General features: G+C 51.5%; 53 protein-coding genes (2 of these 53 cut by a window edge). 30 read left to right on the forward strand and 23 right to left on the reverse strand.

Annotation, left to right across the window (positions count from 1 at the left end; translation table 11 throughout):
* The 8 genes from rpoZ to ACSSVF_RS04450 all read right to left on the reverse strand — a co-directional run.
* On the reverse strand, nt 1-96 hold the 5' portion of the coding sequence (gene rpoZ / locus ACSSVF_RS04415; RefSeq protein ID WP_492405756.1) for a DNA-directed RNA polymerase subunit omega. It extends 120 nt beyond the left edge of the window; the window shows 96 of its 216 coding nt (coding positions 1-96); its start codon is at nt 94-96; its stop codon lies beyond the left edge, outside the window.
* A 53-nt stretch (nt 97-149) separates the two neighbouring features.
* On the reverse strand, nt 150-761 hold the full coding sequence (gene gmk / locus ACSSVF_RS04420) for a guanylate kinase (RefSeq protein WP_492406304.1): 612 nt from the start codon (nt 759-761) through the stop codon (nt 150-152).
* Nucleotides 761-1,498 carry a proteasome-type protease gene (locus ACSSVF_RS04425; protein WP_492405757.1) on the reverse strand — a complete coding sequence of 246 codons (738 nt, stop codon included), beginning with the start codon at nt 1,496-1,498 and terminating at the stop codon, nt 761-763. Before ACSSVF_RS04425 ends, gmk begins: the two co-directional genes overlap by 1 nt.
* A gap of 86 nt (nt 1,499-1,584) precedes the next feature.
* Nucleotides 1,585-2,418, reverse strand: coding sequence for a transglutaminase family protein (locus ACSSVF_RS04430; RefSeq protein WP_492405758.1), 834 nt, complete (start codon nt 2,416-2,418; stop codon nt 1,585-1,587).
* 80 nt (nt 2,419-2,498) lie between these two features.
* Nucleotides 2,499-3,443: an alpha-E domain-containing protein gene (locus tag ACSSVF_RS04435; RefSeq protein WP_492405759.1), complete on the reverse strand. Its 945-nt coding sequence runs from the start codon at nt 3,441-3,443 to the stop codon at nt 2,499-2,501.
* A complete protein-coding gene (locus ACSSVF_RS04440; RefSeq protein ID WP_492405760.1) occupies nt 3,437-4,930 on the reverse strand; it encodes a circularly permuted type 2 ATP-grasp protein in 1,494 nt (497 codons plus the stop codon). The genes ACSSVF_RS04435 and ACSSVF_RS04440 overlap by 7 nt, the downstream gene beginning before the upstream one ends.
* Nucleotides 4,931-5,154: 224 nt before the next feature.
* On the reverse strand, nt 5,155-5,673 hold the full coding sequence (locus tag ACSSVF_RS04445) for a hypothetical protein (RefSeq protein WP_492405761.1): 519 nt from the start codon (nt 5,671-5,673) through the stop codon (nt 5,155-5,157).
* Between the two features lie 108 nt (nt 5,674-5,781).
* Nucleotides 5,782-6,675, reverse strand: a complete 894-nt coding sequence (locus ACSSVF_RS04450) for a YicC/YloC family endoribonuclease (protein ID WP_492405762.1) — start codon at nt 6,673-6,675, stop codon at nt 5,782-5,784.
* Between the two features lie 216 nt (nt 6,676-6,891).
* On the opposite strand from ACSSVF_RS04450, the gene ACSSVF_RS04455 reads away from it, so the two are divergent.
* The 7 genes from ACSSVF_RS04455 to ACSSVF_RS04485 all read left to right on the forward strand — a co-directional run bounded on the left by ACSSVF_RS04455 (nt 6,892) and on the right by ACSSVF_RS04485 (nt 13,786).
* Nucleotides 6,892-7,827, forward strand: coding sequence for a serine/threonine protein kinase (locus ACSSVF_RS04455; RefSeq protein WP_442585069.1), 936 nt, complete (start codon nt 6,892-6,894; stop codon nt 7,825-7,827).
* Nucleotides 7,828-7,855: 28 nt separating this feature from the next.
* Nucleotides 7,856-8,785, forward strand: a complete 930-nt coding sequence (locus ACSSVF_RS04460) for a PP2C family protein-serine/threonine phosphatase (RefSeq protein ID WP_492405763.1) — start codon at nt 7,856-7,858, stop codon at nt 8,783-8,785.
* Between the two features lie 3 nt (nt 8,786-8,788).
* A complete protein-coding gene (rph, locus tag ACSSVF_RS04465) occupies nt 8,789-9,508 on the forward strand; it encodes a ribonuclease PH (RefSeq protein WP_492405764.1) in 720 nt (239 codons plus the stop codon).
* A gap of 1 nt (nt 9,509) precedes the next feature.
* Nucleotides 9,510-10,130 carry an RdgB/HAM1 family non-canonical purine NTP pyrophosphatase gene (rdgB, locus tag ACSSVF_RS04470; protein WP_492405765.1) on the forward strand — a complete coding sequence of 207 codons (621 nt, stop codon included), beginning with the start codon at nt 9,510-9,512 and terminating at the stop codon, nt 10,128-10,130.
* A 41-nt stretch (nt 10,131-10,171) separates the two neighbouring features.
* Nucleotides 10,172-10,387 carry a hypothetical protein gene (locus ACSSVF_RS04475; protein WP_492405766.1) on the forward strand — a complete coding sequence of 72 codons (216 nt, stop codon included), beginning with the start codon at nt 10,172-10,174 and terminating at the stop codon, nt 10,385-10,387.
* A 14-nt stretch (nt 10,388-10,401) separates the two neighbouring features.
* The gene (recQ, locus tag ACSSVF_RS04480; RefSeq protein ID WP_492405767.1) at nt 10,402-12,228 is read left to right on the forward strand and encodes a DNA helicase RecQ; all 1,827 of its coding nucleotides are present in this window, start codon (nt 10,402-10,404) and stop codon (nt 12,226-12,228) included.
* Nucleotides 12,229-12,979: 751 nt separating this feature from the next.
* A complete protein-coding gene (locus ACSSVF_RS04485; protein WP_492405768.1) occupies nt 12,980-13,786 on the forward strand; it encodes a hypothetical protein in 807 nt (268 codons plus the stop codon).
* 17 nt (nt 13,787-13,803) lie between these two features.
* On the opposite strand, the gene ACSSVF_RS04490 is transcribed toward ACSSVF_RS04485, so the two are convergent.
* Nucleotides 13,804-14,436 carry an arylesterase gene (locus ACSSVF_RS04490; protein ID WP_492405769.1) on the reverse strand — a complete coding sequence of 211 codons (633 nt, stop codon included), beginning with the start codon at nt 14,434-14,436 and terminating at the stop codon, nt 13,804-13,806.
* A 2-nt stretch (nt 14,437-14,438) separates the two neighbouring features.
* On the opposite strand from ACSSVF_RS04490, the gene ACSSVF_RS04495 reads away from it, so the two are divergent.
* The 3 genes from ACSSVF_RS04495 to hemW are packed head-to-tail and all read left to right on the forward strand — an operon-like array spanning nt 14,439 to nt 18,904.
* On the forward strand, nt 14,439-15,143 hold the full coding sequence (locus tag ACSSVF_RS04495) for an ABC transporter ATP-binding protein (RefSeq protein ID WP_492405770.1): 705 nt from the start codon (nt 14,439-14,441) through the stop codon (nt 15,141-15,143).
* Nucleotides 15,144-17,654, forward strand: coding sequence for an ABC transporter permease (locus ACSSVF_RS04500; RefSeq protein WP_492405771.1), 2,511 nt, complete (start codon nt 15,144-15,146; stop codon nt 17,652-17,654).
* A gap of 38 nt (nt 17,655-17,692) precedes the next feature.
* Nucleotides 17,693-18,904, forward strand: coding sequence for a radical SAM family heme chaperone HemW (gene hemW, locus ACSSVF_RS04505; RefSeq protein ID WP_492405772.1), 1,212 nt, complete (start codon nt 17,693-17,695; stop codon nt 18,902-18,904).
* Nucleotides 18,905-19,807: 903 nt separating this feature from the next.
* On the opposite strand, the gene ACSSVF_RS04510 is transcribed toward hemW, so the two are convergent.
* Both ACSSVF_RS04510 and argH read right to left on the reverse strand, forming a co-directional pair.
* On the reverse strand, nt 19,808-20,464 hold the full coding sequence (locus tag ACSSVF_RS04510; protein WP_492405773.1) for a hypothetical protein: 657 nt from the start codon (nt 20,462-20,464) through the stop codon (nt 19,808-19,810).
* Nucleotides 20,465-20,526: 62 nt separating this feature from the next.
* Entirely contained in the window at nt 20,527-21,945 is a 1,419-nt protein-coding gene (gene argH / locus ACSSVF_RS04515; protein ID WP_492405774.1) for an argininosuccinate lyase, read from the reverse strand.
* A 249-nt stretch (nt 21,946-22,194) separates the two neighbouring features.
* Between argH and ACSSVF_RS04520 the strand changes: the two genes are divergently transcribed.
* Nucleotides 22,195-23,232, forward strand: coding sequence for a sensor histidine kinase (locus ACSSVF_RS04520; protein WP_492405775.1), 1,038 nt, complete (start codon nt 22,195-22,197; stop codon nt 23,230-23,232).
* Nucleotides 23,225-23,983 carry a LytR/AlgR family response regulator transcription factor gene (locus ACSSVF_RS04525; RefSeq protein WP_492405776.1) on the forward strand — a complete coding sequence of 253 codons (759 nt, stop codon included), beginning with the start codon at nt 23,225-23,227 and terminating at the stop codon, nt 23,981-23,983. Before ACSSVF_RS04520 ends, ACSSVF_RS04525 begins: the two co-directional genes overlap by 8 nt.
* Nucleotides 23,984-24,004: 21 nt before the next feature.
* Here ACSSVF_RS04525 and ACSSVF_RS04530 read toward each other — a convergent pair whose 3' ends face one another.
* Nucleotides 24,005-24,679, reverse strand: coding sequence for a mechanosensitive ion channel family protein (locus ACSSVF_RS04530; RefSeq protein WP_379058470.1), 675 nt, complete (start codon nt 24,677-24,679; stop codon nt 24,005-24,007).
* 315 nt (nt 24,680-24,994) lie between these two features.
* Between ACSSVF_RS04530 and hemC the strand changes: the two genes are divergently transcribed.
* From hemC to pqqA, 12 genes are all read left to right on the forward strand, one after another.
* Nucleotides 24,995-25,939: a hydroxymethylbilane synthase gene (hemC, locus tag ACSSVF_RS04535; protein ID WP_492405777.1), complete on the forward strand. Its 945-nt coding sequence runs from the start codon at nt 24,995-24,997 to the stop codon at nt 25,937-25,939.
* On the forward strand, nt 25,936-26,700 hold the full coding sequence (locus ACSSVF_RS04540) for a uroporphyrinogen-III synthase (RefSeq protein WP_492405778.1): 765 nt from the start codon (nt 25,936-25,938) through the stop codon (nt 26,698-26,700). Before hemC ends, ACSSVF_RS04540 begins: the two co-directional genes overlap by 4 nt.
* Before the next feature lie 61 nt (nt 26,701-26,761).
* Nucleotides 26,762-27,067 (forward strand): ArsR/SmtB family transcription factor, encoded by a 306-nt coding sequence (locus ACSSVF_RS04545; RefSeq protein ID WP_492405779.1) that lies wholly within the window; start codon nt 26,762-26,764, stop codon nt 27,065-27,067.
* An 11-nt stretch (nt 27,068-27,078) separates the two neighbouring features.
* Nucleotides 27,079-29,211 carry a bifunctional acyl-ACP--phospholipid O-acyltransferase/long-chain-fatty-acid--ACP ligase gene (aas, locus tag ACSSVF_RS04550; RefSeq protein WP_492405780.1) on the forward strand — a complete coding sequence of 711 codons (2,133 nt, stop codon included), beginning with the start codon at nt 27,079-27,081 and terminating at the stop codon, nt 29,209-29,211.
* Entirely contained in the window at nt 29,208-30,428 is a 1,221-nt protein-coding gene (locus tag ACSSVF_RS04555) for an amidohydrolase family protein (RefSeq protein WP_492405781.1), read from the forward strand. The genes aas and ACSSVF_RS04555 overlap by 4 nt, the downstream gene beginning before the upstream one ends.
* The gene (locus ACSSVF_RS04560) at nt 30,421-31,749 is read left to right on the forward strand and encodes an MFS transporter (RefSeq protein ID WP_492405782.1); all 1,329 of its coding nucleotides are present in this window, start codon (nt 30,421-30,423) and stop codon (nt 31,747-31,749) included. Before ACSSVF_RS04555 ends, ACSSVF_RS04560 begins: the two co-directional genes overlap by 8 nt.
* An 8-nt stretch (nt 31,750-31,757) precedes the next feature.
* Nucleotides 31,758-33,377, forward strand: a complete 1,620-nt coding sequence (locus tag ACSSVF_RS04565; protein ID WP_492405783.1) for a hypothetical protein — start codon at nt 31,758-31,760, stop codon at nt 33,375-33,377.
* 6 nt (nt 33,378-33,383) lie between these two features.
* Nucleotides 33,384-33,893 (forward strand): hypothetical protein, encoded by a 510-nt coding sequence (locus tag ACSSVF_RS04570; RefSeq protein WP_492405784.1) that lies wholly within the window; start codon nt 33,384-33,386, stop codon nt 33,891-33,893.
* Between the two features lie 137 nt (nt 33,894-34,030).
* A complete protein-coding gene (locus ACSSVF_RS04575; RefSeq protein ID WP_492405785.1) occupies nt 34,031-34,414 on the forward strand; it encodes a hypothetical protein in 384 nt (127 codons plus the stop codon).
* 112 nt (nt 34,415-34,526) lie between these two features.
* Nucleotides 34,527-36,515 (forward strand): LTA synthase family protein, encoded by a 1,989-nt coding sequence (locus ACSSVF_RS04580; RefSeq protein WP_492405786.1) that lies wholly within the window; start codon nt 34,527-34,529, stop codon nt 36,513-36,515.
* A gap of 3 nt (nt 36,516-36,518) precedes the next feature.
* Complete coding sequence (locus ACSSVF_RS04585; protein ID WP_492405787.1) at nt 36,519-38,777, forward strand: lipopolysaccharide kinase InaA family protein; 2,259 nt, start codon at nt 36,519-36,521, stop codon at nt 38,775-38,777.
* A gap of 138 nt (nt 38,778-38,915) precedes the next feature.
* Nucleotides 38,916-38,987, forward strand: coding sequence for a pyrroloquinoline quinone precursor peptide PqqA (gene pqqA / locus ACSSVF_RS04590; protein WP_081624291.1), 72 nt, complete (start codon nt 38,916-38,918; stop codon nt 38,985-38,987).
* A 73-nt stretch (nt 38,988-39,060) separates the two neighbouring features.
* On the opposite strand, the gene ACSSVF_RS04595 is transcribed toward pqqA, so the two are convergent.
* A complete protein-coding gene (locus ACSSVF_RS04595; protein ID WP_492405788.1) occupies nt 39,061-39,933 on the reverse strand; it encodes a DUF3034 family protein in 873 nt (290 codons plus the stop codon).
* A gap of 164 nt (nt 39,934-40,097) precedes the next feature.
* Between ACSSVF_RS04595 and ACSSVF_RS04600 the strand changes: the two genes are divergently transcribed.
* The 5 genes from ACSSVF_RS04600 to ACSSVF_RS04620 all read left to right on the forward strand — a co-directional run bounded on the left by ACSSVF_RS04600 (nt 40,098) and on the right by ACSSVF_RS04620 (nt 45,473).
* Complete coding sequence (locus tag ACSSVF_RS04600; RefSeq protein ID WP_492405789.1) at nt 40,098-40,520, forward strand: group I truncated hemoglobin; 423 nt, start codon at nt 40,098-40,100, stop codon at nt 40,518-40,520.
* Nucleotides 40,521-40,538: 18 nt separating this feature from the next.
* Entirely contained in the window at nt 40,539-41,123 is a 585-nt protein-coding gene (locus ACSSVF_RS04605; RefSeq protein WP_492405790.1) for a methylamine utilization protein, read from the forward strand.
* Nucleotides 41,124-41,135: 12 nt separating this feature from the next.
* On the forward strand, nt 41,136-43,547 hold the full coding sequence (locus tag ACSSVF_RS04610) for a bifunctional diguanylate cyclase/phosphodiesterase (protein ID WP_492405791.1): 2,412 nt from the start codon (nt 41,136-41,138) through the stop codon (nt 43,545-43,547).
* 322 nt (nt 43,548-43,869) lie between these two features.
* Nucleotides 43,870-44,322, forward strand: coding sequence for a MarR family winged helix-turn-helix transcriptional regulator (locus tag ACSSVF_RS04615; protein ID WP_492405792.1), 453 nt, complete (start codon nt 43,870-43,872; stop codon nt 44,320-44,322).
* A gap of 140 nt (nt 44,323-44,462) precedes the next feature.
* The gene (locus tag ACSSVF_RS04620; RefSeq protein WP_492405793.1) at nt 44,463-45,473 is read left to right on the forward strand and encodes a catalase family peroxidase; all 1,011 of its coding nucleotides are present in this window, start codon (nt 44,463-44,465) and stop codon (nt 45,471-45,473) included.
* 57 nt (nt 45,474-45,530) lie between these two features.
* Here the strand turns inward: ACSSVF_RS04620 and msrB are convergent, their stop codons facing one another.
* Nucleotides 45,531-45,977: a peptide-methionine (R)-S-oxide reductase MsrB gene (gene msrB, locus ACSSVF_RS04625; protein ID WP_492405794.1), complete on the reverse strand. Its 447-nt coding sequence runs from the start codon at nt 45,975-45,977 to the stop codon at nt 45,531-45,533.
* 162 nt (nt 45,978-46,139) lie between these two features.
* Between msrB and ACSSVF_RS04630 the strand changes: the two genes are divergently transcribed.
* Nucleotides 46,140-47,066 (forward strand): bestrophin family protein, encoded by a 927-nt coding sequence (locus ACSSVF_RS04630; protein WP_492405795.1) that lies wholly within the window; start codon nt 46,140-46,142, stop codon nt 47,064-47,066.
* Between the two features lie 5 nt (nt 47,067-47,071).
* On the opposite strand, the gene ACSSVF_RS04635 is transcribed toward ACSSVF_RS04630, so the two are convergent.
* The 9 genes from ACSSVF_RS04635 to lipB all read right to left on the reverse strand — a co-directional run.
* Nucleotides 47,072-47,431: a di-heme oxidoredictase family protein gene (locus ACSSVF_RS04635; RefSeq protein WP_492405796.1), complete on the reverse strand. Its 360-nt coding sequence runs from the start codon at nt 47,429-47,431 to the stop codon at nt 47,072-47,074.
* Nucleotides 47,371-48,402, reverse strand: coding sequence for a di-heme oxidoredictase family protein (locus ACSSVF_RS04640; protein ID WP_492405797.1), 1,032 nt, complete (start codon nt 48,400-48,402; stop codon nt 47,371-47,373). Before ACSSVF_RS04640 ends, ACSSVF_RS04635 begins: the two co-directional genes overlap by 61 nt.
* Before the next feature lie 13 nt (nt 48,403-48,415).
* Nucleotides 48,416-49,705: an ABC transporter substrate-binding protein gene (locus ACSSVF_RS04645; RefSeq protein ID WP_492405798.1), complete on the reverse strand. Its 1,290-nt coding sequence runs from the start codon at nt 49,703-49,705 to the stop codon at nt 48,416-48,418.
* Nucleotides 49,706-49,816: 111 nt separating this feature from the next.
* Nucleotides 49,817-51,976 (reverse strand): TonB-dependent receptor plug domain-containing protein, encoded by a 2,160-nt coding sequence (locus ACSSVF_RS04650; protein ID WP_492405799.1) that lies wholly within the window; start codon nt 51,974-51,976, stop codon nt 49,817-49,819.
* A gap of 287 nt (nt 51,977-52,263) precedes the next feature.
* On the reverse strand, nt 52,264-53,538 hold the full coding sequence (locus ACSSVF_RS04655; protein ID WP_492405800.1) for a D-amino acid dehydrogenase: 1,275 nt from the start codon (nt 53,536-53,538) through the stop codon (nt 52,264-52,266).
* Nucleotides 53,539-53,793: 255 nt separating this feature from the next.
* A complete protein-coding gene (gene gshB / locus ACSSVF_RS04660) occupies nt 53,794-54,744 on the reverse strand; it encodes a glutathione synthase (protein ID WP_492406305.1) in 951 nt (316 codons plus the stop codon).
* Nucleotides 54,745-54,762: 18 nt separating this feature from the next.
* Complete coding sequence (gshA, locus tag ACSSVF_RS04665) at nt 54,763-56,073, reverse strand: glutamate--cysteine ligase (protein WP_492405801.1); 1,311 nt, start codon at nt 56,071-56,073, stop codon at nt 54,763-54,765.
* A gap of 64 nt (nt 56,074-56,137) precedes the next feature.
* Nucleotides 56,138-57,115, reverse strand: a complete 978-nt coding sequence (gene lipA, locus ACSSVF_RS04670; RefSeq protein ID WP_492405802.1) for a lipoyl synthase — start codon at nt 57,113-57,115, stop codon at nt 56,138-56,140.
* Nucleotides 57,105-57,671, reverse strand: partial view of a lipoyl(octanoyl) transferase LipB gene (gene lipB / locus ACSSVF_RS04675; RefSeq protein ID WP_492405803.1) — the 3' portion only. 48 nt of this gene lie beyond the right edge of the window; only the last 567 of its 615 coding nucleotides appear in the window; its start codon lies beyond the right edge, outside the window; its stop codon occupies nt 57,105-57,107. Before lipB ends, lipA begins: the two co-directional genes overlap by 11 nt.

Genomic DNA, 57,671 nt, shown 5'->3' on the forward strand with positions numbered 1-57,671 from the left:
ATTGGCGATTTGTCTCGCGCGGTAAGCGGCTACCAGGGTGAGTTGAAAACGATTAGGGATGTTGTCCAAGCAATCATCGACGGTAATACGAGCCATATAAAACCTTTACATTGTATTGAATCACAGATCAGCGGCGGATTGCGCTGGTATCAGGTGAGTAATTGAATCAGTGACGCGTGGCAAGCAACCTGGCGGTCAAGCTGCAAGCGCTTGGCACGCACAATGGCGATTAAATCCTGCAGCGCCACGTCAAAATTGTCATTAATTGTAACATAATCAAACTCATGCACGTGACGCATCTCCTCACGCGCAGCGGCTAAGCGGCGGGCAATCACGGCCTCGCTGTCCTGTCCGCGGCTGTTCAATCGGTGTGAAAGCGCCTCAATAGAGGGTGGCAAAATAAAAATAGAAGTCGCCTGCGGAAAAAGGGTGCGGATCTGCTGTGCGCCTTGCCAGTCGATTTCCAGAATGACATCGCGCCCTTCCGCCAGGGCATTTTCCACTTCGCTTTGCGCAGTGCCATAACGGGCGCTGTGCACATGCGCACTTTCAAGGAAGCCGCCTTGTTCCAGAATCTCCATGAATGCGGCTTCAGGCACAAAGTGGTAATGAATACCGTCTTCTTCGCCCGGACGTGGCTCGCGGGTGGTGTGCGAAACCGATAATTTAAGTAGCGGGTCTTGCGCCAGCATGGCGCGCACCAGGCTGGTTTTACCGGCGCCGGAAGCGGCAGAAATCACAAATAAATGGCCATGGCTCATCATGCACCCCATTCCGGATTAGGCAATGAAGAAAACACCGTTTTCAATCCTTCGCCCCAGCCTTTATGTACGCTGGCGTAATACGGGTCGCGTTCGGTCAGGCGCTGGCGGCAATCGGCAGTCAGGGTGTCGGTGCGGTAAATCATTAAATCGATAGGCATGGCGACAGAAATATTGCTACGGATGGTGGAATCAAATGAAATCAGCACACATTTGACGGCTTCCATCATATCGGTCTGGTAATTGATCACGCGGTCTATGATGGGTTTACCATATTTGGTTTCGCCAATCTGCAGGTAAGGTGTATCCGAAGTGGCTTCAATAAAGTTGCCAGCCGCATACACATTGAACAGCCGTGGTTTCTCACCTTTGATTTGCCCGGCCACCAGGATGCTGGCAGTGAAATCGATGCCATGTTCCTTGAGTGATTCACCATCCCGGTGATAGATGCTGCGCATGCCTGCGCCTACGACGCTGGCAGCTTCAAACAGGGAGTGCACGTTGTTCAGGTTGGGCGTCCCTGGTTCGGGCTCTTTAATCTGCTCACGCAGCAGGTTGACCACCGATTGCGTGATCGCAAGATTGCCGGCGGTGAGCAGCACAATCACACGCTCGCCAGTGATTTCAAATACATGCGTTTTGGGGGCAATGGCTACCTGGTCAACACCCGCGTTAGTACGTGTGTCAGACGCGAGCACCAGCCCTTGTTCCAGCAGGATGCCTACACAATATGTCATAACGGTATGGAAGAAAAAAGCGGAGTCGCTAAAGTGACATGATAGCACGGGCCGTCTGCACGACTCTACTGCCACAAACGGCTGGTTTATTGCTGTGCGGAGAGCGCTTGTTGATAGAGCTGGTCTTGATGACGTTGGCGCTGTTCATGTGTCAGCACGGTTTGATTGACACTGACCGTACTGGACATGCCCTCCATGCCGCCGCCAATGCGGGTGCCGGTCACCGGGCTGGCACTGCGGTAATCCAGGCCAACCGCCAGCCGCACATGGGTTTCATTGGTCCACATGCCATTGGAGACATCCAGCCCGAGCCACGCCTCGTTTTGCCAGACGTCGACCCAGGCATGGGTTTGCATCAGGCTGCCATCTTCGGTAAACAGGTAACCGCTGACATAGCGAGCTGGTACGCCCAAACTGCGGCAACAACCGATAAATGCATGCGCATGGTCCTGGCAGACGCCTTTGCCCAGCCTGAAAGCTTCGGCAGCCGGTGTATTCACCTGCGTCGCGCCTTTGATGTAGTCCATTTTGTCACGCAGTGCATGCATCATGTCTGTTAACGGCGCCTGGGCAAACTGGCTGGCAAAGGCTGTCATGGCAGCATCCGCCTGCGTGAGTGGGGATTCGCGCAAATATAGCGCTGCTGGCAAGGGCTGGTGAGAGGCCGGGTTTTCAACCCCGGTTTCTACCTCGCCTGCCACTGAAATCAGCAGTTCCTGATGCGGCTGGTCTATCACCAGCGTGTGGGTGAGATTGCCGTAGGTATCTTCAAAGGCGTGACATTGGCCGTTGACTTTAATCTCCCAATGTTTCACCTGCTGGCCCATGCCATCGCGCGGTGTCAGGCGCAGTTGTTGAATGGTGTACTGCGCTGCTTCACTGTAAATATATTGCGTTTGATGCTCGATATTCAGCAGCATGAGCGTGGCTTAGCCGCAATTCGATTGCAAAGTGGAGACGCTTTGGCACTGATATTTGATATCCGCTGTGGCATCAGTAATCAGGCGGTCGCACTTAAAAAATTACGCTGAATCTCTTCACCCAGTTTGCGATTCGCCAGGATAAATTCATCCAGGAAATGGTGTACGCCGTCTTTGACGATATCCAGCATGCGGCCATAGTGTAGTTTTGCATGCATTTGCCCGGCCAGGCGTTCGGCCTCGGTTTGCCGGCTACCGGCCACCTGCCGCAAAATCGGCATGATCTCGGCGTAGCAGGCGTGTAAAGAGCGCGGCATGTCTTCACGCAATATGAGCAATTCAGAGACTTTGGTCGGCTCGATCGCGTCGCGGTAGACTTTCTGATAAGCCTGGAAAGCGGCCACGGAGCGCAGTACGGCACTCCATTCGTAATAATCCACCGCGCCTTCGTTAGCTTCCTGCAGGGGGATCAAGAATTCGTATTTCACATCCAGCAGGCGCGCGGTATTGTCAGCGCGCTCCATAAACGTCCCCAGCCGGACAAAACTGAACGCTTCATCACGCAGCATGGTGCCAAAGCAGACACCGCGGAACAAGTGCGAGCGGCTTTTTACCCATTCACAAAATTCGTTGAGGCCAGACTGAGTCAAATCCTGCTTGATATATTGGTCAAACTCCAGCCACAGCGTGTTCATGTTTTCCCAGGTTTCCACTGTCATGGCGACTCGCACCGCACGCGCATTTTCGCGGGCATTACGCAAAGAGCTGTAAATGCTGGAGGGGTTATTGCTGTCCATCACCAGGTGTTGAATAACATGGGCGGCATTGAGGTCATCGTAAGTGCTGTCATAAATATCGCGGACCCCGGCGATTTCCAGCACGCTATCCCATAACGCCTCTTCGTTGCTGGCGTCAGTAGGCAGCAGCGACATGCTGTAAGTCACCTCCAGCACCCGCGCCACGTTTTCGGCACGCTCGATATAACGCGCCATCCAATATAAATGTTCTGCGGTTCGACTTAACATATCACGGCCTCTTGACGCTGGAGTTGGGCAGCCATTTGCGACTGCGTTTGTTCTATACATACATCATCACGTTCCAGCACCCAGGTATCCTTGGTGCCGCCGCCCTGTGACGAGTTGACTACCAGTGAACCCTCCTTGAGGGCCACGCGGGATAATCCACCCGGTACCACGCTGACGGTTTTGCCAGAAAGTACAAACGGGCGCAGATCGACATGCCGCGGCGCAATGCCTTGGTCGACCAGAGTCGGGCAGGTGGAAAGCGCCAGTGTCGGCTGCGCAATGTAGTTCGCCGGCCTGGAAACAATGCGTAACCTGAATTCTTCGATTTCCTGTTTGCTGGCGGTCGGGCCAACCAGCATGCCGTAACCGCCTGAGCCTTGCACTTCCTTGACGACCAGCTCGGGCAGATGATCCAGCACATAGGCCAGATCATCTTCCTTGCTGAGTTGATACGTAGGCACGTTCTGCAGGATGGGAGACTCACCCAGGTAGAATTTGATCATCTCCGGCACATAGATATATGTCGCCTTGTCATCGGCGACGCCGGTGCCCACGGCGTTAGCCAACGTGACGCCACCATTGCGGTAGACAGAGAGTAGACCCGGTACGCCCAACATGGAATCAGGCTTGAAAACCAGAGGGTCTATGTAGTCGTCGTCGATGCGGCGGTAAATCACGTCCACCCTTTGCGGGCCTTGCGTGGTGCGCATATAAACGGCGTTATTGCGGACAAACAAATCCTGGCCTTCCACCAGCTCTATGCCCATTTGCTGGGCGAGGAAGGCATGTTCAAAGTAAGCGCTGTTATAAGCACCTGGTGAAAGCAGTACCACGGTCGGGTCAGTGACCCCGGTTTGCGCGACTGAGCGCAGATTGTTGAGCAGCACATGCGGGTAATGCTCGACTGGCGCGATCGGGTATTTCTTGAACAGGTCAGGGAACAGCCGCATCATCATTTTGCGGTCTTCCAGCATGTACGACACGCCGGAAGGCGTGCGCAAATTATCTTCCAGCACATAAAACTGAGACTCGCTGGTGCGCACCAGGTCTATCCCGGCCACATGTGCATAAACCTGGTTGGGCACATCTACGCCCACCATTTCCGGGCGATATTGCGAATTGGTTAAAATGCTGTGCGGCACAATGCCCGCCTTGATTATTTCCTGGTCATGGTAAATATCATGCAGGAACATATTCAAGGCGCGCACGCGTTGTACTGCGCCTTTGGATAAATGCGCCCACTCACTGGCGGAAATCATGCGTGGGATCACATCAAACGGGATCAGGCGCTCGGCGCCATCTTCTTCCCCATACACGTTAAAAGTAATCCCCACGCGGCGGAACAATACCTCTGCTTCAGCCCGTTTGGCCGCCAGTTGCTGGGTAGGTACATTCGTCAACCAGCGGTCATATGCCTGATAGATGCCACGTACATTGCCCCCATACCCCTGCATTTCATCAAAAAACTGTTTGGCCGTTTGCGTCATGGTCCTTGACCTTTGCATTGCTTATAGAAATCAATTACATAAGAGCAAGCCGTGTGCCAGACATTATTTCTTAATTAAATCAGTGGCTTAAAATGTAGGCAGCAAGATATGAAAAACAAAACGCACCATTTAGGTGCGTTTTGTTGTGCTGAATAGGGTGCAAACTCAGAAACCAGGACTCATTAAAGTAAGCTGCCTGGCATTGAATACCGAAAGAATGGGGGTTATTTGTAACTCACAGATGTTGCAAATTTATCCAGCAACTGCAGATCACTTTCCTTGGGGTTAGAAACCGCTACATGCAGGTTCGCCCATCGGCCACGGTAAGCAAACAGATAATGCACATGTTTTTGTTTGATGGCAGCGTCCTGAAAGGTGTTTTCAAAATCGTAGCTCAGTTTGCAATATTGGCTATTGCAGCTTTTGGCGACTGTGGCCGGATTGATCAAAGGGTCTTTGCTGGCTTTAGGCCAAAAACAATTCAGTACCGCTTCGTGCGACTCACCGCCAGTGCATGAAGGGGTATCAACATTCAGCGTCACGGCAAAATTATTTGCGTTAGCAGAATACATATAGTGATCATTAGAATCTGCCTCCCTCACAGGCCGCAGCTTGGGCGCATCAAACGTGATGCCCCAGTCCTGGTCGGGGATCGGTAAAGTGGTTATTTCAGCGAAGGATGGGAGCGAGAATAAGCTGGCGAGTACCAGGCAGTAGCGAACAACATAGCGGGACAGAGGCATATTTCTAAACCCTATGAGTATATTGAAGTAAATTGACTATAGCATCATACATTCAATAAACGGTGACATCCGCATGGCTGCGGCGTCACATTTTGCATCGTTGTGGCGTTATTCAATATTCTGGATCTGCTCACGCATCTGTTCGATCAGCACCTTGAGCTGCATGGAAACCTGTGTGGTTTCGATCGCCACCGATTTTGAACCCAGGGTATTGGCTTCGCGGTTCATTTCCTGCATCAGGAAATCCAGTTTTTTACCGACAGGGCCGCCTGCAGTCAGGATGCGGTCCATTTCCGTAATGTGTGAGTTCAAGCGCGCGAGCTCTTCATCTACATCGGTGCGTTGTGCATAGAGCACGATTTCCTGACGCACGCGGTCATCGTCTGCCTGCATCGCTTCACGCAGTTTGGTGGTCAGTTTTTCCTGATATTGCTGGATTGCCTGCGGCAGCAGCGGTTTCACAATGGCGATTTGCTCGCGTACGCCTTGCAGGCGGTCCAGCAATACCTGCTTGAGTTTTTCGCCTTCGCGCTGACGCGCCGCAATCAATTCATCAATCGCTTGTGCAAGGCCGCTTTGCACACTGTGTGCCAGCGCTTCAGTATCCACGGCCTCGGTTTGTAACACGCCCGGCAGCTTGAATATATCGACCAGGTTGACCGGTTGTGCTTGAGGAAAGTGCTGGTGAAGGTCTTTCAGTGTCTGCGCGATCTGCGTGACCATGGCCGGGTTCAATGCCAGTTTGTTTGCGCTGGCATTATCGCTTTTCAGGTTCAGCCGGCATTCCACCTTGCCGCGTCCGAGCTTGCTCTGCAACTGGTCGCGGACCAGCGCTTCAAACTGGCGCAAGCTGTCTTCAATTTTGACGTTCAGTTCCAGGTAGCGGTGATTCACCGCACGCAGTTCAATCAGCAACAGGCCGGCCGGAAAGCGCGTTTCGCTATTGGCAAAGCCTGTCATGCTTAAGATGGGTTGCTGGTTGGTATTCTTTTTTACGGTCATGTTTTTACTTACCTTGCTTCTATACGCCTTGCTACTCAGGCTAAGCGGATGATTGTATCAAATGCAGTATCGATATGCGAAAATAGCGTTATAACAAGTAAACATAGTTAAAGGAAAAGCGGAATGCAGCAATGTGCCTGCATAAACACTGATTCTGTATTCCCTTAATTTCGTGTTTCCCTTAATTAAAGCCATGATCCGTACGTTATACCTTTAGTGAAGCTCGCCAATAAAATCGATATTGCCCTGCCTGTGGGCACCGAACTGCATGACTACACCATTACACGGGTGTTGAGTCTGGGTGGGTTCAGCTTCGTCTATCTGGCGCAGGATAAGCAGAAAAACACCGTTGCTATCAAGGAATATATGCCGGTCACGCTGGCCAAGCGCGATGGCCAGACGCATATCCGTTCCAATGGCAAAAACGAAGCCGCCTACAAACATGGCATGAAATGTTTTTTTGAAGAAGGCCTGGCGCTGGCCAATATCGAGCACAAGAATATTGTGCGCGTGAAAAACTTCTTCCGCGCCAATAACACCGTGTATATGGTCATGAAATACGAGCGCGGCAAATCGCTACAAGATTACATCATGGCGTTGTCACAGCCGGTGCCGGAAAACTTCATGATCCGCATGTTTGTGGAGCTGCTGAATGGCCTGCGCGAAGTACATACGCGCAAGTTGTTGCACCTGGATATCAAACCGGCCAATATTTATATCCGGCTGGATGGTTCGCCAGTGTTGCTGGACTTCGGATCGGCGCGCCAGGCCTTGTCTGAAGTGACCTTGGCGCCAACCTACACGCCGGGCTTCGCGCCGCCGGAACAATATATAGACCGCAAGCATCTGGGGCCGTGGAGTGATATTTACAGCATAGGGGCCAGCATGTATGCCTGTCTGCAACGCTCATCACCGCTGGCGGCCAATATCCGCCTGAATGAAGATACGCTGGTGCCTGCGGTGGAACTGGGCAAGCAGGTCTATTCTGAAAAACTGTTGTCGATTATTGATGACTGTATGCAGATTGATTACCTGATGCGGCCACAAAGTGTGTTTTCATTGCAGAAGAAAATGATTGAGGTGCATGTGGCGGATGACGTACGCGGCTCCTTGGTCGATAAAATTATTAAAGTGCTCACCAAACCACTATGAGACCTTCAGGGATGAGATTTTCGCGACTATGAAATTTTCAATTGCGCAAGGCAGTCGCCAGGGGCCGCGTCCGTATAACCAGGATCGCCTGGCTTACTCATACCATAGGCATGCGATTTTAATGGTGCTGGCCGATGGCATGGGCGGGCACCAGCACGGCGATGTGGCGGCAGAGATCGCCGTCAAAAGCATGGTGGAAGCCTTCCAGCGGGAATCCGAGCCCATGATTGCGCACCCGGCGCAGTTTCTGCGCGAGCAGATCGCCCAGGTGCACGATGTGATCGAAAATGTGCGCGTGCGCAAAAAACTGGCCGAATCGCCACGCACCACCATTGTGGTGGCTTTGATCCAGCACAATAAATTGTTTTGTGCGCACGTAGGCGATTCCCGTCTGTATCTGTACCGTAACGGCCTCGAAGAATTCCAGACCCAGGACCATTCAGTGGTGCAATCATTATTGCGTGAAGGCAGGATCACTGCCGAGCAGATTGAACATCACCCGCACCGCAACAAAATCTATAATTGCGTAGGTGGTGACAAGCCACCTCAGGTTGAACTGGCAGATCCCATCCCGCTTAGCGAGGGTGATGTGATTTTGCTATGTTCGGATGGTGTGTGGAACACCGTGCCCGATATCACCATGGCACAGCATATGCTGGCGGCCAGTATGCAGGATGGCATCACGCGGTTGCTGGACGATGCCGATGCTGCCAGCATCACCGTTGGTGACAATATGAGCGCCATTGCCGTGCAGTGGGGTGAGCGTCACACCGCGCCGCTGTCGGTCTCAACCTTGGACTTACCGGGCGATGGCACTACCACCATGCTCAGCCAGGCTGGTGCCATGCCCAACCCGCACGCACTGGATTTGACTGACGACGAAATTGAAAAAGCAATTGCCGATATACAGGACGCGCTGGGCAGAACCCGGCAACATATTAAAAAAGAGGAATCTTAAAGAATGACCAGACCGAGCGAACGTGCCAACGATCAGTTGCGCAGTATTGAAATCATCCGCAGCTACACCAAACATGCCGAAGGCTCGGTATTAGTGAAATTTGGCGATACGCACGTCATTTGCACTGCCAGTATCGAGGAAAAAGTACCAGGTTTCCTTAAAGGCAAAAACCAGGGCTGGGTGACAGCCGAATACGGCATGTTGCCACGCTCTACCGGTTCGCGCATGGACAGGGAAGCTGCCAGAGGCAAGCAAACCGGACGCACCCAGGAGATCCAGCGCCTGATAGGCCGCAGCTTGCGCGCGGTGATCGATATGCAAAAACTCGGTGAGCGTACCATCCATTTTGACTGTGACGTGATCCAGGCCGACGGTGGCACGCGCACGGCCAGTATTACCGGCGCTTATGTCGCCATGGTCGATGCTGTGAATACCTTATTGCAAAAAGGCCTGCTCACTGTCAGCCCGATCAAAGACTCGGTGGGCGCGATTTCGGTGGGCGTGTACAAAGGTGTTCCGGTGCTGGACCTGGATTATATTGAAGACTCCGATTGTGATACCGACATGAACGTGGTCATGACCGGCAACGGCGGCTTTGTTGAGATCCAGGGCACCGCCGAAGGTGAGCCTTTCAGCCGCGATGCCATGAATGAGATGCTGGACCTGGCGGCCAAAGGCATCGCGGAATTATCCAAGCTGCAACAACAGGCATTAGCGAAATAACATGGCATTAGCTTTCAACAAACTGGTGATCGCCTCTGGTAACAAAGGCAAAATCCGCGAAATCGCGCATGTGCTGGCGCCCTTGAATATCGAGATTGTGTCGCAATCTGAATTCAACGTGCCTGAATGCCCGGAGCCGTATGAAACCTTTGTTGAAAATGCATTGGCCAAAGCGCGACATGCCAGCCAGCACACCGGTTTACCGGCCTTGGCTGATGATTCCGGTTTATGTGTGCATGCCCTGCAAGGCGCACCGGGCGTGATTTCTGCGCGCTATGCAGGCCCGTTGCCAGCGAATAGTTTGCTCACGCAGGATGAACGTAATAACGATAAACTGCTCACAGTGATGTCGCGTGAAAGTGATCGCCGCGCTTACTTTTACAGTGTGCTGGTGCTGGTGCGCTCGCCCAATGATCCGCAACCGATTATTGCAGATGGCCTGTGGCTGGGTGAGATTTTGCGCGAATTCCGCGGGTCAGAAGGGTTTGGCTATGACCCTTTGTTTATGGATATTGAAACACGCAAAACAGTGGCTGAATTACCGCTGGAAGTGAAAAGTAAAATGAGTCACCGTGGCCAGGCCTTGGTAAAATTGCTGCAAGCTTTAGAAAAAAGCCAGTAAAAGCAGCGAGCGAAACAAACGGTAGGTGAAAGAACAAGCATATGACAAATGAGTGGCCCAAATGGGTGCGTGACGATGGTTCGGTGGTTTCCTGCACCGAAAAAGTCAAAGTCATGTCTGAAAATTTTGATGAACTCAAGCAGATCGCCCAGGATGCGCTGGAAGATGGCTTGCTGATGGAAGTCAGCGAAGCGCAAATGCGCGAAGCACTTCACAAGTTAGTTGAGCAGCTTATTAATCCCTACAACAAGATCTAGGCTTGCTATTCAACATGGCAAGCTCCTCTCCGCAACAAATCCTCCACGACGTTTTCGGTTATAACCAGTTCCGCCACCAGCAACAAGCCATTGTTGAACATGTGATTGCCGGGCAGGATGCGCTGGTGCTGATGCCCACCGGCGGTGGTAAATCCCTTTGCTATCAAATCCCAGCCTTGGCGCGCGATGGCCTGGCGATCGTCGTCTCGCCGCTGATTGCCCTGATGCAGGACCAGGTCGAAGCGCTGCAACAATTAGGTGTTAATGCTGCCTTTTTAAATTCCAGTTTAAGCGCTGAAGATAATGCCCGCATCACCCGCGAAGTCGTGAGCGGAGAAATCAAGTTACTCTATGTCGCGCCCGAGCGCTTGATGGTCGGCAGTTTTTTAAGCCTGCTCGACGAAGTGCAACAACACACAGGCCTTGCCCTGTTTGCGATTGATGAAGCGCATTGTGTATCGCAATGGGGCCATGATTTCCGGCCGGAATACCGCCAGCTCACCGTGTTGCACAACCGCTTTCCAGATGTGCCGCGTATCGCGCTGACTGCTACGGCCGATGCGCCGACACGTGCCGAAATCATCAGCCAGCTCAATCTCGAAAACGCCCGCCAGTTTGTCTCCAGTTTCGATCGCCCGAATATCCGTTATCACGTCGGCATCAAAAATAACGCCCGCCAGCAATTGCAGGCATTTCTCGAACGCGAACACGCCAACGATGCTGGCATTATCTATTGCCTGTCACGCAGAAAAGTTGAGGAAACCGCTGCCTGGCTGGTCGAAAAAGGCTGGTCGGCGCTGCCTTACCACGCCGGGTTACCTGCGCAATTACGCGAGGTCCACCAGCGCCGCTTCCTGCGCGAAGAAGGCATCATCATGGTCGCGACCATCGCTTTCGGCATGGGCATAGATAAACCCAACGTACGCTTTGTCGCGCATCTGGACCTGCCAAAAAGCATGGAAGGCTATTACCAGGAAACCGGCCGCGCCGGGCGTGATGGCCTGCCCGCCAATGCCTGGATGGTCTACGGCATGGGCGATGTCGTCTCCATGCGGCAAATGCTGGATAGCGGCGAAGCTTCCGAAGAACGCAAACGGCTGGAACGTTTAAAACTGGATGCCTTACTCGGCTACTGCGAATCCACCGCCTGCCGTCACCAAAGCATTTTGCGCTACTTCGGTGAAAGCCATCCCGGAGCCTGTGAGCAATGCGATAACTGCCTGCACCCGGTCGAAACCTGGCAAGCCACCCAGGTCGCACAAATGGCACTTTCCTGCGTGTTCCGCACTGGGCAAAGATTCGGTGTCGGCCATTTAATCGATGTGCTCAGTGGCAAAATCACTGCGCAAGTCGAGCGTTTTAATCACGATAAAGTCAGCACTTTTGGCATAGGTAAAACCCTCAATCAAAACCAATGGAGCGGTGTCTATCGGCAACTGATCGCGGCTGGATTATTAGAAGCCGATATGGCTGCCTACGGCGGCTTAAAACTGACTGAGGCAGCAAGGCCGGTATTAAAAGGCGAACAAGAAGTCTGGCTACGCCGCGATGCCGAACCCGAAAAACGCATGAGCAAAGCCGAGCGTAGCGCCCGGGCCAAAGAAGCATTCGCCGGCGCCAATGACGACCCGCTCTGGCAAGCGCTCAAAGCCAAACGGCTGGAACTGGCAAGAGAGCAGGGCGTACCTCCTTATGTGATCTTTCACGATAGTACCTTGCTGGAGATCCATAACCGCAAGCCGCAGACTCTGGATGAGATGGGGCAGATCAGCGGCATAGGCCAGGCGAAATTGCAGAAGTATGGGGACGCATTTTTGCAAGTGTTGGAAGAGATGCCTTAATGTCGTTTGAATTTATAAACCAATTTTAAAAATCCACTTATACAATGAGGGGAGATTTTTACGTTATGGATACAGAATTTACGATACCATTTTTTGTGCAAACTAAAATGGATATTGAGGGTATTTTTTATTTTTTCCCATTGGCTGCTTATATATCATCTTAGGCTTGATAAAAAAGCTTTGAAGAAGGTGGATACATTTGGCTTGGAGTCGTCGCATCAGGTTTAATTGGTGCTGTGGAGGTACCACGAATAATATTTCTGAAAATCTTCTTTTACTAGCTCAGAGCCGAATGAGCGGAGCAATAGAAATGCTTAATTCTACCGTGCAATTTGGGAAAAGTGATGCCATTTGTAGAACGTTCGTCCGGTAGGAATCTTCTCCACCAGAACCAGAATTTATATACTTATAAAAAGAATACGATGTGACATGCTTATGGTTTAAAAGGTGGCCACTGAACTTCCAAAAAAATTAAAAGATATTTCCAAGCCTATAAATATAAACTTGTTACCTCGATCATTTGGTTTCAGAACAGAGTCTCACATGGTCCATTTAGCAGTTTCGGCGTGAAGCTACTTATGTTAATGAGCAGTGGGAAGCTATCTCAATGTTACGCGTTAATATAAAACGGGATATTTTCCAAGAGGTGTTTCTTATGTTTGAGCCTTTGCTACTTGCTATAGCTATTGCATTGCGAATTGCAAAAGTAACTGGTGAAATCAAACAATAATAATTTTAAAGGAAAACCAAAATGGTTCTTGAAATGAATGAAGATGCATTACACAAAATAGCTTGTAAAAATTCGGAGCCACTTTTTTTGTCTCCACCTTGGATGAGTGGTGGGCATACGCCTGAAAAAGCAAATGGAACAATTACATATGTAAGCTATAAAAATCAATTATATGGAATAACATGTGCTCACGTTTTCAAACAACAGTTTGCTTCGAATCCTGCAAAATGGCTAACCGTGCATGGTGAAGTTCGAACAGTGTACCAATTTGGTTTTTTTACAGATAAAGGCTACCAGAGTTTATTTCGCTCGCTTCAAGAAAAAGACTCAAAAGCGCCAGATATAGCAATAGTAAAACTTGATGCTGTATTTAAGGAGATACATATGGCAAATAAAAATAAAGAGCCTATCAACCTCGATAGTTGGATTGAACCAATTTGGCAAGAGTTAAAGTCACCCATTGCCTTCGGATATCCGACAGAACATAAAACAGAAAAGGATAGTTTTCTTGAAGCGCCGCTTATGGGAGTAACTGCTGATTTAACTAGAACTATATCTTTACAAGAAGATAGCTTTCTCATGGCCTCTTCTTTGGAGGATGAGAGCAGTTATTATTTTAGTGGTATGAGTGGTGGGCCTGTTTATTCTTTCTTTTCAGATCAACTTCCGAGTCTCATAGGCATAGTTTTTGAAGGTGCCCCAGGAAGTTCTGTTGAGTGGGGAAATAGAAGTGATGAGTCTTTTTTTACAAAGAAAGACATTCAAATCAGAGCACATACACTGACTCCCGCTATTTTCCAAGGATGGCTTGAACGCGCAGGTTTTTAGCTACTAATGTATTGGCCTTACTTTGTTAGCAGCGGTTTTAAAGTCGGCCAAACATTCTCCAATATCTTCTTCTGCGCAATCACATTCGGGTGCAGTCCATCTTCCAGCACCAGATCACTATGGCCGCTGATACCATCCAGAAAGAACGGGATAAATGGTGTTTTGTATTTCTCCGATAAATCCAGGTAAACCGCTTTAAAATCATTGGTGTATTTCGGGCCATAATTCGGCGGAATAAACATGCCTAATAAAACCACCTGCGCATTAGCCTGCTTGCTGGTGAGTATCATTTTTTCCAGGTTGCTCTTCATTGCCTCAAGCGATAAAGCCCGCAGGCCGTCATTTGCGCCAAGTTCTATCACGACGATGCTTGGTTTAAACTGCTTGAGTGCTGCCGGTAAACGGCTGAGTCCGCCAGCGGTAGTTTCACCACTCACACTGGCGTTGGCAACTTCGTAGGGTAATTGGTTGTCTTTCACTCGTTGTGCCAGCAGACTGACCCAGCTTTGTGCCTGGGGGATTCGGTAGGCGGCGGATAAGCTATCCCCAAATACCAGTATCGTTGGTTTGGATGCAGTATCGGCGATCACCAAGTTGATGAACAATAAACCAGGTAACACGACTAATATCTTTAGAAATCGGAACGTCATTAATGCAAAGCCCTTATGCTGTTGAAGCGCTGTCTTTAAGTAAATCTGTTGTGAGCAATGATACAACAATCCCCATTCTGACCAATTTGAATCTTGCTGTGCCCAAGGGTGAGAGGCTGGCAATCATTGGGAGTTCCGGTTCCGGTAAATCTACTTTGCTAGGCCTGCTGGCCGGGCTGGATACCGCCAGTAGTGGAAAAGTGTTGATTGCCGGTCAAGATATCGGTCAGATGGATGAAGATGGCCGTGCGGCGGTACGCGCTGAACATATGGGCTTTGTGTTTCAATCCTTTCAATTACTGGGCTCGCTGACTGCGTTGGAAAATGTGATGCTGCCTTTGCAGTTGGCAGGCCGCCGTGATGCACAAGCGATTGCCATCGCTGCACTTGAAAGCGTAGGCCTGGCAGCGCGTGCCACGCATTATCCAAAACAATTGTCGGGCGGCGAACAGCAGCGGGTGGCGATTGCTCGGGCATTTGCGGCCAAGCCTTCTATTTTATTTGCAGATGAGCCGACTGGTAACCTGGATGTCGCAACCGGTGAGGCGATTATTCAGCTGTTGTTTGATTTGAATGCGCAGAGCGGCACGACGCTGGTGCTGGTCACACACGATATGAATCTGGCGAGGCGCTGCCAGCGGGTGTTGAGTTTACAGAATGGCGTGCTAAACGAGATCACTATTGCCAACAATTCAGGAGCGCATTAAATGTTGGCGCTATCGATTGCCTGGCGCCAGTGCCGCAGCCTGTGGTCTTCTGGTGAAATCCGCGTATTGCTGTTCGCGCTGATATTAGCGGTGACGGCGACTACGTCAGTCAGTTTTTTCACTGACCGTATCAAGTCCAGCATGCAAACCCAGGGCAATGTGCTGCTGGGCGCCGATTTGGTGGTGAACTCAGACCATGCCATCCCCGCCGCTTATCTGGTGGAAGCACAACGGCGCCAATACCGGGTCACGCAGGCATTAGAGTTTTCCAGCATGGTGGTGAAAGACGACAGTAGCGAACTCGCTGAAATCAAGGCTGTGGAAGCCGGTTTCCCGCTGCGCGGCCATTTGACCATCAGCAAGCAGTCAGCGGCCACGGCAAAGGCGGAACAAGCTTCAGAAGAAATTCCCGCACCCGGCACGGTATGGATGGAGCCGCGATTGGCGCAAAAACTCGCATTGAACATAGGTGATGAGATCAGCGTCGGCGAAAGCCAGTTTACTGTTGTCGCATTTGTATTGCAGGAGCCTTCGCGTGGTGGCGATATGTTCAGCATTGCGCCGCGTTTGTTTATGAACAGCGCCGATGTGGCTGCCACCCGCTTGGTTCAGTTCGGCAGCCGTGTGAAATATCAGTTGCTGGTAGCCAGCGACAATAACGTTGACGAGCAATCGATAGAAAATTATGCCGAATGGCTGAAACCGCAATTGGCGCGTGGGGAACGCGTAGACGATATCCGCAGTGCACGCCCGGAAATGCGTAACGCGCTCGACAAAGCGCAGCAGTTTCTGGGTATTGCCTCCATGGTCGGCGTGATCCTGGCGATGGTGGCCATGTTGCTGGCGAGCATTCCCTATGTGCAGAAAAGCCTGGATGCCTATGCGCTGATGCGCTGCTTTGGCGCGACCAAAAAACTGATTACGCAGATTTTGCTTTACCAGACCTTGCTGCTGGCTCTAGCCGGCAGCCTGATTGGCTGTGTGTTGGGTTTTGCTGCCCAGCACGGGCTGGCTATCCTGGCCGGGCGCCTGTTTTTGGAAACTTTGCCTGCCCCTGGCTGGATGCCGGTTTTTCTAGGCCTGGCGACAGGATTTGCGACCTTGCTCACAGTCGTGTGGCCGCAACTGATGCGCTTGCGTGCAGTACCGGCATTACGCATTCTGCGTCAGGACCTGGAAGGTAATGTGCGTATGAATGCCATCGTATTTATGCCTGCGTTCCTGGTGCTGGCAGGGCTGGTTTTCTGGCATGCGGGCGATATCAAGCTGGCTGGAATCGTATTCGCAGCGCTGATCGCATTAGTCGTGGTGGCAGGTTTCCTGGCCTTGGCCGGGTTGCGTATCGTGCAGTCATTCTCTGTGCAAAATTTCGGCATCATCAAACTTGGCCTGATGGGTTTAAGGCGTCGCCCCATATTAACCATCGCCCAAGTGGTGGGTTTAAGCATGGGTTTAATGGCGGTATTGCTGCTGGCTTTTGTGCGCAATGATCTGCTAAAAAGCTGGCAAACCTCGTTACCGGCAGATGCGCCTAACCGTTTTGTGATCAATATCCAGGCAGACCAGATTCCTGGCATTAATGATTTACTGACCGCACATGCCATCCAGCATGCCGATATTTTCCTTATGGTGCGCGCACGCCTGGAAGCGGTGAACGGCAAGCCGATCAATACCGACGATTACAAAGATGACCGCGCCAAACGTCTGGCCGAGCGCGAATTCAATCTCTCATGGGCGGCGCAGATGCAAGCCGACAACGAATTGGTGGCCGGGCAATGGTGGCGTGCCGAGGATGCAGGTAAACCGCAATTGTCTTTAGAGCAAGGGCTGGCCGAGACGCTCAATTTAAAACTGGGTGATCAACTTTCTTACGATGTGGCGGGCAGCAAACTCAAGCTCACCATTACCAGCTTGCGTAAGGTGGAGTGGAACAGCATGCACGTCAACTTTTTTGCCGTGACGCCGCCCAAAGTGCTGGATGGTTATGCTGCCAATTACCTGACCAGTTTTCACCTGCCTGCTGGCAACGAGAACGTGTTGAATCAGCTGATCAAGCAGTTTCCCAACCTCACGATTATTAATGTGGCGGCGGTGATGGAACAACTGCAGGGCTTGCTCAGCAAAATGAGTTACGCGATTGAGTTTGTGTTTGGCTTTAGCCTGCTGGCCGGTGTGGCCGTGTTATACGCCGCGTTGATGGCGACCCGCGAAGAACGCGTGCGGGAAAGCACCTTGATGCGCGTGCTGGGCGCTTCAAGAAAACAAGTGGTACTGGCCATGCTGGTGGAGTTTTTATGTATAGGCATATTGGCCAGCATAGTCGCCAATATTTTTACCAATGTCGCCGCCTATTACCTGGCCACTTTCATCCTCAATATCGAGTACCAGTTCAATGCCTGGTTCACGGTGCAGGCCTTGCTGGCGGCAATCGTGCTGGTGCCGTTTGCGGCATGGTTAGTGGCGCGTAATCAATTTAATCAACCGCCCAGAGTGTTGCTGCAAAGTATTTAATCAGAGGCTGTTTAACGGTTACACGTTAAAATGCACGCATGATCCCGATTTACCCTGCCAACAGTTTAAGTGACGCGCCCTTACAAGGCGACGTCACGCTGAGCGGCCTCACCAATCCGCCGCCACTTTCGTTGTATATCCATATCCCCTGGTGTGTACGCAAATGCCCTTATTGCGACTTCAATTCGCACGAAGCGCGGCAAGAGATACCCGAGGCCGCGTATGTCGATGCGCTGATTGCTGACCTCGAACAAGCCACGCCTCTGGTGTGGGGGCGTAAAATCCGCAGCGTGTTTTTTGGGGGCGGCACGCCCAGTATTTTTTCTGCTGCAGCCATTGATAAAATCCTCAGTCACGTGCGCATGCTTACACCACTGGAATATGACGCAGAAGTCACGCTGGAAGCGAACCCCGGTACGGTGGATATTGCAAATTTCAAGGGCTACCGCGAGGCAGGCGTGAATCGTGTTTCGCTGGGTATACAGAGTTTCCAGCCGCAATACCTGAAATCCCTGGGGCGTATCCATGACCGTGAACAGGCACTCGCAGCGGCTGAGCTGGCGCTGAATACCTTTGATAAAGTGAACCTGGACGTGATGTATGCATTGCCAGAACAAAGCCTGGAAGATGCATTGCAAGATGCCGAAACCGCCTGCCAGCTGAAACCTGCACATTTGTCGTTTTATCACCTGACGCTAGAGCCCAACACGCCGTTTCACCGCACGCCGCCCAGCTTGCCGGATGACGATACCAGCGCCACCATGCAGGAAGAGATCGAGAAGATTCTCGCCAGCCATGGTTACCAGCACTACGAAACATCAGGTTTTTCCCAGCCCGGCCAGCAGTGTCAACACAACCTGAATTACTGGACGTTTGGCGACTATCTGGGTATTGGTGCCGGTGCTCATTCCAAACTAAGTTTTCACGACAAGATCATTCGCCAGAGCCGGCATAAGCATCCAAAGAAATATCTGGAATCTGTGGCCACAGGGCAGATGGTTGATAACGAATGGCAGATCGGACGCGAGGATCTGGCGTTTGAATTTATGATGAATGCGTTAAGGTTAGTGGATGGGGTTGAAGTAGGATTGTTTCAGCAACGGACGGGTTTGCCGCTGCAAAGCATTCAAGCGACCATGAAGCGGGCTGTTGAGAAAGGGTTGCTGCAACAGACGGCGCAGAGGATAGTGCCGACATTGTTGGGGCAGCGGTTTTTGAATACCTTGTTGGAGATGTTTTTACCGGAGTAGGTGATTTTTTAAACTCAATGGTCATAGCAGGTGTTTCAAAGAGCATGCTCTTTGCCTGCGAAACGACTGGCTTATGCAGAAGCCAGTGCGCCCTGCAAGGGAGAATCTAGGCAGGTTCATGTATAGCTTGGTTAAAAAAGAACAAGTGTTGCACTTGCTGGAAGTTCTAATAGGTATTTCTTTGGATGGTTAAGCATTCGATGGTGCTGCTTTATTGCACCATTCCTTTTCGCCCCTAGGCGAGTGACTTTTCTTTGCTTGTCCAAAGAATAAGTCACCAAAAGAAAGGGCACCCTAGCTTCCGCTTTTTCCCTGCGTTGCTCGTCACCGTGGGCGTCCAGCGGAACTCGCCCTAGCGGCTTGCACACTACGCAAGCCACCGCGGAGCTCAAACAGGCGCTGGCCGAAAACTCCCACGCTGACTGCGCTACTCGGCGCGTCAGATAGGGGCCCATGAAAACCACCACGCGGTTACTTATACTGAAATCCATAAGATTGCATCCCGCCGGCACACTGAAATAGACAAAGCAAACAGACAAAATGACCAGAAAAATAGTTTGTTGGTCATTTACTTTAAAACGCTTACAGAGTTACTTAGCGCCCTGAATGCATACTTTTAACAAGCATTTCATCGTGGTGGTTTTAACGGGGCCCCTATCTGACGCGCCGAGTAGCGCAGTCAAAATAAGGAGGAAGGGAGCGACTGTCCGAATCCCGCGGTGGCCTGCGTAGTGTGCAGGCCGCTAGGATGAGTTTCGTGACCGCTTATTTTGGCGAGCAACGCAGGATACAAGCGGAAGCTAGGGTGTCTTGTTCTTTGCCTTCTTTCTTATGGACAAGCATAAGAAAGAGGGTCGCCTAGAGGCGAAATAAAAGGCATCAATCACACTCGGAAATTATTTATCAGCGATCCGAATGACGTTTACCCTGCAATCCCCAAACCACCGCCAACACTAACAACAATAACCCACTACTCACAATCATCACTAAATGCGGTTGTCTTGATAAGCGCTTCACCGACAGATGCCCAAGCGCTTTGATATTCGATTGAAAATTCCCCTGCATTTGCGCAGTCACCCCCGATACTCGCGACTTCACTGAAGCAAAAGTCGCATTGTTCAATTTCATCCACGCCGGTACCTGGATAGAAGGTAAGCTAAGTTTCGGAAATATACTGCCAGATTGCTCTACCTGCCGTATTTGCAGGCTCATCACCAAGCCTTGTGTTGCAAACATTTGCGGATCCGCTTCATCCGCTTTTTTAATGCGATGCGTCACTGTATGCAGCGCTTGCGCATTCGGCACGGCGATCAATTGCGCAGAGTCTACGCGTTGATCGGCAGTCAGTAATATGCCGCGACTGCGGCTGAAGGTAAGTGATTGCTGCACAAAGCGTTGCTGCAACACCGGGCTTTGCGGATATAGTTTGGTCGCCAGGCTGTTGATGCTTTCGCCGGGTAGCAGCGGCCATAGCATGGATTGTTCGTGTTTGGGGTTGGCAATGCCAAATGCGGCGTGCGCTGGTTGCTGAACCAGCACAGCTAAGCCAAGGAAAAGCATGAATCCTGCCATTATCAGCCAATGTGATCTGTGATTCCACTGGAGATGAGGCAGGTGTGTCATCAGCGCCCTAACTGTTGCCTGGCTTGCGCGATGGCGCGGCGGACTTGTTCGGGAGCGGTGCCGCCGGTGTGGTTGCGGCTGGCGACTGAGCCTTCCAGCGTGAGGACTTCAAACACGTCATCACCGATTGTGGCGCTGAATGCCTGTAAATCAGCCAGGCTGAATTCGGCCAGGTCGCGGCCGGTTTCCACGCCTGCTTTAACTGCGTGCGCGACGACTTCGTGCGCATCGCGGAACGGCATGCCTTTTTTCACCAGGTAATCTGCCAGGTCGGTGGCGGTGGCAAAGCCTTCTAGTGCGGCCTGGCGCATATTGTCGGCTTTTACGGTGATGCCGCGCAGCATATCGGCGTAAATCTGCAAGGTGACTAACAATGTATCTGCCACATCAAACAGCGGCTCTTTGTCTTCCTGGTTGTCTTTGTTGTAGGCCAGCGGCTGGCCTTTCATCAATGTCAGCAAGCCAACTAAATGCCCATAGACGCGGCCGGTTTTGCCACGTACCAGCTCCGGCACATCCGGGTTTTTCTTTTGCGGCATGATGGAGGAGCCGGTACAGAAACGGTCGGCAATATCAATAAAGCCAAATCTTGGGCTCATCCATAAAATGAGTTCTTCAGAGAAGCGTGACAGATGCATCATCAGCAACGAGGCGGCGGCATTGAATTCAATGGCAAAGTCGCGGTCGGAGACGGCATCCAGCGAGTTCTGGCAGACGCTGTCAAAGCCTAATAACTCTGCTACCAGTTCACGGTTGATCGGATAGCTGGTGCCGGCCAGTGCGGCAGCCCCTAGAGGCAGGCGGTTGATCCGTTTGCGGGCATCGGCAAAGCGTTCGGCATCGCGATTGAGCATTTCAAAATAGGCCATCAGGTGATGGCCAAAAGTCACTGGTTGCGCTACCTGCAAATGGGTAAAGCCGGGCATGATGGTGGCGGCATTTTGTTCAGCCAGATCGAGCAGCGAAGTTTGCAGGGCGCGGATACCGGCAATGGTGTCATCGACCACGCTGCGTAGCCATAAACGGACATCGGTCGCGACCTGGTCATTGCGTGAACGGCCGGTATGCAGGCGTTTGCCGGCATCGCCGATTTTTTCGGTCAGGCGTCTTTCAATGTTCAGGTGTACATCTTCCAGGTCCAGCAGCCATTCAAACTGGCCGGCTTCGATCTCGCTCAGAATCTCGCCCAGACCGCGTTTGATATCTTCAACATCTTGCGCAGAAATAATGTCTTGCGCACCCAGCATAGTGGCGTGCGCAATTGAGCCTTGTATATCAAATGCAGCCAGTCGCTTGTCGAAATCGACCGAGGCGGTGTAGCGTTTGACCAGTTCGGCCACCGGCTCATTAAAACGGCCGGACCAGGCCTGGTCTTTTTGATGCAGCGAAGATTGTGGTTTGGATTGCGAAGTTGTCAAAGCAAAAATTCTTTCTGCCAGAAATTGGGCGTCTAGCGCATGCTTGCGCCACCGGCGCTTAATACTTATGATGCTGGCACGACATTATAAATGAAACGCGCGATTAAGTGATTGAGCGAGATGAAGTGCAAGACGCACGGAACGCAATAACAGAGATAGTATGCGTTATACAGCGAGGTTACGAAGCTGTATTTGGACAAGCTCGTGTAACACAGCAATTCGCTCGCGTAGGCACTGATTGCGTGTTTCATGAACGGACATCCCGCCGTGCGTAAAGGCAACCGCATCCCCAATTTCCGCAATCTAGGCATACATTTGCGTGTATTGTTATTGCACGTTTGTTTGCTGGGATTGCTGACGGTGGCTGGCGGGCAGCCGGGCTGGAGTATTGCGCTTTGGGTCACTGGTCTCACACAACTGGCCGGGCAGTGGCTGCCGCCTTTGCTGCTGATCATGGGCGCGTTAACCCTGTTGTATCCATTGATTCTGCGCCTGCCTTACCGCAGCGGCCTGGCTGCCATCATGGCGCTGGCGCTGCTACTCACGCTGTTATGCAGCTATGGCTATCAGAGTTGGATTTCACCCCTTTCCACCAGCCAGTATCTGCAAATCATATTGCTGTGTGTAGGCGATGTGGCTTTGTGCCTGTATTACCTCGATTTGTTACAGCGCGCTTATTCACCGGCCATTGCCGAAGCACGCTTGCAGGCTTTGCAAGCACGTATCCGGCCGCATTTCCTGTTCAATAGCCTGAACGCGGTATTGTCACTAATACGCAGCCAGCCACAACGTGCTGAAGTGGCGCTTGAAGATATGGCGGAATTGTTCCGGGTGCTGATGGCAGATAACCGCGCGCTGGTGCCTCTGACGCAGGAGATTGCGCTCTGCCAGCAGTACCTGAGCATTGAAAAACTGCGATTGGATGAACGCTTGCAATGCGAATGGCATATGGCGGAAATATCCGCCGGTATCATGATTCCGCCGCTGATCTTGCAGCCGCTGGTTGAAAACGCGGTTTATCACGGCATTGAGCCGCTGGCGCAAGGGGGCAAAATCGTGATTCATATTCAAGCCAGTGGGCAAGACTTATTGCTGCGCATCAGCAACCCGCTGTCATCGCGCGCGGACAAAACCGGCGGCAATAAAATGGCGCTTAAAAATATCCGTGAGCGTTTGCGCTTGCATTACGACCTGGAAGCGCGGCTCAAGCAGTATGAATCGCAAGGGCAATACGTGGTTGAAATCACGATTCCAACCCGTCCGCTCTCCGAGGTGGCGCATGGCTAACCAGCAATTGCTGATCGTGGATGACGAGCCGCTGGCAAGGCAGCGTTTGCGCGACCTGGTAGGTGATATCGGTGGTTATACCATCGTCGGTGAAGCTGCCAATGGCGTAGAGGCGATGGCAGTTTTACAACATGCGACAGTCGATATCGCCTTGGTGGATATCCGCATGCCAGTGATGGATGGGATTGAACTGGCGCAACATATGCGCAAACTGGCAACGCCGCCTAACCTCATTTTCACCACCGCCTACGATCACTATGCCTTGCAGGCGTTTGACCTGAACGCGATTGATTACCTGCTCAAACCTATCCGTGCGGAAAGGTTGTCAGCGGCCTTGGCCAAGGCGCGTCCCTTGCAAGCCAAGCAGTCACAGGCCTTGCAAGCATTGCAGGAAGCCCCGCAACATTTGAGTATTCATGAGCGCGGCAAAGTGTTGCTGATCGCAGTCGATGAAGTACTGTATCTACGCGCCGAGCTTAAATATGTGACGGTACGGACACTTGAAAAAAGCTATTTACTGGAAGTGTCACTGAATCAGCTGGAGCAGACGTATGCGGACCGCTTTGTGCGTGTACACCGCAATGCATTAGTCGCAAAAAATGCCATTGCCGGTTACGCAAAACAACGTGTGCACCCAGGAGAGCTAACGGGTGAAGAGGCAGGGGAGTCAAGCTGGGTGGTGCTGATCAAAGGCATTGCTGAGACGCTGGTCGTCAGCCGGCGTCATCAACATATGATCAGGGCCGTCTAAACGGCCCTGAATTGAGGTTTATTACATTTTCTTCTTCTGGTCGGCTTGCTCAATCACCTTGGCTGCCCAGTCTTTACCACCCAGGCCGAACGCAATCGCCAGAGCCAGGAATACCGCGCCAAACACAATGATAAACAAGGCGTGTATCAATTGCATGCCTATGCCCAATTGTTCCAGGCCAATAAAAATCGCCAGGATCTGGATGCAATATTCAGCCGAAGTACTGATGATCAGCGCCTGTTCAAACTTGATGCTATGCAACCAGGCAAATACCAGGCGGTTGATAAAACGTGCAAACAAGGTACCAAAAATCACCACCAGGATAGCGACGATAATATGTGGCAAATAGCTGGCCAGTTCACGTAACAGCATGGCTACTTCTGTCATGCCCAGCGAATTGGCACAAGTGATCACAAACAGCAAAATCACCAGCCAGTAAATCACCTGGCTGATAATGCCGCTTAACGTGACATTGAAATTGGCGCTACGCATGAATGATTCCAGGCCGGAACGCTTGGCAAAGGCGTCAAACTGTGTGATTTCGAGCAGGCGTTTCACGCCTATACGTACCAGTTTGGCGACCAGCCAGCCAAAAAACAAGATCACAACCACGGCCAGCAATTTAGGCACAAAGTTGACGAGTTCTACCCAAAATTGATTGAGTGAAGAAAGAAAAATATCGATTTGATACTGCATGGCAGCCCTCCTTTTTTATCGTTAATACTTTAATTTTGGGGAAACACGCAATCAGTGAGCGGGCGGGATAAAGTGCAAGACGCACGGAACGCAGAAATCAAGGCAGTACATTAAAGTACGGCTTGGTTTCTAGTACCGCACAACGCTGCAATTCGCCCGCGTAGCCATTTATTACGTGCTTCCTGAGCAAAGTTTCTGCTTAAAAGCCTAGGTAGCATAACTCAATCCGACCTGACTGTGGCGTAAAAGGTTCGTGAACAATACGCGGCAAGCGGTGTCACGCAGTCCGCCAATCCCCTATGTTAAAATGGCGGCATGACTACCGTTACCCCTCCAAAATCCCTGGTCATTGCCTCGCGTGAAAGCGCATTGGCGATGTGGCAAGCCCGGCATATCCAGGCCCGTTTACAGGCACTCTATCCACAATGCGAGGTCAGCATTTTAGGCATGACCACCACCGGTGACCAGATTCTGGATTCACCGCTATCGCGTATTGGCGGCAAAGGCTTGTTTGTCAAAGAACTTGAGAATGCACTGGCCGATGGCAGTGCGGATCTTGCCGTGCACAGCCTGAAAGATGTGCCCATGCATTTGCCGGAAGGCTTTGCCCTGGCTGCCACCGGCGAGCGTGAAGACCCGCGCGATGCCTTTGTCTCCAATCATTTCACCAGCCTGCAAGATTTACCCGCAGGCAGCATCGTCGGTACTTCCAGCCTGCGCAGGCAAAGCCAGATCCAGGCGCGCTTTCCGCAGCTGAAAATCGAATCGTTGCGCGGAAACGTTCAGACCCGTTTGCGCAAACTGGATGAAGGCCAATATGCTGCGATTATCCTGGCCGCCGCAGGGCTGATCCGCCTGGGGCTGGGTGAGCGCATCAAAGGATTTATTGATCCGGCGGAGAGCATCCCGGCTGTCGGGCAGGGCGCGCTGGGCATTGAAATCAACGCCAGCCGTCACGATTTGATAGCGATTCTGGCGCCACTTAACCATGTAGATACCCAATTATGCGTGGAGGCCGAACGTGGTTTTAGTCGTGCGCTGGCGGGCAGTTGTACCGTGCCGCTTGGCGCATATGCGACAAAACAGGCCGACACCATCACCATACATGGCTTCGTCGCCAGTGTGGATGGCCAGCAAATGCTAAAAGAAACTGTCACTGGCCCGGCGCAAGGCGCTGAAAAACTGGGGCAACAACTGGCGTTAAAACTGATCGCCCGTGGTGCGGATAAAATCCTGGCTGCGCTGGACGGCGTGAAATGACCCAGCCACTGGCTGGCGTGCACATAGCCGTCACGCGGCCACCGGAGCAGGCGACAAAACTGAATGCCGCCATCACTGCCGCGGGTGGGGCGGTGATCTCTTTCCCGTTGCTGGATATCACCAGCCTGCCTGACCTGACGGCTTTTCATGCCGCCATTACGCCGGTCAGCCAGTTCGACTGGGCCATGTTTATCAGTAGCAATGCCGTGCAATATGGCATGCCCTTGTTGCAGCAAGCTGCATTCACTTCTACATTGAAATTCGCCGCCATCGGCCCGACCACCGCCAGTGCATTGCAGGGATTTGGTGTGGTTGAAGTATTAACCCCCATGAGTAGATTCGATAGTGAGTCCTTGCTCGCATTGCCTGAATTACAGCAGATGCAAGGCCAGCGCGTGCTGATTGTGCGCGGTGTCGGCGGGCGTGAAGTGCTCGCGGATAGCTTAAAGCAGCGCGGGGCCGAAGTGGTGTTTGGGGAATGTTACCGGCGCATCAATCCGCAAGCGAATGCAGAGGCGCTGGCACACGCTTACGCCGCAGGTCAGTTGCAAGCAATCATTATCACCAGCTCAGAAGCCTTGCGCTTTTTGCTCGATCTGGCCGGGCAAGCGGATTGGCTGAAGGCGGTTCCGCTGTTTGTGAACCATGACCGCATCGCCGAGCAGGCCGCTGCGCATGGCTTAACCGTTGCCAGTGCCGGGCAGCCTGGGGATAAGGCAATGTTGCAGCTACTCGCCAGGCACTTCACCGCCACGCCTTAAATTCATATCCGCCTGAAAAAATGCTTGACACATATAACTAAATAACTAATTATATAGTTATATGAAGCTGATCACACACATTCCAGAAGCCTGGTCGGATATTTCTGACCTATTTGTTGCATTAGGTGATGCACACCGACAGCGAATTTTGCTATCGTTTGATAAAAATGAGCGCCTGACCATTTTACAGATCGTCGATAGTTCGCAACTAAGCCGCACCGCCGTGACCCATCACCTGAAAGTGCTTGAACGCGGGGGCGCCTTGCGCAGCGAAAAGATTGGTCGCGAAGTGTATTTCTGGGTGAATAAAGACGGGATGCAGCAAGCGTTGCAGAACGTCATGACTTATTTAAAAGAAGAGATATAAGGGGAAAGTCAATGCTTGCCAGCATGTTGAGAGTATTGTGTCGTTTGGTGTTTAGGGTGCGTGTGTTGGGGTTGGAGAATATTCCGGCAGAAGACCGCTTACTGATCATCGCCAATCATGAATCATTACTGGATGGCATGTTGATAGGCCTGTTTTTACCCAAGCGCGCCACTTTTGTGGTGCACAGCGATGTCCTGAAGAATCCTTTTTTCAGGGGCATCCTGAGCCTGACGCCGCATGTGGCGGTGAACCCCAGCAGCCCGCTGGCAATGAAAAAAGTCATTCAGCGTTTGAATGCCGGTGAAAACGTGGTGATCTTCCCTGAAGGGCGCATTACCTCAACCGGTGCCTTGATGAAGGTGTATGACGGCCCTGGATTTGTGGCCGCCAAGACCGGCGTCAAAGTACTGCCGGTACGTGTGGAAGGCGCTGCGCAATCCTATTTTGGCCGCTTATCTGCCGCGCACCCGCGTAAATTATTTCCCAAGGTCACGCTGACCGTATTGCCAACCACTGAAATAAAGACCGATTCTGAAGCGCAACCGCCGCTCACCAGCAAGCAGCGCCGCCGTATTGCTGGTGTTGCCATGCGCAACATCATGCAAAACCTGCTGTTCAAGACCCAGCAAAGTAGCACCTTGTTTGAAACCCTGCTGGATGCGATTGCCAAATCCGGCAGCAACATGCGCATGATAGAAGACTTGAACCTGGTAGAGGAAACCTACAAAGATCTGCTGAAGAAAAGCCTGGCGCTGGGCCGCCTGGCCAGCAAAATCAGCCAGCCGAACGAAGCGGTGGGAGTGCTGATGCCCAATGTCACCAATACTGCTGCCTTGATTTTGGGCATGATGGCTTTCAAGCGTATTCCGGCCATGCTGAATTACACCTCTGGTACCGCCGGGCTGCAAAATGCCTGTATTGCGGCCAAGATCACGACCGTGATGACATCACGCAAGTTTCTGGAAACAGCCAAGTTATTGGATGTGGTTGCGCAGTTGCAAGGCACCAAGATTGTCTACCTCGAAGACTTGCGCTCGCAATTTAGTTTATGGGATAAAGCCTGGCTCATGGGTTATGCCCTGCATTTCCCGCGTGCGGTGATGGCCTCTGCAAAAGCCGAAGACACCGCGGTGATTCTTTTTACCTCTGGCTCTGAAGGTAAACCCAAAGGCGTGGTGCACAGCCACAAAAGCATACTGGCCAATATCCACCAGATCATGGCCATGCTTGATTTTAACCCTACCGACAAATTCATGATGGCATTGCCGATGTTTCATGCGTTTGGTTTTACCGGCACTTTGCTGCCTTTGCTAAACGGTATCCGTATCATGCTGTTTCCGTCACCGCTGCAATACAAGGTGATCCCGGAAGTGATCTACGAGAAAAACTGCACGGTGTTTTTCTCGACCAATACCTTTTTGGCTAACTATGCCAGGTTTGCGCACCCGTATGATTTCTACAAATTACGCATCGTGGTGGCCGGTGCCGAGAAGCTGAATGACGAAGTACGCAAGGTCTATCACGAGAAATTCGGTATCCGGATTCTGGAAGGCTATGGCACCACAGAGTGCGCGCCGGTGATTTCTGCCAATACGCCGATGGCGAATAAAAATGGCACTGTCGGCCAGTTTTTCCCCGGCATTGCACACACGCTGGAGCCTATCCCGGGCATTGAAAGTGGCGGCTTATTACGTGTCAAAGGCGACAACATCATGCAAGGCTATTATTTGTATGACCAGCCTGGCAAGCTGATCGCACCGCAGGACGGCTGGTATGACACCGGCGATGTGGTGGAAGTCGACGCGGAAGGGTTCATCCATATCAAGGGCCGCGTCAAACGCTTCGCCAAAGTCGCCGGTGAAATGGTCTCGCTCGAAATGGTAGAAAAAATTGCAAATACCGCCGCACCTTCGCACCAGCATGCCGCGACTACGCAAAGCAATGCCAACCGTGGTGAAAATATCGTACTGTTTACCACCGATGCCGCATTGAAACGGGAAGATTTGCAGGTGGTTGCTAAAAACCTGGGTGCGCCGGAAATCGCCATCGCCAGAAAAATCATCCTGGTGGAAGCGATTCCCCTGCTGGGTACCGGCAAGACCGATTACGTGACGCTGAAGCAAATGGCAGAAGAGCAGCAATGAATCGTCGGCAGTTCTTGCTGGCGGCAGGGGGATTAGCCTGCGCGGGCATAGGCCACGCCGCCTGGCGTTATTGGCCAGATGCCGGATTAATCAATCCCTGCCAGGCGGAAACACCAGCCAGTCTGTTGCAACACCCGACTTACCAGCAGATCTGGCAGGGCATCAGGCCAGACCATGTGTGGGACGCGCATGTGCACCTGGTAGGCGTGAGCGATGCCAGCAATGAAACCTGGTTTAACCCGGATATGGATAGCTGGTGGCATCCGCAGTTAAAGCTGCAAAAAGCCTTTTACATGAACGGTACCTGCGCGGACCCAGCGCATATTGATGATTCCACCGTGGCGAAAATGACGCAGCTGGTCGCAACGATGCCTGCTGGCGTCAAATTGATGCTATTTGCTTTTGACTGGTACCGCGATGAGGCTGGCGCAGTGCTCAAAGCACCTTCTATTTTTCATGTCTCCAATACCTACGCGGCGCAGATTGCCAGCCAATTACCAGAGCGTTTTGAGTGGGTGGCGAGTATTCACCCTTACCGCCCGGATGCTTTGGATGAACTGGATAAGGTATATGAAACCGGCGCTCGTGCCATCAAATGGCTGCCTTCAGGCATGGGCATAGATCCCGCTTCTAAAAAATGTGCGCCTTTTTATAAAAAGCTGGCTGGCATGCAATTGCCCATCATCACGCACACCGGCAAAGAAAGTGCCGTGGCGGGGGGTGACCAGACGTATGGTAATCCGTTACGCATGCGCCCGGCACTGGAACAGGGTGTCAAAGTGGTGCTGGCGCATTGCGCCAGTGACGGTGCAGATGAAGACCTCGATCATGGCGGCCGCGTGGTCAACAGTTTTGATTTATTCACCCGCCTGATGGATACCGCTGATTACCAACCTTTGTTGCATGGCGATATTTCGGCAACTACCCTGATCAACCACGCCTGGGTTTTGCCTACCCTGATCGCGCGTCAGGACTGGCATGCCAGGCTGGTGAATGGCTCGGATTATCCACTGCCCGGCATTATGCCGCTAACCAATATCAACACCCTGATTGCCAACGGCTGGCTGGCTAGTGAACATAAACCCTTTTTACTGGGTTTAAAACAGGCCAACCCTTTGTTATACGACTTTGCGCTCAAGCGTTTGCTCAGTATCAACGGGCAAACATTCTCCACTCAAGTATTCGAAACCAGGTCATTATTTGAACGCCATGAATAATCTATTCTCCTTGCTCACTCAAAACCGTTTCCGCCCTTTTTTCTGGACCCAGGGATTAGGCGCATTTAATGACAATGTGTTTAAAACAGCGCTGATCACACAGGTGGCGTTTAATACCGCCAGCCTGACCACGCTGGATGGCAGCACCCTGGTCACCTTGTTGCCCGGCCTGTTTATCCTGCCATTTTTCCTGTTTTCGGCTTCTGCCGGGCAACTGGCAGACAAGTACGAAAAGTCGCAGATCATCCGCATGGTGAAATTGCTCGAAATCGCCATCATGCTGTTAGCCAGTGTTGGCTTTCTGCTACATAGTCTGGCTTTGCTCGCACTTGCCTTGTTTTTGATGGGGTTGCATTCCACCGTGTTTGGGCCGGTGAAATACTCTTACCTGCCGCAACATTTGCAGCCACACGAGCTGACCGCAGGCAACGGCCTGGTGGAGATGGGCAGCTTTGTCGCCATTTTGCTAGGGCAGGTATTGGGCGCTTGGCTAGGCAGCTTGCCGCAACACGAATTCTTCACCAGTTTAAGCATCCTGCTGATTGCAGTTTCCGGTTTTCATATCAGCCGCAGTATTCCGTTGTCACCAGCGCCGGTGCCGGAGATGAAGATTAACTGGAACCCTATCAGTGAAACTATCAATAATGTCCGCATCTTCTGGGCGCAACAAACATTGTGGGTAGGCATAGTCGCCATCTCCTGGTTCTGGTTTTTTGGCGCGACTTTGCTGGCGCAGTTTCCCAACCTGGCAAAAGATGGCCTGCACGGCAGTGAGCGCGACTTTATTGCCTTGCTCTCCATTTTCTCCGTAGGCGTGGGCATAGGGTCGGTCTGGTGCGAGAAACTTTCCAAAGGCAAGCAGGAGCTAGGCCTGGTGATGCTGGGTGCGGCTGGCATGTCGTTGTTCGCATGGGATTTCGCGGCGACTGCGGGCAATATCCAGCAGCAGTTTCTGGCGCATCCTGACTGGACATTACAAGCTATCAGCCAGCTGGATTATTGGCGCATGCTGCTGGATGTCGCGCTGCTAGGAGTGAGCGGTGGCCTGTATATCGTGCCTTTATATGTGTTGTTGCAATCACGGGTTGAGGCACGCTATCAATCGCGTGTCATCGCCGCCAACAATATTATGAATGCATTGTTTATGGTGCTTTCTGCCGGCTTCTCGCTGATGTTATTTGGCTATGGCTTGAGTATTCCGCAATTGTTTGCAGCGACAGCTGGCCTGAACCTGCTGGTGGCGGCTTATTTATGTGCGCGGCAGCCTGAGTACTGGTCCAGTAGCGTGGCGTATGTCAAACGCTGGTTTGTAGCAGAGTAGGGGTTAGCATGCGACAACTGGCTTGGTGGTTACTGGGATGTTCTCAGGCAATAGGCGCGGCACAGGCAGGTGAGGTTGTGAAACATCCTTTAGGGCAATATGAAAGTGAGCAGTTTGCGACAGTGACTGCGCCTTGTGCGCATTGCCAGGGGCTGCCACAAGCGCAATGGTATTTCAAAGGTGAGACGATTGCAGTTCCGCAGGCGGATCAGCCTGTCACCGGTTTTAATGCAAGCCAGCGCGGGGCCGAAAATGTCACGGCTTTGGACGCGAATGCCTTGCCAGGCGTGGTTTGGACTGGCTCCACCCAGCAATGGACGAATACGCATTTATTGGCAGGCGGAAAGCAACTGCAAGTAGCAGCGGGTACACAATCCCCGTTTGAAATCGTCCCGAAAATCCCGACCAATTTGTCATATTGGAATCAGGCTAGCCAGGCTTTTTTCGCGCAGCGTGCGCTCAGTATCCGCGGTGAGCAGGTAGGCGACACCATCGTTGCACGCACCATTTGGCCGGAAGATTTCCGCCTGGATCTGCAGGCCCAGCCGCAACCATTGCAAACCAATGAGTCTCTCAAACAGCTGGTGCAATTTGAGCAAGGGGGCGCGCAGAGCCAGCATGAGAGTCGGTTGTTATGGCAAAAAACGCCTGGCGTTCAGCCGGCGCTGGCAGGCAAGGCGGTATTGGGTGTGTTATTAAATGGCGCACAAGGCGATGACGACGAAGCGCACGGCGGGCATTTTGCGTTAGCCACCGGTGTCGTCGGGGCCGATGGCAGCTACCACCACTGGCTGGTGAACAATTACTACAACCTGGCGACCAATAGCGAAAAAGGCATTATTGCCGGGGTCACGCCTTTTGATAAATACATGGCTGACCTTAACAGCGGGCAGGCATTTTACCGGCCGTCTTATATGCTGGTGGCTGTGTTTTCGCAGCCGACCATTCCGGCCAGAATCCAGGCCGCAAGTAACCGCGTTTACCAGCATTTTTACCGCAATGATTTTGTTTATGACCATGCTACCAACAACTGCGCAGGTATCAGTGTCGATGTCTTGCACCATTTGGGTTGGAAAGTGCCGGAGAGCGGCGGCGAAAGTGTGCTTAAAGCCAGCGCGGCTTACTGGTATATCGCCGCCACCGAAGGTAGCCTGACCAAAGGCCGCGCGATCTATGATTACCTGAATACAGAAATGACGCGCCTGTTCCCCGCGGTGGCGTTTGATGCCATAGGTAATGACATGCTCAACATTGCGCAAACCGCTAGCACGCAGACCTTGGCCTCACCCGAGATGCAAGCCATGGCTAACCAGATCGAAGCGATATATTTTGTACGCATCCCGCAAATCCCCTCCAGCCGCGTCAATGGCCTGGCGCCGGTATATAGCTTTGCGCAATATCTGCAGCAAGCGCCAGCGGATCGTAGCCAGTGGAAAATTATTCCAGTTACGCCCAATCCCTTGCCGGATGATTTAAAAAATGGCTGGGCGCTAAAGCCGCAAACCCCCGCCTTGATCCCTGTCCCTGCGATATTGTTTTTAATCAGCGCAATCGGGCTGGCCTGGCTGTTGTTAATACTAATCTGGAAAAGCCTGAAAAGGTTTTTCATGAATCAGGCAAAGCGTTAAAATCAAATGATGAAAAAACAGCATTCTATTCTGGCCGCATTGTTAATCAGCGTGTTAACCAGTGAGGTGTATGCAGAGGAAGGCGATGCCCTCGAGTCTGAATCAAGAAATGTGGCGTCTGCCTTTATAGGCGCAGCCAATTTTGTCGTCGGCCGTATCGGCATTGAGTGCCTTTCATTACTAGGCCGATTGGAGACGCCAAGAGAGTTTGTGAATATCTGGCAGGATCGCAATGCCAAATATTACACAGCATCCACTAAATATATCGCGAAAAAAATGGAAGCGGCGGATGCTTCAGGCGGCACTATCGCCAGGGATGCCGTACTTAAGGACTACTCCACTATCGTGCGTAAAGAGGGTGAAGGCATCATCAAAGACTGGATAGGCAAAGGCAATAAAAGGGAAGGATGCCAGCAGGCGGTGATGCTGATTGATAAAGGCATACTGGATGTGACGCCTGAAGCCCCCATTTACCAAGACCTGCAAGCTCTGGCTGTGTGGTCTAAAATCAATTGAAGATGGGTTCATTTAAAGGGTGGTCAGTCTCGTTGTTTAATGGCGAAGCTGGTTGAGGCCGTAAAGATTTATTAAGAATCCGCCAACTTATCTGCTAAAGTGGTGTCAGAAAAAACTCAATAATAAGGAGGCACACTATGTCGCTGGCAATCAATCGCAAACTGGTCCTCACCGCTATTATTTGTTTGTTGTTATATCAGGTGGGTACCTGGATCACTGTGATCGCAGGCGCAGTGTGGGGCGCAGGCGCTGCTGTCATTGTCGCGTTGGTTTCGTATGTCTCCGCACGGCTTGCCAAACGCGGCGCGACCAGCACGATCTGGTTTCTGGTGCCGACTTTGTTATTTACCGTGATTCCCTTGCTCGCAAAAGTATGGAGCGCGTTTACCAGCCAGACCGGCATCGTCGATATGCTGGTGGATTTAATTCCTCTGCTGGTCGGCTTTGTCATACCGATTGTATTGTTATCAGCCGTGTATCTGGATTTGCGCAAAAAGACACCGCTGGCAGATGGTACTTAAATTAATTGCCTTTTAATGCTATGCCCTATCGTTTTCGCAAAGTGCGCTGCAATAACATTCCGCAATAACCCGTTATAATGTCACGCTTGAATCAATTCTGATTAAGCAAAACATGCGATCAAGTTATTTCGGTAAGCCTCCTTCACATTCCAAGCTCTGGACGATAGGTCACTGGTTCGGCCCTTATGCGCCGCTAATAGTGATGTTTTTAAGCGGCCTGGTGTTTCTCTCGTTGACCCGTCTGGGTCTGGTGGGTTGGAAATGGGAGCGCGTTCTGGCCACTGGCGAACTCTGCCAGATTCTGCTGCAAGGTGTGCGCGTTGACCTGATCCAGCTCGGTTTGCTGGCTATTATTCCGGTATTACTCGCGCCCGTGCTGGCGACACGCAAGCGCTTTAATATCTGGCGCGCGTTCACCTTTTGGTGGGTGTTGCTTTCACTGGTGTTGCTGGTGTTTCTGGAAGCGGCGACCCCTGGTTTTATTCTCGAATATGATGTGCGCCCCAACCGTATTTTTGTGGAATACCTCAAATATCCGCATGAAGTGTTCGGCATGTTGTGGCAGGGCTTCAAAGTAGAACTGTTTTTTGGCCTGGGCATGGCTTTGCTGGCGCTGGTACTGGTCTACAAACTGCTGAAACCATGGCGTGAAGCAGAAGCAAAATGGTCAAATTGGGCAGTCTGGCTGGTATGGCCATTTATTTTAGTGCTGACTGCGTTTGCCGTTCGTTCAACACTCACGCACAGGCCTGCTAACCCGGCCCTGTTCGCCATCACGCAAGACAGCATGGTGAATAGCCTGATCCTGAATTCCACTTATTCGGTTTTTTATGCCGCTTACAGCTTGCAGCATGAAGCAAAATCGAGTGAGATGTATGGCAAGTTGCCACGCGAAAAAGTATTTGCGATCACGGGCGCTAAAGAGGGCGATATCCCCACCCTGACTACGCTGGTGCCGTCTGTCACGCACGACAAACCCTTGAACCTGGTCATCCTGTTGCAGGAAAGCCTGGGCGCCGGCTTTGTAGAGTCATTAGGCGGCAAGCCTGTGACGCCCAATCTGGAAAAACTCAAATCTGAAGGCGTCTGGTTTACGCATTTGTATGCCACCGGCACACGTTCTGTGCGCGGTATTGAAGCGGTGGTGACGGGTTTTCAGCCTACGCCTGCCGATAGTACGGTCAAGCTGGGTTTAAGCCAGAGCAACTTTTTCACGCTGGCTTCGTTGCTAGGTAAACAGGGTTACAACACTGAGTTTATCTATGGTGGCGAGTCGCACTTTGACAATATGCGCAGCTTTTTTATGGGCAATGGCTTTCAGCAGATCACCGACCAGCCCGATTTCAAGAATCCGGTATTCGTTGCCAGCTGGGGCGCTTCCGATGAAGATTTGCTGAATAAGACCCATGAGCAGCTGCTGGCGCATCATGCCAGCGGTAAGCCATTTTTTACTTTGGCATTCAGTTCGTCCAATCACGCACCGTTTGAATTCCCGGATGGCCGTATTGAGTTATATGAGCAACCGAAAGCGACCGATAACAATGCGGTGAAGTATGCCGATTACGCGATAGGCGAGTTCTTCAAAAAAGCCAAGGCCAGCCCATACTGGAAGGATACCGTGTTCCTGATCGTAGCCGACCACGATATCCGTGTGCGCGGCGATTCACTGGTGCCGATTGAGCATTTCCATATCCCGGCACTAATCCTGGGTGGCGCGGTGCAGGCCAAAACGGTGGATGCCATCGCCAGCCAGATTGATTTACCCGTCACTGTATTGTCATTGATGGGCATCGCCGCCCAGCACCCGATGACCGGCCATGACCTGTCTGATATCAGCGCCGATTACCGCGGCCGCGCCATGATGCAATACAACTCCAACTATGGCTGGATGCAGCAACTGGGGCCCAGCATCGAGCAGAATGAGGTAGTGGTGTTGCGTGAAGGCAAGGCCCCGGCGTTTGGTCATTACGATCCGCAAAGCAAAAAACTGCAAAATACTGCCGCGCCTGCCGATGCGCAAGCATTGGCCGAGCAGGCTCTGGCGAATGCCTTGCTGCCTGCTTTGCTCTACAAAGAGCAGCGTTATCGCTTGCCGGAGTAACAAGTGGCTGTGAAACTTTCCAAGTTGCCCAGTATGCTAACCCGGCAGGTGGTGCAGGATGGGTTAGCCTATATTTTCAAAGGCGGCCTACGGCTTAAAAACAGCCATTTACCGGTTGAAAACCATGCCATTCCCACGCATTTCATAGGCATTTGTGTCGCCACCAACCAGCAGCCGGAAACTGATGATTATGTATTGGCGCAACTGGCTGCTCTAGGGCTGGGGCGCGTGCGGCTGGATATTGGCGATGACGACATGTACGAGCACCAGATCAGGTTACTACAGCGCCTGCTGGATGCCAGTCTGCTGGTGGACGTGCACCTGGTGCAGCCATTTGCGATTGCCCGCCATATGCTGGATACGCAGGTGCAAGCCAGGTGGCAACAGTTCGTAGAGCAATTTTTGCAGCAATATGCCACGCAGATTGCCAGCCTTGAAATAGGCAATACCATTAACCGCAAGCGCTGGTCTGGCTACCAATGGCCGGGGTTTTTGCAGGCGTGGCAGATCGCCCATCGCCTGGCCAGGCAATATGGCGTCAAAGTGGTCGGCCCTAATATCCAGGATTTTGAGCCGCTGTATAACATCAGCGCATTCAAGAAATTACAGGCGGAGCAGCTGCTGCCGGATGTGCATAGCAATAACCTGTTTGTAGAGCGTGTGATCGAGCCCGAGCAGCCGGACCACCGCATTTTCCAGTTCCGCTGGACCCGTTGCCTCAAATTTAACCTGATCAAGAAAGCCCGCTTACTGCAAAAGATAGGTGTGGACTTTGGCGTGCCTGCGCTGATTTCACCGGTGGCTTTCTGGGCTATTTACCGCATCCAGCGGCATTTGCCGGATGGCGCACAAAAGCAGGCCGATTATGTCACGCGCTACTTCACCTTGCTGGCAGCTTCGGGCGCCTTGGAGCAAGCCAATTGGGGTGCGATGATTTGCCACCGCGAAGGTGTGATCAATGACGGCCTGGATGAGGCGCGCTACCCGGCGCTGGAGCGTGTGGCCTATTACCAGTCTGCCGATGGCAATCTACATGAATACCAGCGCAACCCGAGCTTCTCTGCCTTGAGAACAGTTGCGCGCTGGCTCAATGGTGCGCACTATATCGGACCACTGGCGACTGGTAATGGATTGGAGATCCACCAGTTACGCAAGCATCAAAAGCTGATCCATGTCGTGTGGGCCATCAATGGGCATTGTGCGATATTGAACCAGGTGTATGCGGAATCCGGTTTGCGCAAAGTGGAATGTATTAACCGCAATGGGCAGTCGGTTGCTGCGCCAGCGCTGATCACCGAAACGCCTGTTTACCTGATGTGGGATGCCGCGGAAACGGTGGAGTTACACACCAGCAGCCCTAAATTATCGCAGACCATCATACACGCGCATATCCAGGGACTGCAGTACTTCCCGGTGCAAGAAGCCGACTGGCGCGGCATGATCCTGGCGGAAAGCAGTGAGCAGGCGGCACAGCTCTGGTACGCCTGGCACCCAGGCACCCTCAGGGCGCCTGCCAAAGAGCAAGCCTTGCGCCATGCCAGAAACGCGATCTGGCCGATTGCTGACCCGAGGTCGGCAAACCGGAAAGTCACTGTCAAACAACCGGTCAGGATGCACTGGCACAAGACGGTGCTGGACCGCTTTAAACCCAGCAAAGCCAAGCGCAGCTGGAACGGCGCCATGGAATTATTGCGCCGTGGCGTAGGCACTGCCATGCCGCTGGCTTACTTCGAGCGTGTCGACGACACCAGCCTGAAGCAGAATTTCTTTATTTGTGAATATGTCACGCACGACTTTACCATTGCCCAGGCATTTATTGCTTTCAGCCAGGGCGAGGAAACTTTCCATGGCGTCGCAGCGCAAAGCCTGTACCAGGCCTTTGCGTTGTTCTGCCTGCATATGCATGCTTCCGGTATTTATTTCAGGGATTTTTCCGGCGGTAATATCCTGGTCAGCAAGCAAGATGAACGCCTGACGTTTTCACTGATTGATACTGCGCGCCTGCACGCTTATGCCACGGCAACGCCATACAGCGAAAGAATTGCCGATTTAACCCGTGCGATCCAGAAGTTACACTGGGATGGCCGCAAACAGTTCCTGACGCTTTACCTTGGTATGTCCGGACACAGCTTGAATCTGGGTACTTTATTGCCATTTTATTTATATGACTTCAAAGTCCACTTAAAGCGCACCATAGGCCGTAAAGGCATGCGTAAGTTATTGCGCAAGATCAAAAGTGTACGCGACGGAAAAGGTGATTAGGACAGTCTCATGAAAATCATGATGGCTAGTTGCGGAGTTTAAGCACGACAAGGATAGGGCGCAGTTTTAATATGGGTACACGTGATAGCAAATGCTAAAGCGCAAATATTTAATAAACTAGCGAAAAGGAAATCAATCATGTGGACAAAACCAGCTGCTACCGAAATGCGTTTCGGCTTTGAAGTAACAATGTACGTAATGAACAAGTAATTGTTTCTTGCTACGAAAAACGGGCGCTATCAGCGCCCGTTGTCATTTGCGTCACACTTTTAAAATCGGTTAATCAGTAATTGATTTGCCCGGAGAGGTACCAGCCGGTCTGGTTTTCTTTGGTGGCAATCGTGCCCAGGTCAACATAAGCGCCAGTCACCGAAACATTTCTATGCGGGAACCAGGTCAGAAAGATGTCCTGCGCTTTTTTTTCTTCAGCCGCGGAAAGGTTATCCGGTTTAATGCGCAACTCAGTGCCTACCAGAAAGCTATCCGATAACATGATCGCCGCAGAAACGGCAGGGTAAATGCGATAACTGTCACGTTTGTCGCCACCAAAACCTAACAGGCCAAACTGGTTGGCTTTAGTGGCATGCAAGTTGGCATTCACTAGCAGGTTGTAGCCGTTAGCCGCACCAAGAAACAATTTGCTGGCCGCCACGTAGTAATCGACACCGCTGCGGTCTTTGGCACCCAATGCTTTGGGGATAAAGCTAAAGTCTTCGTTATATTTGTATTGTGCGCCCACTGAAATCTGCGGTAGCCAGCTGTCCTGGTCATAAATGGCATCGCCAATGACGCGCAATTTAACGCCTAGTGTATTCAGGCGTATTTCTTCCCCGCGGACCGTATTACCCAAACCAAATCTGGTTTGTGCAGCACTGACTTCCACGCGATTCACAAAGCCTAATGTAATGCCTGCTGAATTCAACTTGTAATCCGCTTTGGTTTCAGCATGCGTATAAAATGCCGAGCCGCCGATCTGCTTGTCTGTGCCGTAGCCACTAATCACCGCCCACGGCATCAATCCGCCGCCAGCAGAGCCTTCAACTTGGGTCACACCACCGGTCGCCAGTAAGCGATCGCCCGCATGTGTCAGTGACGATGCTGCAAAGCTTGCCAAGATGGCTGATAAAGCAATGGCGATAGATTTCAGTTTATCCATAGGAACCTCGGTTGTTATGCATTCATTCATTGATGCATTATCTAATTGGCGCGATAAATATAATTGCGCGAAAAAAGACAGGAATACAGGTTTTTTTGCGAAATGCATGTTGCGGCGTGGTTGTATGATGCGAGCATTGGTCAAAATAATGATGGGGAAAATCAATGCGAAGTGTTGTCATTGCGATGGTGGTATTGTTATGTGCAGGGTGTGCCTTGCAATCCAAGCCGGAAGCCACATTGTTTCAGCGTATAGGCGGCTTGCCCATACTGAGCAGGGTTTCAAACCAGACTCTGGATATCGTCAGCAAGGATCCGCGCACCAAGCGCTCCTTTGAAGATGTTAAGATGAAGACATTAAAGGAAAGCCTGACTAATTTTCTCTGCATCAAAACAGGTGGTAATTGCGTTTACGAAGGCGAAACCATGAAAAAGTCGCATGCGGATCTGCACATTACCACGGCGGAGTTTGAGATCCTGGTCGATGTACTGCGGGAGCGCATTGATGCGAATGGCATAGCCACCAAAGAGAAGAACGAGTTGCTGAAGATACTGGCACCGATGAAACACGATATCGTGACCAATTAAATGTATAAAGGAAAACCTATGCTGGCAGCAATGTTGCGAACAGTGTTGCTGGTATTCACCACTGCACTGTTAAGTGTGGCTAATGCAGACACGGTGACAGTGATCGTGAGCGATGCAGCCGGCAATACGGTGACCGATGCTGTGGTCGCTTTTTATGATGGTAAAACAGCCGCCAGCAACCCGAGTGCGACTGGCAAAATCGTGCAAAAAAACAAAATGTTCAACCCGAAGATTACGGTTGTGCAGACCGGGACGCATATTAATTTCCCGAATGAAGACTCCTTCCGTCATCATGTGTACTCTTTTTCGCCCGCCAAAAAGTTTGAATTGAAACTGTATTCCGGTGTGCCGACCAATCCAGTGCAGTTTGATCAAGCCGGTTTGGTGACCTTAGGGTGCAACATTCACGATTCTATGTTAGGGTACATATACATTGTAGATACGCCATTTTTTGCTAAAACCGATGATAAAGGACGGGCTGTGCTCAAGTTGAGTGAAGGCCAATATAGTTATCAAGTCTGGCTGCCAGGGGTGAACAAGCCGGGTGCTGAGCAAAAAGTAAAAATTGAAGGGTCTACAGAGGTAAAAGTCACCATTCCATAAAAATAAACCTGAATGATCAAGTTCAAACATATTCGCTCTCGAATAGCGTTTACATTCCTCTCCGTTGTAGTCGTTATTCAACTTGCTGGCCTCATACCGCTGAAATACGCGCTGGTTAAACATGCTAACGAGCTTGCCCAGGACCAGATCAACGTCGGTGAACGCGTTTTTGTTAACCTGCTGCAACACAATACCCAAAGCCTGAAACAAGCCACGCAAGTGCTGGCTGCTGATTTTGCATTCCGTGATGCAGTCGCCAGTAACGACGCGGAAACGATTAAGTCTGCGCTGGAAAGCTACCAGGGCCGCATTCACGCCCAGGTCGCTTATTACATCAGCAATAGCGAAGATCTGGTGATCGGTACGGCCGATGGCAAATTTGATGAAGATGCGCGACAAGCCGTATTGCAGGAACAGAACGGCACGCTCAAGTTTGATATTGTCGAGGGTAAGCCGTATCAACTGATCACCGTGCCGGTGAAAGCGCCCGATGTGATAGGCTGGATTGTGATGGGCTTTGCTGTGGATGGCAGGCTGGCCGACCAGATCAAGCAGCTCACGCATCTTGATGTCACCTTTCTGCAAAAAACGGCACAACACGATTGGAAGCTGATGAGTGGCACTGGCACCAGCCAGCTCTCAAACGTGCTGGTCAAAACCGTTTCTGACATTCACCGCCAAAAACTGTCCCTGCATAAAGTCGATTTGCGCGGCCAAACCTATCACCTGAAAATCCGCTCATTGCATGAAACCAAAGACGAAGTGTTGCTGGTCGCACTGCAAGGCTCGGTTGCCCCGTTTACACGTGAGTTGAACCAGCTGTTTCAAAGTATGGTCGCGCTTACCTTTGTCGGCGTATTGATTTTTGCCGTGCTGATCTGGTATGTTTCGCGCAAAATCACCGAGCCTATCGCTGAGCTGGTGAAGAATGCCGATGAAATCGCCATGGGTGATTATGCAAAAGAAATCCATGTTAATAGCAGCGATGAAGTAGGCTACCTGGGTAAAGCGCTTAACAGCATGCGTGAAGCGGTATTGCAGCGCACGCTCCGTATCCAGCGGCTGGCGTTTAACGATGAGTTGAGCGGGCTGTCTAACCGCCTGGCATTCATGCAGGGCTTGCAGCAGGCGATTATGCGGCACGTAGAAGCGCAACAGAAATTCAGCGTGCTCGTGATCAACATCCACCGCTTCAAGCCCATTAATAAAACGCTGGGCCGGGATTTCGGCGATGATTTGCTGCGCCATGTGGGCCAGGTATTAAAAGAAAATATCCTGTCTGAGCATGATGTGGTCGCGCGATTGGCAGCCGATGAGTTTGCCGTGTTGTTACAACAGGCAGACCAGGCCAAAGCGACGCAATACGCTGACAAAATCAACCGCATTTTCGATACACCGGTCAATGTGCAAGGACAGGCGATCGATGTGCGCATCGCCATGGGTATTGCGCTGTATCCTGACCACGGCGTGAGTGAAGAAGCGTTGCTGAATCACGCGGAGACTGCCCTGCATGAGTCCAAAGTCAAAAAAGCCGACTGGATCGTCTACAACACAGCACTCGAGATCGATCAGTCAGAAACCCTCACCCTGATTTCCGATTTAAAAGAAGCGATCCAGAAAAACCAGTTATTACTGTATATCCAGCCAAAAATCGATGTGAAAACACGCAAAACGCTGGGTGGTGAAGCGCTGATCCGTTGGGTGCATCCGGAAAAAGGCATGATTTTCCCCGACCAGTTTATTCCGTTTGCCGAACAGACTGGCATTATCAGTGAGATCACCAACTGGATGTTGTTACGTGCCTGCCAGGTGCTGGCCGATTATCAAAGCCAGGGGTTGCACATGAGCCTGGCGGTGAACTTATCCACCCGTGATTTAAACAATATGGAGTTGCCGGAACAGATTGCCGAATTGCTGAAAACGTACAGGCTGGATGCAAAAGCGCTCAAGCTGGAAATCACCGAAGGCAGTCTGATGCAAGACCCGGAACGCGCCGAAACGGTGGTCAGGAAACTGGCGGCCATGGGCTTGCATCTGGCCATTGATGATTTCGGCACCGGGTATTCCTCGCTGGCTTATTTACGGCAACTGCCAGTGCAAGAACTGAAGATAGACCGCTCGTTTGTCATGTTTATGGATAAAAATACCGGTGATGCCAGCATTGTGAAGTCGACCATAGACCTGGGACACAACCTGGGCCTGAATGTCGTGGCTGAAGGGATTGAGAACGAAGAGGTACTGGGCCAGTTAGCCAAATTGGGTTGTGACGAAGGGCAAGGCTATTTCATAGGCAAACCGATGCCGGAAAAAGATTTTTCTATCTGGCTGGAGCGCTGGGAGGGCCAGAACGAGATTGATATCGATATTGGCGACGACTTGTCATTTGCTGTGAACCCGCTGGATGGTTTCAACACCCCGCGTTAAGTTGATTTGTCCCTTCACTTTTTCTAATATCACCGCCGGCTGATGGCAACACCTGCCTGAATGCTTAGCTGAGCTATCAATTACTCTTATTGGCAGCTTCTCTTAGCAACAATTTCTCTTATCAGGCTCATAAAAAAAATCAATTTTATTTTGTGGCAGATTGGTTTTACCATGTGTCACATATTCAAAGGAGATTGAAATGAGCAAAATCAGAATGCATAACAAAGGCCACTTCGTAGTCCGAATCATCTTAAATTTGCTGAAAAAATAAGCATTTAATTTTTTATTGCAATTAAATAGCGCGCTATATATAATCATCAGCATGACTGGCAATACCAAGAGCAAGACCCCGATTTTAAATGAGCAATTATGTTTTGCCGTGTATTCGCTATCGCTGGCAATTAACAAAGCCTATCGGCCATTGTTAAAAAAACTGGGCTTAACTTACTCGCAATATCTGGTCATGCTGGTGTTGTGGGAAAGCGATCAACGCACTGTCAGTGATATCGGTGAGCAGCTATTCCTGGATTCGGCTACTTTAACGCCATTGCTCAAACGGCTGGAATCCGCCGAATTGTTACAGCGGGTGCGTTCGAATAAAGACGAGCGACAAGTCATTATTTGCCTGACCGACACCGGACGCAATTTGCGTCAGCAGGCATCCGGTATCATGGATGAATTGTTATGCGCCATGGGCTGCCCGGTCGAAGAGCTGGTTTCATTGCGTGACCGTATGAAAGTATTACGCAACCATTTGATCCAGCATGCCGGATAAAAATGGTTGTTTAAGTTGTTGGGGTTATTTTATATTTTTTATGTCATAAAAGTAGCGCACTATTTAATCTTGTCATATGGTTAATTTTGCAAGATTTATCTATTTAATTTTTTACCTCACAGATTGAAAGGGACATCATCATGAAAACAAAAATACTGATCAGCGCTTTAACAGCCGCTTCCTTGATCGCCGCCCAGCCTGTTATGGCCGACGATAAAGTGGTTACGGATGCCAAGCCGGTCACCGAACAACTGGTCGATACGTTAACCACGCTGTCGGGCGGGCCGCATGCAGGCTTTCGTTCCAACCATGCCAAAGGGGTGATGCTGGAAGGGTCATTTAAACCTTCAGCACAAGCTGCAGGCATCAGCAAGGCGGCGCATTTTCAGAAAGCAGAGAGTCCTGTGCTGGTCAGGTTCTCGGATGCGACTGGCGTGCCGAATATTCCAGATGCCAATGGCAATGCCTTTCCTAAAGGAATCGCCATACGCTTCCAGCTGGAAGATGGCCTGGCGACCGATATTGTCAGCATCTCGGTGAATAACTTCCCGGCCGCGACGCCTGAAGACTTTTTAGGCTTGCTCAATGCCGTACGTGATTCACAAAACAGCACTGCCAAACCCAGCCCGGTGGAGCAGTTTTTAGGGTCACACCCGGCCGCTTTGAAGTTTGTGACCACGCCCAAGCCAGCGCCAGTCAGTTTTGCCACGCAGCCGTTTTTTGGTGTGAATGCCTTTAAATTCACCAATGCGGCGGGGCAGAGTGTATATGGTCGTTACCAGATCATCCCGGTGGCAGGTGCGCAGTATCTCAGCAAGGAAGCGGCAGATGCAGCGGCGCCGGATTACCTGATGAATGATATCGCCGAGCGTGTGAAAGCAAAGAGTGTGCAATACAAGCTGTTGCTACAAATTGCCGATCAAGGCGATGAAGTGAACAATGCGACTGTGCAGTGGCCGGAAAGCCGCAAGACTGTTGAATTAGGCACGTTGACCTTGAAAACGGTGGTGGCAGATAGCAAGGCTAAGGAAAAAACACTGATGTTTAATCCACTGCAATTAACCGAGGGCATAGACGCCAGCCAGGATCCTATCCTGCTTGCCCGCCCGACAGCATATGCCGTGAGCTTTGGCAGAAGATTAGGTAAATAAAGCGAGTTCAGAAGTGAATTGGCCCCTGTTGACGCAAGTCCACAGGGGCCAATTTTTTTAAGCGCTGATAAAAGTGGTGGCCTTGCCGTTAATGCAATAGCGCAAGCCGCTTTCAGTTTTGCCATCGGGAAACACATGCCCCAGGTGCGCATCACAGACATTACATTTCACTTCAATCCGCTGCATGCCATGGCTGCCATCTTCAATATAGGCAATCGCATCTGGTGACAGTGGCTGGTCAAACGAAGGCCAGCCTGAGGATGATTCAAATTTTTGACCGGAATCAAACAATGCTTGTTCGCAGCAGGCACAGGCATAGCGTCCTGGCGTAAACGCTTCACACATTTCTGAAGAAAATGGCCGTTCGGTCGCGCTCAGCCGCGTGATGGTGAACACATCTTCATCCAGGATCTCACGCCACTCCTGCGGCGATTTTTGTACTTTGTGGCTAGGCTCGTGATTGCCTTCTCTGGCAAGTTTGAGTACATCTTTCCATTTCAACATGATCATTTACTCGCTAACGATGACTAAGGTGGCTCGAAATAAAAACGCGTTAAAGCCGCTGATTCCCCTGTTTCTTTCGCAAATGCAAACAGGGCGCGGGCAGATACACTTAAACCATCGAGTATACATCACAACAATAGTTCGATTTGCAGGAGAACCCTTTTGATCGTCAGACCCAGACCGCATTTACTAGAACTGTTTTTTATTATCAAAGGTTCGATTGTGTTGAAGATCATGCCATTGCTGGTCTTTGTGGCGACGCTCTCCACCCTGATCGTATCTATCTACACTTACCGTCCAGACTGGTTGCCCAAGTTTGATGGGGGGCCGTTCGCCTTGCTGGGGATCACCTTATCTATTTTCCTGGCCTTCAGGAATAATGCCTGCTACGAGCGCTGGTGGGAGGCGAGGAAGATCTGGGGCGAATTCGTGCTGACTTCCCGCAGTCTTGCTCGTTTAAGCCAGGTGCTTGATGAAGGCAACAAAGACAATGCGCAATCACCGCGCCGCATTTTGCTCGAGTGTAATATCGCCTATGCACAAGCGTTGTTAGTACAACTCAGGCCAGGTAACCCCAAACACAAGATCCACGCCTACCTGCCAGAAGCGGTATTTCATGAGTATGCAAACAGCAGAAACCCGGCAGAAGCGATTCTACGGGCGATGGAATGTGTATTGATTCAGGCGTTGCATAGTGATCGCATTGATACTATCCAGTTCAATATGCTCGATGAATTGATCCAAAAACTGGCGCTGGTGCAGGCCTCTTGCGAGCGCATACAAAATACCCCTATCCCGTTTGGTTATACCTTGCTGCTGCACAGAACTGCCTACACCTTTTGTTTTCTGCTGCCGTTTGGGTTTGCAAATACCCTGGGCTGGGCAACGCCTTTTGTCACCGCGCTCGCTGCCTATACTTTTTTCGGCCTCGATGCCCTTGGTAACGAGCTGGAAGAGCCGTTTGCCGTGGGCGCGAATGCATTGCCTATCAGTGCGCTGGTGGATGTGATCGAAATTGAAACCAAGGAAGCCTTGGGCGATGCAGATATTCCTCCACAGCCGGTGCCGAAAGACTTTGTATTGATGTAGTTTGCTTAGAGGGACTCAATAAACTTCAGCAGAAGTGCGCGTTCTGCTTTGGTAAAAGTCATATACCGTTGTTTAGCGGTTTTGCCTTCACCGTCGTGCCAGAGTATAGCCTCCTGCAAAGTCCTCGCCCGTCCATCATGTAAAAAACCGGCGTCAGGATGCACTTTCCTGGCTAATCCTATTCCCCATAGTGGTGGCGTGCGCCATTCGCGGCCATTCGCCGCAAAGTCTGGCCTATGGTCGGCCAGGCTTTCACCCATATCATGCAGCAATAAATCGCTATAAGGGCTAATACTGCGCTGGTTCAACAGCGCAAGGCTAGCGCGTTGCCCGGTACGTAATTGATCCGTGTGGCTTCTATACATTGCGCCTGCTTGAATAATAATGCACCGCGTTGCAACGCCTGGCTAGTCGCCTCAGGTTGAGGCACTGCCAGGGCAGATAGGTAAAACTCTATTTCATCCAGTTGCTGGTCTGCTAACTCCGGCATGGCTTGAGTGGGGGCTGCCAGGCAATGCGTTTGTTGCGGTGTGCAGTTTTCTATAGCAAACAGGCTGGAAGTGATCCCCAGGTCGCCAAGGAAAGCACTGGCGATCTGCTGGCGTAAATTAGGCACGTTAGCCTTCCAGCCAAATTTACCTAGCACATTTTTCTGTTGCGCAATATCCCACACCAGATTTGGCCGCCCGGCGATGCCCTCAGGCTTGCGGCGTTGTGCCTGGCGCATGATTTCTGCATCCGCAATATTATCCAGTAACCCTAATCCAAAAACGGCTGGCGCAATTCGCGCAGAGGTCAGCACATTGGTGAGCGGGCCATAAGCCAGCTCGCTAAAACTCAGTTGTGGTTGCCGTAATTGTACGGTTTCGCCATCAGCCAGCGTGACGATGATGGTTTCATAACGCACGCGCGCAACCCCTTCGCCAGCCACACCAGGAATACCGAATTCATTGAGCTGTTCGCCATAAACCGGGTGCGGCAAACTACCTTGCAACGGATCCTGCACGCTCAACCTGACCAGCATGGTTTTCATCGATTGTGAAGAGTCATCGGGTGCAAAACCACGTCCATTGCCCGGATGACAGGCCACGCAGGAGAATCGGCTATACAGCGGCCCCAGCCCCGAAAAACGATGGTCTTCACCACCCTGTATCGTCCAGATCTGGCGGAATAATGTACGCCCTTCCTGAAACGTCTTGAGGGCTATGGGGTCAGTTAAGCCCGGGTAGGGTTTTGTATAAGCGTCGGCTGAACGAAATGGCGTTGTTAAAGTGGCCCCCTCGGCTGCGGCATCGAATACGCAGCACAGTACGCACAGACACAATATTAACCGCATGTGTTAGTCACCATCAGGGTGCGGCAAGCAATGCCTGCAGTGCGTTAGCAATAGACAAATAGCGGGTTTTGGCCTGCTCTGACCATTGTTTGACCAGCGCTTCTTTTTCACTGGCCTGGTCGGGTTGAAACCGCTGGTAATGCTCGGCAGTAAATAGCTGCTGTTCGGAGAATAGCGGCTGCAATAACTGTTGTTCAATGTCATTGATTTTTGCAGGGTCACGTTTTAAATGCCTGGCAAAGGACAGGTTCACGAATAAGGATTGCAACAAGGCCTGATGCCTGGCGAGCGTCGCCTCGAAATACGCATTCAGGAGGTTTTGCTCTGTGGTGTCTCGCAGTTTCCTGCTTTTGCTTTCCACGACGGCATAAGGGTTGAAATAACCTTGCGGACGCTGCGCATAGGCCGCAGGGTCTACCGGTAATTTGCGAATATCAGGCGTAAACAGTAATTGCTGCCCGGCAGTTGATAAGGTGAATTGCACAAAGTCCCGGGCTGCTGCCGGGTGAGGCGCATCTTTTAATATCGCTACATGCGCCGGCGAATAAGCCACAACGGGCGGATAGATATATTGCAGCGGAGCACCTTTGGCAATCGCCGATGCTGCAAAGAAATCCATGCTAATGCCGACCATAGCGCGCCCTGCAGCTACTTCATCGGTGATAAAAGTGGCGCCGTTTTCAACAAAACGTGCATTCAAGGTGATTTTGGTGAGCATGGCCCAGCCATCTGGCCAGGATTGTTCCCGCAACATGGCATCAATCAACCCACCGGCAAACCCGACTTTGGAAGGCAAAGGAAATGCGATCTGCCCCTGCAAAGCTGGCTGCGTAAGGTCTTGCCAGCCTTTTGGAGCAGGTATTTTGGCTTTGGAAAATGCTGAAGGTGCAATGACCATACCCAGGCCAGCAATTTCTGTTGCAGCATAATAGCCCTGGGGATCATTGAGTAAAGTACCATGCAAACTGGCAGGCGATTTAATCCATAACGGATCCAGTGCCTGCAGTAACCCTTGTTGCTTCAACTGCACAAAATTCTGCCGTGAAGGCGTCCAATACACATCTACTTCACCATGTCGCTGGGTGAGGTAGGGCAGGGCATCATGCGATTGTTTCCACAATACTTCCAGCCGGTATTGTGGAAACTGCTTTTCAAACGCCGCTTCAAACTGCGAAATCATCTCTTGCGGATAGCTGGTCATGATTACTATTTTTTCAGCAGCGGCTGCTGCCAGGCTGAACATGCAGCTGCTGCCAACTAATAATCCACAGAGCAGGCTAACAAGTTTGTGGCGAATGGACATGAAATAACTCCTGCTTAATATGGATAACGCACTCATTAAACTGCGTGCCTGCATATGTGAAACCATGGCAGGCATGCAGTCTGGGCCGGAAAGTAAGGGCGCATGACGTGCTTAGAACTGGTATCGCGTCGACAACAGGAAGTTACGGCCTTGCGAAGGATAACCGGCCGACAACTCATAGTTTCTGTCTAGCAGATTATTGGCGGCAAAAGACACTACCCAGTCGTTCACGATCCGGTAATCAACCTTGAGGTTAAGTAAACTGTAAGAGCCTGTCTCCACGTATCTCGGTCCGGGAACCCCAGTTAACTGCGAAGACCATCGTTGGTCTGCGACTTCATAGCTAGGCACGATGTTCCATTTGTTGGTGGGGGTCCATTTTGCATAGAGAAAGCCTTTGTTTTTGGGTGTCGCCAGATATGGATAAGAAGTCACCGTGCCAGGTGGCGGCGATATCTCCGCATCAATCCAGGAGAAATTGCCCCCCACTTCGAGCGTGGGCAACACAGAGGCGACCAGTCCAAGCTCTACACCTTTAATCGTGGCTTCGCCAACGTTCTGGTTCTGAGCGAAGAAGCCTTCACCTTGTACAAACACAGCATTCGGCACTTGCTGAATGTAGTCTTTAATTTTGTTATGAAATATCGCTGCAGTACCGCGTATGCCCTGTGCCAGGTTATCCTCTATGCCTAGCTCATAATTGCGCGAGCGTTCCGGGTCTAGTCCGGGATTCGAGACTGCCGTACCAAAGCGGCCACTGTAGCGCTCAAAGATGGTGGAGAAACGTACGCGGTCAGATACCGAAAAATGTGCTTTCCCGCCGGGTTGGTAGCGCCAGATTGCCGCAGCCTGGTAGTTTGTCGCGTTTATGTCTTTTACCGGTAAATTGAAAAGCGTTAGTGGCTGCCCTGACGATTGCTGGTTGAATTCTTCTGCTTGCTTGGATCCACGCATGTCGCGGCTGATGCCTCCTACCAGGTCGATGGTAGGGGAGATATGCCAGGTGTCTTCTAGCGCGAGTGACCAAATATCTTCAACGGTTTTTTGCTTTGGTTCTGGTGGGTTGTTGTTAGCAGCCACTGGCGAGTTGCTTAGTTGGTTGGTGTTCATCTCAATATGTTCGTCTCGACGATAGTGCAACGATGTTTTCAGGGTCTGTTGCGCAAGATAAGTTGTCCCAAGCTCTACACTGAATCCTTTGGAATTGTCATCATAGGTACTGGAGTTCGCCAGGGTGCCGAGGCGATTACCGCCACCCGGTGCCACGGTATAGAAATCCAGCTGATTGTTAAAGGTATTGTAAAAAGCGCGGGTTTTCAGATAAGTTTTGCTACCAAGCTGGGTGTTCGACAGAAAGTAAAGACTGCTGGTATCCCAGATTGGCCAGTCCCAGACACGTGTGTTAGCACCGGTACTTTGCACATCATCATTCCCTCGCACAGGCGGCGCACGACGCTTTTCGCCACTTTGTTTGGAATAGTTGAATGAGTATTCATCAGTCTCGTTCGGTGTAAAACCTAACTTTATGCTGCCACGCCAATCACTCGAATCAGAGAAGTTACGCAACCCGCTGCCTTGGTAGTTAGGTGCAGTGGCAGGCAAGTCGGATTTATAATCCCTGGAGAGGCGCCAGCCGTCGATATCGCGTTGCTGCAAGCTGGCTTGCCAGTAAAACTTCTCCTGTTTGCCGCCGAGGTTGGCGTACCAGATATCGCCATCGTACTGACCATCGTTACCCAGCAGCGCAGAATAGCGTAGTTCGCCTTCGAAGTTTTTGACCGGCTTGCGTGTCACCAGGTTAATGGCACCACCCATGCCGTCCGGGCCGTTAATGACAGAGACATAGCCTTTGGCGACCTGGATCTCTGAAAGGTCCGCGGTCAAGAACCGGCTGAAATCGATGCGGTTGTCCGCAGGCAAGAAAAGACGGATGCCATCGATAGTCAGTGGCACGCGTGTGCGGTCAAGGCCGCGCAGGCTGATGTCTGACTCGTTGCGCCGACCCTGCCCGGAAACCATGGTCGTCGCTACACCCGGAATCAGGTTAAGCGCGTCAGCCACACCATTCTTGCCAAAATCCCAGAGTTGCTCACGATCCAGCGTGGCAGTCCCCAGCGGGTTTTCTGAGTCACGGTTGCCGGTCACAGTGATTTGGCCCAAGGTAAATACGTTGCTGCTGTTATTGTTATCTTCTGCCAGTGTCTGAGCGCTGGTGCCTCCCAGCAGGCATGCGATGATGCCTGCTATTTTTTTATGATGTAAAACTGCCACCTTAGGTTGTCCTCTCTTTTCAGTGCTTTATCCCAAGAAAAATCTTTCGATATATCCAATAAGGAATAGCGATATGCAAACGGATACAGAATTTTTCTTTCCCCTTAAATCGTCAGGGATTTTAGCATCGTTATACCCTATGGGGAATATCGATAGCTTTGGCGCTTGAGTTAACAGGAATAATAGATGTGAGAAGTGGCGATTTATGACTAATTATTGAGAGATCTCTTGGAACGAGCTTCTGTGGTGACATGTTTATATTGGCCACAATAGGAGAGTGATGATTTTTATTCTTTATAGCGGGAATAGGCTAAGTCTTTGGTTTCAATGGCTGGTTTTTCATCATTAACTAAGTCAGCCAATATCCGACCCGAACCGCAAGCCATGGTCCAGCCCAGCGTGCCATGGCCAGTGTTTAGCCATACATTCGGGAACCGGCTATCGGCCAAACCGATGATCGGTGTGCCATCCGGCGTCATGGGGCGTAAGCCGGTCCAGAACTTGGATTGAGAGAGATCACCGGCTTGCGGAAATAATCCGTTCAACACTTTTTCCAGGGTTTCACGGCGGCGCGGGTTGAGTGTTAAATCAAAGCCTGCTAACTCCGCCATGCCGCCTACACGTATGCGCTGGTCAAAACGGGTGATGGCGACTTTGTAGGTTTCATCCATCACGGTGGAAACCGGTGCAGCAGCACTGTTGATAATCGGCACTGTCAGTGAGTAACCTTTGACCGGGTAGACCGGTAAATTCAAGCCTAGCTCTTGCATCAGTTCGCGCGAGTAACTGCCTAGGGCGACGACATAATGATCGGCATCCAACGTTTCAATGCCATTGGCGCTATTAATCTCAACCCCGTGGAATTGATTGTTTTGCGTGATCAAGCGAGTGATGGTGACGCCCTGCCTGAATTGCACCCCCAGTGATTGGGCCAGAGATGCGAGACGGGAGGTAAACAGCTGGCAATCGCCTGTTTCATCATCGGGTAAATGCAGGCCACCTAGTAATTGATCTTTGACATAACTTAATGCAGGCTCAATACGGGCGCATCCATCCGGGTCCACATGCTGGAAAGGCACGCCCATGTGGCTGAGCACCGCAATGTCCTTGGCTTCTACATCCAGTTGTTTTTGCGTGCGAAAGACTTGCAAAGTGCCACGGCTACGTTCTTCATACTGGATCGCCGTATTGGCACGCAAATCACGCAGGCAATCGCGGCTGTATTCGGCCAGCCGCACCATGCGCGATTTATTGAGGGTGTAGCGGGCAGCAGAGCAGTTACTGAGAAATTGCGCCATCCATTGCCCTTGCCAATGGCTGAAATCTGGCCGCAACCGGAGTGGGGCATGCCGTTGAAACAGCCACTTGAGTGCTTTGAAGGGGACGCCAGGGCCTGCCCAGGGGGCAGCGTAGCCAGGAGATATCTGGCCGGCATTGGCAAAACTGGTTTCCATGCCAACAGCAGGCTGGCGATCTATGACGGTGACATCGTAGCCTTTTAATGCGAGGTAATAAGCGCTTGTCACCCCAATCACACCAGAACCCAGCACTAGCACACGCATGAATGACACTCCTGGAACAGCCGCCGATGATATAACGTGTTTAAATAAACCGTTTAAGTCATATTATCAAAATTGATAAAGTAAAACGTGATTCAATCGCAGGATTTTGTGTTTAACGATGTATTTTGAGGTGTAAGCACAGGTGTACAGTCAAGGTACGCACAAGGCCATCCATAGAACGGGAAATGGTAAAAGTGTTAAGCGCGTAAAACCGGCAGTAAATCATCCGCGGCTTTTGTGAGCCTGGCGTGACTTTTAACTTGCGACCACTCTCTCCAACGCTTCCACCATGACCTGGGCCGGGTCGCAAGGCGCTGCCCATTCTTTGGATTGCGCAGCAATTTCTACCATGCCGGTCGGGCTGGTGACATTCACTTCGGTGAGGTAATCACCGATCACATCTAAGCCGACCAGAAACAGGCCGTGCTGCTTGAGGGTTTTACCAACCGTTTCCGCAATTTCACGGTCACGGTCACTCAACGGTTGCGCGACACCTTTGCCGCCTGCGGCCAGGTTGCCGCGTGTTTCACCGGCTTTGGGTATGCGGGCGAGTGCGTAAGGCAGTGGCTCACCATTGATGATCAGGATACGTTTGTCGCCTTTGGCTATTTCCGGAATATAGCGCTGCACCATAATGGTTTGCGTTTCAAACTGCGTCAGCGTTTCCAGGATGGCGAAAATATTCGGGTCGTCCTTACGCAACCTGAAAATACCGCTGCCACCCATGCCATCGAGTGGTTTGACGATGATATCGTCATGTTCTGCCAAAAAAGCCAATATTTTCTCGCGCTGGCTGGTGACGATAAACGGTGGCGTGAATTGCGGAAAACGGGTCACGGACAGTTTTTCGTTCCAGCCCCTGATTGATGCCGGGTCGTTGATAATTCTTGCGCCTTGTTGCTGGGCCAATTCCAGTAAATAGGTGCTGTACAAATATTCGTTATCAAACGGCGGGTCTTTGCGCATGAGTACGGCATCAAAGATTGTGGGTACCTGCGTGGTTTTATCGCCTGCCGACCAGCCTTTGTCATTAAACTCAAATGGTTGCGCATCCACCAGTGCAATCTCGCGCTGCAAATGCCAATCATGCTGCTCGCATACCCAAAGTTGGTGCCCGCGTGCCTGCGCGGCACGCATGATGGCGAGGCTGGTGTCTTTGTAGGCGGTCAGTGTATGCAGCGGGTCGAGTATAAACAGCAGTTTCATCATGCGCCTTCGAGTCGATTATGCGTTCAGTGGATCATTTTCCTGTAGCTCCATGCCCGCTGCCAGCAAGGCCAGGCGCGCCACCACACCATAGGCGTAGAAACGGTTAGGCGGTGCATCTGGCGCGTCGGAACAGTCGGGCAGGGTACAGGGTTTTTCAAACGCTAGTGGCACAAACTGCATGCCGGGCGCATTGAGGTTTTCATCGACACCACGGCTGGTGTGCACGCGGTAAAAACCGCCAATGACAAAGTGATCCATCATGTATACCACCGGTTCGGCCACGGCATCATTGATGTTTTCAAAGGTATACACCCCTTCTTGTATCATCACCTCGGAGACTTCCACGCCTTCTTTGATCACCGACATTTTGTTACGGGTTTTACGGTTGAGGTCGCGCACTTCGTCGGCCGACTTGACGCTCATAATGCCCATGCCATAGGTGCCTGCATCAGCTTTTACGATGACAAATGGGGCGTGCGTGATGCCGTATTCGGCATACTTGGCGGCGATTTTTTTCAGCATGGCATCGACTTTGTCGGCCAACTGGTCTTCCCCGACGCGGGCATGGAAATCAATACCGCTGGCCGTATCAAAATAGGGGTTAAGCAGCCAGGGGTCTATATTCAATAGTTTGGCAAAGCTTTCTACCACTTTGTCATACGCCGCGAAATGTTGCGATTTACGGCGGGTAAACCAGCCTGCATGCAGCGGTGGGATCAGGTTCTGTTCCAGGTTTTGCAGCAGGTCCGGCACGCCACCAGAGAGGTCGTTATTGAGCAGGATGGCACAGCTATCAAACGCCGGATAATCGACGCCTTCGAAAGTGACGGCTTTTAATTTGAGGCGATTTTTTTCACGCACCAGCGGTTCCAGGATCAAAGGCAGGCCATCATGGGTTTCCAGCCGGGTGACTTCGGTGATCTCAGGTGAAAGGCTGCCTACGCGTACTTCCATGCCCGCCGCTTTGAGGATATGGCAAAGCTCAACCACATTCCGCAGGTAGTAAGTATTACGGGTATGGTTTTCTGGAATCAGCAATAAACGGCGTGCATCAGGACAGATTTTTTCCACCGCCACCTGTGCCGCCTGTACTGCCAGGCTGAGGAATTCCGGATTCAGGTTGTTAAAGCCACCGGGAAACAAATTGGTATCCACCGGCGCCAGTTTAAAACCCGCGTTGCGTAAGTCCACGCTGGCATAAAAGGGCGCGGCGACTTCTTGCCACTGGCCACGGAACCAGTGCTCGATATCCGGCATGGCTTCCAGTATACGCTTTTCCAGGCTGACCAACGGGCCGCTCAAGGCGGTGGTTAAATGGGGAACCATATCTTGCTCCTATGCAAATCTTTTTGGGCTGGCTTTTCAGGGCGTTGGCCAGCGATGCTTTTCATTATGCTTCTTGTGCGATGACGGCATGGGCTTGCGCATCCGCATGGTAACTACTGCGCACCATGGGGCCGCTGGCGGCATTATCAAAGCCCATGGCATCTGCTTGCTGTTTAAACCAGGTAAACGTATCAGGCGTGACATAGCGTAGCACGGGCAGGTGATGCACACTGGGTTGCAAATATTGCCCCAGCGTCAGCATACTGACATTGTGCGCACGCAAGTCGCGCATGACGGCTATGATTTCTTCGTCTGTTTCGCCCAGGCCCAGCATAAGGCCGGATTTTGCGGGTATATGCGGATACATCTCGCTGAATTGCTTGAGCAAATTCAGCGAGTGTTGGTAATCAGATCCTGGGCGTGCCTGTTTATACAAGCGCGGCACGGTTTCCAGGTTGTGGTTCATGACGTCTGGCGGTGCTTCACGCAGGATTTTCAGTGAAATGTCGAGGCGACCACGGAAATCCGGCACTAGGATCTCGATTTTGATATTGGGGGACTGGGCACGGATGGCGCGGATACAATCCACAAAATGCTGGGCGCCGCCGTCAGGCAAATCATCGCGGTCTACCGAAGTCACCACTACGTAGCGCAGTTTCATCTGCGCGATGGTACGCGCCAGGTTTTCTGGCTCATTCTGGTCAGGTGGCAGCGGTTTACCGTGTGCGACATCGCAAAACGGGCAGCGACGGGTGCAGATATCACCCAGGATCATGAAAGTCGCGGTGCCGCTGCTAAAGCATTCGCCAATATTCGGGCAACTGGCTTCTTCACACACGGTATGCAGGTTGTTGTCGCGCAGGACTTGCTTGATCTCCTGGAAGCGGGCGGAATCCGGTACTTTCATGCGTATCCATTCCGGCTTGCGCAGCACAGGCATAGGTACGATCTTAATTGGAATACGCGAGGTTTTTGCAGCGTCGATTTCTTTGACGCCAGCCACCTTTTTCGCCGGGCGTTCGGTTTGGCATTTATCTGACATGCGCCAGTTTCTCTTTCAATCTCTGGGTTAACTCAGCAGCGATATCAGCCATGGTTAACGGAATCTGTAATTCTTTGGTTTGCGTCATTTGCATGCCGGCATAGCCACACGGGTCTATGTCAGCAAATGGCTGCAAATCCATCTCAATATTTAAACTTAAGCCATGATAACAGCACTGATTTTTAAGGCGTAATCCTAATGAGGCGATTTTTTTACCGGCCACATAGACACCTGGAGCATCAGCGCGTGCTTCCGCAGGCACGCCATATGCTGCCAGGAATTCTATCAGGCTATTTTCCAAGATGGAGACGAGTTGCCGTACATTCAAGTGATGGCGTGCCAGATCGATCAGGCAATAGATGATCAGCTGGCCTGGGCCGTGGTAAGTGATTTTGCCACCACGGTCTACATTCACCAGCGGAATAGTGTTTTCGGGCAGGCGTACACCGCGCCGGTTCAGGCCCAGGGTGTAAACCGGGGGATGTTCGGTGACCCATAACTGGTCAGCGGAGTCGGCGTTGCGTTGCGCCGTATAGGCCTGCATGTCGGCCAGGGT

This window comes from Methylophilus sp. E2MeOHC9 (genome assembly GCF_058744375.1).

Bases quoted from the DNA above. Each gene is read 5' to 3' on its own strand.
- ACSSVF_RS04445 (WP_492405761.1), bottom strand. From the start codon at position 5,673: ATGCCTCTGTCCCGCTATGTTGTTCGCTACTGCCTGGTACTCGCCAGC.
- ACSSVF_RS04430 (WP_492405758.1), bottom strand. From the start codon at position 2,418: ATGCTGCTGAATATCGAGCATCAAACGCAATATATTTACAGTGAAGCA.
- ACSSVF_RS04440 (WP_492405760.1), bottom strand. From the start codon at position 4,930: ATGACGCAAACGGCCAAACAGTTTTTTGATGAAATGCAGGGGTATGGG.
- ACSSVF_RS04655 (WP_492405800.1), bottom strand. From the start codon at position 53,538: ATGCGTGTGCTAGTGCTGGGTTCTGGTGTGATTGGGGTGACAAGCGCT.
- ACSSVF_RS04575 (WP_492405785.1), top strand. From the start codon at position 34,031: ATGTCGCTGGCAATCAATCGCAAACTGGTCCTCACCGCTATTATTTGT.
- hemW (WP_492405772.1), top strand. From the start codon at position 17,693: ATGATCCCGATTTACCCTGCCAACAGTTTAAGTGACGCGCCCTTACAA.
- ACSSVF_RS04620 (WP_492405793.1), top strand. From the start codon at position 44,463: ATGAAAACAAAAATACTGATCAGCGCTTTAACAGCCGCTTCCTTGATC.
- ACSSVF_RS04425 (WP_492405757.1), bottom strand. From the start codon at position 1,498: ATGACATATTGTGTAGGCATCCTGCTGGAACAAGGGCTGGTGCTCGCG.
- ACSSVF_RS04605 (WP_492405790.1), top strand. From the start codon at position 40,539: ATGCTGGCAGCAATGTTGCGAACAGTGTTGCTGGTATTCACCACTGCA.
- rph (WP_492405764.1), top strand. From the start codon at position 8,789: ATGACCAGACCGAGCGAACGTGCCAACGATCAGTTGCGCAGTATTGAA.
- ACSSVF_RS04525 (WP_492405776.1), top strand. From the start codon at position 23,225: ATGGCTAACCAGCAATTGCTGATCGTGGATGACGAGCCGCTGGCAAGG.
- msrB (WP_492405794.1), bottom strand. From the start codon at position 45,977: ATGTTGAAATGGAAAGATGTACTCAAACTTGCCAGAGAAGGCAATCAC.
- ACSSVF_RS04510 (WP_492405773.1), bottom strand. From the start codon at position 20,464: ATGCTTTTCCTTGGCTTAGCTGTGCTGGTTCAGCAACCAGCGCACGCC.
- ACSSVF_RS04475 (WP_492405766.1), top strand. From the start codon at position 10,172: ATGACAAATGAGTGGCCCAAATGGGTGCGTGACGATGGTTCGGTGGTT.
- ACSSVF_RS04580 (WP_492405786.1), top strand. From the start codon at position 34,527: ATGCGATCAAGTTATTTCGGTAAGCCTCCTTCACATTCCAAGCTCTGG.
- ACSSVF_RS04450 (WP_492405762.1), bottom strand. From the start codon at position 6,675: ATGACCGTAAAAAAGAATACCAACCAGCAACCCATCTTAAGCATGACA.
- ACSSVF_RS04560 (WP_492405782.1), top strand. From the start codon at position 30,421: ATGAATAATCTATTCTCCTTGCTCACTCAAAACCGTTTCCGCCCTTTT.
- rdgB (WP_492405765.1), top strand. From the start codon at position 9,510: ATGGCATTAGCTTTCAACAAACTGGTGATCGCCTCTGGTAACAAAGGC.
- ACSSVF_RS04485 (WP_492405768.1), top strand. From the start codon at position 12,980: ATGGTTCTTGAAATGAATGAAGATGCATTACACAAAATAGCTTGTAAA.
- gshA (WP_492405801.1), bottom strand. From the start codon at position 56,073: ATGGTTCCCCATTTAACCACCGCCTTGAGCGGCCCGTTGGTCAGCCTG.
- ACSSVF_RS04435 (WP_492405759.1), bottom strand. From the start codon at position 3,443: ATGTTAAGTCGAACCGCAGAACATTTATATTGGATGGCGCGTTATATC.
- aas (WP_492405780.1), top strand. From the start codon at position 27,079: ATGCTTGCCAGCATGTTGAGAGTATTGTGTCGTTTGGTGTTTAGGGTG.
- ACSSVF_RS04495 (WP_492405770.1), top strand. From the start codon at position 14,439: ATGCAAAGCCCTTATGCTGTTGAAGCGCTGTCTTTAAGTAAATCTGTT.
- ACSSVF_RS04540 (WP_492405778.1), top strand. From the start codon at position 25,936: ATGACCCAGCCACTGGCTGGCGTGCACATAGCCGTCACGCGGCCACCG.
- hemC (WP_492405777.1), top strand. From the start codon at position 24,995: ATGACTACCGTTACCCCTCCAAAATCCCTGGTCATTGCCTCGCGTGAA.
- lipA (WP_492405802.1), bottom strand. From the start codon at position 57,115: ATGTCAGATAAATGCCAAACCGAACGCCCGGCGAAAAAGGTGGCTGGC.
- ACSSVF_RS04645 (WP_492405798.1), bottom strand. From the start codon at position 49,705: ATGTCCATTCGCCACAAACTTGTTAGCCTGCTCTGTGGATTATTAGTT.
- ACSSVF_RS04555 (WP_492405781.1), top strand. From the start codon at position 29,208: ATGAATCGTCGGCAGTTCTTGCTGGCGGCAGGGGGATTAGCCTGCGCG.
- ACSSVF_RS04640 (WP_492405797.1), bottom strand. From the start codon at position 48,402: ATGCGGTTAATATTGTGTCTGTGCGTACTGTGCTGCGTATTCGATGCC.
- gshB (WP_492406305.1), bottom strand. From the start codon at position 54,744: ATGAAACTGCTGTTTATACTCGACCCGCTGCATACACTGACCGCCTAC.
- ACSSVF_RS04500 (WP_492405771.1), top strand. From the start codon at position 15,144: ATGTTGGCGCTATCGATTGCCTGGCGCCAGTGCCGCAGCCTGTGGTCT.
- ACSSVF_RS04570 (WP_492405784.1), top strand. From the start codon at position 33,384: ATGATGAAAAAACAGCATTCTATTCTGGCCGCATTGTTAATCAGCGTG.
- ACSSVF_RS04610 (WP_492405791.1), top strand. From the start codon at position 41,136: ATGATCAAGTTCAAACATATTCGCTCTCGAATAGCGTTTACATTCCTC.
- ACSSVF_RS04615 (WP_492405792.1), top strand. From the start codon at position 43,870: ATGACTGGCAATACCAAGAGCAAGACCCCGATTTTAAATGAGCAATTA.
- ACSSVF_RS04565 (WP_492405783.1), top strand. From the start codon at position 31,758: ATGCGACAACTGGCTTGGTGGTTACTGGGATGTTCTCAGGCAATAGGC.
- recQ (WP_492405767.1), top strand. From the start codon at position 10,402: ATGGCAAGCTCCTCTCCGCAACAAATCCTCCACGACGTTTTCGGTTAT.
- ACSSVF_RS04460 (WP_492405763.1), top strand. From the start codon at position 7,856: ATGAAATTTTCAATTGCGCAAGGCAGTCGCCAGGGGCCGCGTCCGTAT.
- ACSSVF_RS04635 (WP_492405796.1), bottom strand. From the start codon at position 47,431: ATGTATAGAAGCCACACGGATCAATTACGTACCGGGCAACGCGCTAGC.
- ACSSVF_RS04520 (WP_492405775.1), top strand. From the start codon at position 22,195: ATGAACGGACATCCCGCCGTGCGTAAAGGCAACCGCATCCCCAATTTC.
- gmk (WP_492406304.1), bottom strand. From the start codon at position 761: ATGAGCCATGGCCATTTATTTGTGATTTCTGCCGCTTCCGGCGCCGGT.
- ACSSVF_RS04600 (WP_492405789.1), top strand. From the start codon at position 40,098: ATGCGAAGTGTTGTCATTGCGATGGTGGTATTGTTATGTGCAGGGTGT.
- ACSSVF_RS04595 (WP_492405788.1), bottom strand. From the start codon at position 39,933: ATGGATAAACTGAAATCTATCGCCATTGCTTTATCAGCCATCTTGGCA.
- ACSSVF_RS04530 (WP_379058470.1), bottom strand. From the start codon at position 24,679: ATGCAGTATCAAATCGATATTTTTCTTTCTTCACTCAATCAATTTTGG.
- ACSSVF_RS04545 (WP_492405779.1), top strand. From the start codon at position 26,762: ATGAAGCTGATCACACACATTCCAGAAGCCTGGTCGGATATTTCTGAC.
- ACSSVF_RS04490 (WP_492405769.1), bottom strand. From the start codon at position 14,436: ATGACGTTCCGATTTCTAAAGATATTAGTCGTGTTACCTGGTTTATTG.